This window comes from Aeromonas media, from assembly GCF_000819985.1.
Lineage (GTDB): Bacteria > Pseudomonadota > Gammaproteobacteria > Enterobacterales > Aeromonadaceae > Aeromonas > Aeromonas media.
This window is the reverse complement of record NZ_CDBZ01000198.1, coordinates 58,599-115,018: the sequence shown is the minus strand read 5'-3', so window position 1 is coordinate 115,018 and position 56,420 is coordinate 58,599. Positions and strand designations below refer to the sequence as shown.

Annotated in this window: 53 protein-coding genes, 2 tRNA genes and 1 riboswitch (1 of these 56 only partly in view); of the genes, 21 read left to right on the top strand and 34 right to left on the bottom strand. The window is 62.2% G+C overall.

The features are described 5' to 3' along the window. Nucleotides 1–202: 202 nt before the first annotated feature. The gene (folE, locus tag BN1127_RS17380; protein ID WP_005325498.1) at nt 203–859 is read right to left on the bottom strand and encodes a GTP cyclohydrolase I FolE; all 657 of its coding nucleotides are present in this window, start codon (nt 857–859) and stop codon (nt 203–205) included. A 358-nt stretch (nt 860–1,217) separates the two neighbouring features. On the opposite strand from folE, the gene moeA reads away from it, so the two are divergent. Then, nucleotides 1,218–2,444 carry a molybdopterin molybdotransferase MoeA gene (moeA, locus tag BN1127_RS17375; protein ID WP_041207032.1) on the top strand — a complete coding sequence of 409 codons (1,227 nt, stop codon included), beginning with the start codon at nt 1,218–1,220 and terminating at the stop codon, nt 2,442–2,444. Further along, nucleotides 2,441–3,196 carry a molybdopterin-synthase adenylyltransferase MoeB gene (gene moeB, locus BN1127_RS17370; RefSeq protein WP_005325501.1) on the top strand — a complete coding sequence of 252 codons (756 nt, stop codon included), beginning with the start codon at nt 2,441–2,443 and terminating at the stop codon, nt 3,194–3,196. Before moeA ends, moeB begins: the two co-directional genes overlap by 4 nt. Nucleotides 3,197–3,261: 65 nt before the next feature. Here moeB and BN1127_RS17365 read toward each other — a convergent pair whose 3' ends face one another. The 16 genes from BN1127_RS17365 to moaA form a co-directional block, all read right to left on the bottom strand. Further along, nucleotides 3,262–4,041 carry an alpha/beta fold hydrolase gene (locus BN1127_RS17365; protein WP_041206121.1) on the bottom strand — a complete coding sequence of 260 codons (780 nt, stop codon included), beginning with the start codon at nt 4,039–4,041 and terminating at the stop codon, nt 3,262–3,264. A 70-nt stretch (nt 4,042–4,111) separates the two neighbouring features. Then, nucleotides 4,112–5,167 carry a molybdenum ABC transporter ATP-binding protein gene (modC, locus tag BN1127_RS17360; RefSeq protein WP_005325503.1) on the bottom strand — a complete coding sequence of 352 codons (1,056 nt, stop codon included), beginning with the start codon at nt 5,165–5,167 and terminating at the stop codon, nt 4,112–4,114. Next, nucleotides 5,164–5,844 carry a molybdate ABC transporter permease subunit gene (gene modB / locus BN1127_RS17355; protein WP_042650265.1) on the bottom strand — a complete coding sequence of 227 codons (681 nt, stop codon included), beginning with the start codon at nt 5,842–5,844 and terminating at the stop codon, nt 5,164–5,166. The genes modC and modB overlap by 4 nt, the downstream gene beginning before the upstream one ends. Before the next feature lie 109 nt (nt 5,845–5,953). Beyond that, nucleotides 5,954–6,682 (bottom strand): molybdate ABC transporter substrate-binding protein, encoded by a 729-nt coding sequence (gene modA / locus BN1127_RS17350; protein ID WP_005325505.1) that lies wholly within the window; start codon nt 6,680–6,682, stop codon nt 5,954–5,956. Between the two features lie 84 nt (nt 6,683–6,766). After that, a complete protein-coding gene (moaE, locus tag BN1127_RS17345) occupies nt 6,767–7,252 on the bottom strand; it encodes a molybdopterin synthase catalytic subunit MoaE (protein ID WP_005325506.1) in 486 nt (161 codons plus the stop codon). Nucleotides 7,253–7,451: 199 nt separating this feature from the next. Further along, nucleotides 7,452–7,697 carry a molybdopterin synthase sulfur carrier subunit gene (gene moaD / locus BN1127_RS17340; RefSeq protein ID WP_005325507.1) on the bottom strand — a complete coding sequence of 82 codons (246 nt, stop codon included), beginning with the start codon at nt 7,695–7,697 and terminating at the stop codon, nt 7,452–7,454. Next, nucleotides 7,694–8,188, bottom strand: coding sequence for a cyclic pyranopterin monophosphate synthase MoaC (moaC, locus tag BN1127_RS17335; protein ID WP_005325509.1), 495 nt, complete (start codon nt 8,186–8,188; stop codon nt 7,694–7,696). Before moaC ends, moaD begins: the two co-directional genes overlap by 4 nt. A gap of 81 nt (nt 8,189–8,269) precedes the next feature. Further along, complete coding sequence (moaB, locus tag BN1127_RS17330) at nt 8,270–8,797, bottom strand: molybdenum cofactor biosynthesis protein B (protein ID WP_041207033.1); 528 nt, start codon at nt 8,795–8,797, stop codon at nt 8,270–8,272. Nucleotides 8,798–9,018: 221 nt separating this feature from the next. Next, nucleotides 9,019–9,609, bottom strand: a complete 591-nt coding sequence (locus BN1127_RS17325; protein ID WP_005325513.1) for a cytochrome c3 family protein — start codon at nt 9,607–9,609, stop codon at nt 9,019–9,021. A gap of 11 nt (nt 9,610–9,620) precedes the next feature. Further along, nucleotides 9,621–10,076, bottom strand: a complete 456-nt coding sequence (locus tag BN1127_RS17320; RefSeq protein ID WP_041206124.1) for a nitrate reductase cytochrome c-type subunit — start codon at nt 10,074–10,076, stop codon at nt 9,621–9,623. Then, a complete protein-coding gene (gene napH / locus BN1127_RS17315; protein ID WP_042650264.1) occupies nt 10,076–10,951 on the bottom strand; it encodes a quinol dehydrogenase ferredoxin subunit NapH in 876 nt (291 codons plus the stop codon). The genes BN1127_RS17320 and napH overlap by 1 nt, the downstream gene beginning before the upstream one ends. Further along, nucleotides 10,948–11,682, bottom strand: coding sequence for a ferredoxin-type protein NapG (gene napG, locus BN1127_RS17310; RefSeq protein ID WP_005325518.1), 735 nt, complete (start codon nt 11,680–11,682; stop codon nt 10,948–10,950). Before napG ends, napH begins: the two co-directional genes overlap by 4 nt. 13 nt (nt 11,683–11,695) lie before the next feature. Beyond that, nucleotides 11,696–14,185, bottom strand: coding sequence for a nitrate reductase catalytic subunit NapA (napA, locus tag BN1127_RS17305; RefSeq protein ID WP_042650263.1), 2,490 nt, complete (start codon nt 14,183–14,185; stop codon nt 11,696–11,698). A gap of 126 nt (nt 14,186–14,311) precedes the next feature. Further along, on the bottom strand, nt 14,312–14,602 hold the full coding sequence (locus tag BN1127_RS17300; protein WP_226989672.1) for a chaperone NapD: 291 nt from the start codon (nt 14,600–14,602) through the stop codon (nt 14,312–14,314). Between the two features lie 8 nt (nt 14,603–14,610). Further along, on the bottom strand, nt 14,611–15,120 hold the full coding sequence (napF, locus tag BN1127_RS17295) for a ferredoxin-type protein NapF (protein WP_041206129.1): 510 nt from the start codon (nt 15,118–15,120) through the stop codon (nt 14,611–14,613). Nucleotides 15,121–15,370: 250 nt separating this feature from the next. Further along, the gene (gene moaA / locus BN1127_RS17290) at nt 15,371–16,366 is read right to left on the bottom strand and encodes a GTP 3',8-cyclase MoaA (RefSeq protein WP_005325528.1); all 996 of its coding nucleotides are present in this window, start codon (nt 16,364–16,366) and stop codon (nt 15,371–15,373) included. Next, nucleotides 16,354–16,493: riboswitch (molybdenum cofactor riboswitch) on the bottom strand. Its footprint overlaps the gene before it by 13 nt. 79 nt (nt 16,494–16,572) lie before the next feature. Between moaA and narQ the strand changes: the two genes are divergently transcribed. The 4 genes from narQ to BN1127_RS17270 all read left to right on the top strand — a co-directional run bounded on the left by narQ (nt 16,573) and on the right by BN1127_RS17270 (nt 20,407). Further along, entirely contained in the window at nt 16,573–18,285 is a 1,713-nt protein-coding gene (gene narQ, locus BN1127_RS17285) for a nitrate/nitrite two-component system sensor histidine kinase NarQ (protein ID WP_042650262.1), read from the top strand. Then, nucleotides 18,285–18,923, top strand: coding sequence for a two-component system response regulator NarL (narL, locus tag BN1127_RS17280; protein ID WP_005325544.1), 639 nt, complete (start codon nt 18,285–18,287; stop codon nt 18,921–18,923). Before narQ ends, narL begins: the two co-directional genes overlap by 1 nt. A gap of 169 nt (nt 18,924–19,092) precedes the next feature. Further along, nucleotides 19,093–19,518, top strand: coding sequence for a globin domain-containing protein (locus BN1127_RS17275; protein WP_042650261.1), 426 nt, complete (start codon nt 19,093–19,095; stop codon nt 19,516–19,518). Nucleotides 19,519–19,831: 313 nt separating this feature from the next. Continuing rightward, entirely contained in the window at nt 19,832–20,407 is a 576-nt protein-coding gene (locus BN1127_RS17270; protein WP_042650260.1) for an LON peptidase substrate-binding domain-containing protein, read from the top strand. A 267-nt stretch (nt 20,408–20,674) separates the two neighbouring features. Here the strand turns inward: BN1127_RS17270 and BN1127_RS17265 are convergent, their stop codons facing one another. Together BN1127_RS17265 and BN1127_RS17260 are read right to left on the bottom strand one after the other, a co-directional pair. After that, the gene (locus tag BN1127_RS17265; RefSeq protein WP_042650259.1) at nt 20,675–22,756 is read right to left on the bottom strand and encodes an ATP-binding protein; all 2,082 of its coding nucleotides are present in this window, start codon (nt 22,754–22,756) and stop codon (nt 20,675–20,677) included. An 18-nt stretch (nt 22,757–22,774) separates the two neighbouring features. After that, a complete protein-coding gene (locus BN1127_RS17260; protein ID WP_042650258.1) occupies nt 22,775–23,959 on the bottom strand; it encodes an FIST signal transduction protein in 1,185 nt (394 codons plus the stop codon). Nucleotides 23,960–24,070: 111 nt separating this feature from the next. Here BN1127_RS17260 and BN1127_RS17255 point away from each other — a divergent pair, with 111 nt between their 5' ends. Next, nucleotides 24,071–24,994, top strand: coding sequence for a gluconeogenesis factor YvcK family protein (locus tag BN1127_RS17255; RefSeq protein WP_042650257.1), 924 nt, complete (start codon nt 24,071–24,073; stop codon nt 24,992–24,994). A gap of 14 nt (nt 24,995–25,008) precedes the next feature. Here BN1127_RS17255 and BN1127_RS17250 read toward each other — a convergent pair whose 3' ends face one another. From BN1127_RS17250 to lpcA, 3 genes are all read right to left on the bottom strand, one after another. Beyond that, nucleotides 25,009–25,344, bottom strand: a complete 336-nt coding sequence (locus BN1127_RS17250) for an Hpt domain-containing protein (protein ID WP_005325550.1) — start codon at nt 25,342–25,344, stop codon at nt 25,009–25,011. A gap of 296 nt (nt 25,345–25,640) precedes the next feature. Further along, nucleotides 25,641–26,438, bottom strand: coding sequence for a class II glutamine amidotransferase (locus BN1127_RS17245; protein WP_042650256.1), 798 nt, complete (start codon nt 26,436–26,438; stop codon nt 25,641–25,643). Nucleotides 26,439–26,555: 117 nt separating this feature from the next. Beyond that, nucleotides 26,556–27,134: a D-sedoheptulose 7-phosphate isomerase gene (lpcA, locus tag BN1127_RS17240; RefSeq protein WP_005325554.1), complete on the bottom strand. Its 579-nt coding sequence runs from the start codon at nt 27,132–27,134 to the stop codon at nt 26,556–26,558. Between the two features lie 259 nt (nt 27,135–27,393). On the opposite strand from lpcA, the gene fadE reads away from it, so the two are divergent. Together fadE and BN1127_RS17230 are read left to right on the top strand one after the other, a co-directional pair. After that, nucleotides 27,394–29,850: an acyl-CoA dehydrogenase FadE gene (fadE, locus tag BN1127_RS17235; RefSeq protein ID WP_042650255.1), complete on the top strand. Its 2,457-nt coding sequence runs from the start codon at nt 27,394–27,396 to the stop codon at nt 29,848–29,850. Between the two features lie 173 nt (nt 29,851–30,023). Then, on the top strand, nt 30,024–31,541 hold the full coding sequence (locus BN1127_RS17230) for an HD domain-containing phosphohydrolase (RefSeq protein ID WP_042650254.1): 1,518 nt from the start codon (nt 30,024–30,026) through the stop codon (nt 31,539–31,541). Between the two features lie 79 nt (nt 31,542–31,620). Here the strand turns inward: BN1127_RS17230 and BN1127_RS17225 are convergent, their stop codons facing one another. Continuing rightward, on the bottom strand, nt 31,621–32,877 hold the full coding sequence (locus BN1127_RS17225) for a TIGR03503 family protein (RefSeq protein WP_042650253.1): 1,257 nt from the start codon (nt 32,875–32,877) through the stop codon (nt 31,621–31,623). Next, the gene (gene dnaQ, locus BN1127_RS17220; RefSeq protein ID WP_042650252.1) at nt 32,874–33,608 is read right to left on the bottom strand and encodes a DNA polymerase III subunit epsilon; all 735 of its coding nucleotides are present in this window, start codon (nt 33,606–33,608) and stop codon (nt 32,874–32,876) included. The genes BN1127_RS17225 and dnaQ overlap by 4 nt, the downstream gene beginning before the upstream one ends. Before the next feature lie 52 nt (nt 33,609–33,660). Between dnaQ and rnhA the strand changes: the two genes are divergently transcribed. After that, nucleotides 33,661–34,125, top strand: a complete 465-nt coding sequence (gene rnhA / locus BN1127_RS17215; protein WP_025326391.1) for a ribonuclease HI — start codon at nt 33,661–33,663, stop codon at nt 34,123–34,125. A 59-nt stretch (nt 34,126–34,184) separates the two neighbouring features. Here rnhA and BN1127_RS17210 read toward each other — a convergent pair whose 3' ends face one another. Continuing rightward, nucleotides 34,185–34,907, bottom strand: coding sequence for a class I SAM-dependent methyltransferase (locus BN1127_RS17210; RefSeq protein WP_042650251.1), 723 nt, complete (start codon nt 34,905–34,907; stop codon nt 34,185–34,187). An 81-nt stretch (nt 34,908–34,988) separates the two neighbouring features. On the opposite strand from BN1127_RS17210, the gene gloB reads away from it, so the two are divergent. Together gloB and BN1127_RS17200 are read left to right on the top strand one after the other, a co-directional pair. Continuing rightward, nucleotides 34,989–35,753 carry a hydroxyacylglutathione hydrolase gene (gene gloB, locus BN1127_RS17205; protein ID WP_042650250.1) on the top strand — a complete coding sequence of 255 codons (765 nt, stop codon included), beginning with the start codon at nt 34,989–34,991 and terminating at the stop codon, nt 35,751–35,753. 69 nt (nt 35,754–35,822) lie between these two features. Further along, the gene (locus BN1127_RS17200; protein ID WP_042650249.1) at nt 35,823–37,358 is read left to right on the top strand and encodes a LysM peptidoglycan-binding domain-containing protein; all 1,536 of its coding nucleotides are present in this window, start codon (nt 35,823–35,825) and stop codon (nt 37,356–37,358) included. 69 nt (nt 37,359–37,427) lie between these two features. Here BN1127_RS17200 and BN1127_RS17195 read toward each other — a convergent pair whose 3' ends face one another. After that, complete coding sequence (locus tag BN1127_RS17195; RefSeq protein ID WP_005325583.1) at nt 37,428–38,273, bottom strand: endonuclease/exonuclease/phosphatase family protein; 846 nt, start codon at nt 38,271–38,273, stop codon at nt 37,428–37,430. A gap of 111 nt (nt 38,274–38,384) precedes the next feature. Between BN1127_RS17195 and BN1127_RS17190 the strand changes: the two genes are divergently transcribed. After that, entirely contained in the window at nt 38,385–38,609 is a 225-nt protein-coding gene (locus BN1127_RS17190) for a hypothetical protein (protein ID WP_042650248.1), read from the top strand. A 6-nt stretch (nt 38,610–38,615) separates the two neighbouring features. Here BN1127_RS17190 and yciA read toward each other — a convergent pair whose 3' ends face one another. From yciA to BN1127_RS17165, 5 genes are all read right to left on the bottom strand, one after another. Continuing rightward, on the bottom strand, nt 38,616–39,014 hold the full coding sequence (yciA, locus tag BN1127_RS17185) for an acyl-CoA thioester hydrolase YciA (protein WP_005325590.1): 399 nt from the start codon (nt 39,012–39,014) through the stop codon (nt 38,616–38,618). 143 nt (nt 39,015–39,157) lie between these two features. Then, entirely contained in the window at nt 39,158–39,973 is an 816-nt protein-coding gene (locus tag BN1127_RS17180; protein WP_042650247.1) for an NAD-dependent epimerase/dehydratase family protein, read from the bottom strand. Nucleotides 39,974–40,220: 247 nt separating this feature from the next. Next, nucleotides 40,221–41,219 carry a LacI family DNA-binding transcriptional regulator gene (locus tag BN1127_RS17175; RefSeq protein ID WP_041206143.1) on the bottom strand — a complete coding sequence of 333 codons (999 nt, stop codon included), beginning with the start codon at nt 41,217–41,219 and terminating at the stop codon, nt 40,221–40,223. Between the two features lie 177 nt (nt 41,220–41,396). Next, on the bottom strand, nt 41,397–43,313 hold the full coding sequence (locus BN1127_RS17170; RefSeq protein WP_042650269.1) for a transglycosylase SLT domain-containing protein: 1,917 nt from the start codon (nt 43,311–43,313) through the stop codon (nt 41,397–41,399). 86 nt (nt 43,314–43,399) lie between these two features. Continuing rightward, complete coding sequence (locus BN1127_RS17165; protein ID WP_042650246.1) at nt 43,400–45,919, bottom strand: putative bifunctional diguanylate cyclase/phosphodiesterase; 2,520 nt, start codon at nt 45,917–45,919, stop codon at nt 43,400–43,402. 392 nt (nt 45,920–46,311) lie between these two features. On the opposite strand from BN1127_RS17165, the gene hpf reads away from it, so the two are divergent. Then, nucleotides 46,312–46,650, top strand: a complete 339-nt coding sequence (gene hpf / locus BN1127_RS17160) for a ribosome hibernation-promoting factor, HPF/YfiA family (RefSeq protein WP_005325604.1) — start codon at nt 46,312–46,314, stop codon at nt 46,648–46,650. Nucleotides 46,651–46,728: 78 nt separating this feature from the next. Here hpf and BN1127_RS17155 read toward each other — a convergent pair whose 3' ends face one another. Further along, nucleotides 46,729–47,238, bottom strand: coding sequence for a VC2046/SO_2500 family protein (locus BN1127_RS17155; RefSeq protein ID WP_042650245.1), 510 nt, complete (start codon nt 47,236–47,238; stop codon nt 46,729–46,731). A 126-nt stretch (nt 47,239–47,364) separates the two neighbouring features. On the opposite strand from BN1127_RS17155, the gene BN1127_RS17150 reads away from it, so the two are divergent. Both BN1127_RS17150 and BN1127_RS17145 read left to right on the top strand, forming a co-directional pair. Continuing rightward, a tRNA-Tyr gene (locus BN1127_RS17150) sits at nt 47,365–47,449 on the top strand. A gap of 30 nt (nt 47,450–47,479) precedes the next feature. After that, nucleotides 47,480–47,564 (top strand) — tRNA-Tyr (locus BN1127_RS17145). A gap of 121 nt (nt 47,565–47,685) precedes the next feature. On the opposite strand, the gene tamB is transcribed toward BN1127_RS17145, so the two are convergent. Both tamB and tamA read right to left on the bottom strand, forming a co-directional pair. Then, nucleotides 47,686–51,537, bottom strand: a complete 3,852-nt coding sequence (tamB, locus tag BN1127_RS17140) for an autotransporter assembly complex protein TamB (RefSeq protein WP_042650244.1) — start codon at nt 51,535–51,537, stop codon at nt 47,686–47,688. A 76-nt stretch (nt 51,538–51,613) separates the two neighbouring features. After that, the gene (gene tamA / locus BN1127_RS17135; protein WP_042650243.1) at nt 51,614–53,389 is read right to left on the bottom strand and encodes an autotransporter assembly complex protein TamA; all 1,776 of its coding nucleotides are present in this window, start codon (nt 53,387–53,389) and stop codon (nt 51,614–51,616) included. A gap of 528 nt (nt 53,390–53,917) precedes the next feature. Here tamA and BN1127_RS17130 point away from each other — a divergent pair. The 5 genes from BN1127_RS17130 to BN1127_RS17110 all read left to right on the top strand — a co-directional run. Continuing rightward, nucleotides 53,918–54,292 (top strand): hypothetical protein, encoded by a 375-nt coding sequence (locus tag BN1127_RS17130; RefSeq protein ID WP_042650242.1) that lies wholly within the window; start codon nt 53,918–53,920, stop codon nt 54,290–54,292. A gap of 79 nt (nt 54,293–54,371) precedes the next feature. Further along, nucleotides 54,372–54,650 carry a peptidylprolyl isomerase gene (locus BN1127_RS17125; RefSeq protein ID WP_042650241.1) on the top strand — a complete coding sequence of 93 codons (279 nt, stop codon included), beginning with the start codon at nt 54,372–54,374 and terminating at the stop codon, nt 54,648–54,650. 178 nt (nt 54,651–54,828) lie between these two features. Further along, entirely contained in the window at nt 54,829–55,530 is a 702-nt protein-coding gene (locus BN1127_RS17120; RefSeq protein ID WP_042650240.1) for a DUF1499 domain-containing protein, read from the top strand. Nucleotide 55,531: 1 nt separating this feature from the next. After that, complete coding sequence (locus tag BN1127_RS17115; RefSeq protein WP_042650239.1) at nt 55,532–56,113, top strand: carboxymuconolactone decarboxylase family protein; 582 nt, start codon at nt 55,532–55,534, stop codon at nt 56,111–56,113. After that, a protein-coding gene (locus BN1127_RS17110) for an FAD-dependent oxidoreductase (RefSeq protein WP_042650238.1) crosses the window boundary here: on the top strand, nt 56,110–56,420 show its start. Its footprint extends 1,843 nt past the window's final position; only the first 311 of its 2,154 coding nucleotides appear in the window; it begins with the start codon at nt 56,110–56,112; the stop codon falls past the right edge of the window. The genes BN1127_RS17115 and BN1127_RS17110 overlap by 4 nt, the downstream gene beginning before the upstream one ends.

Here is a 56,420-nt window from a genome sequence, read left to right as displayed (position 1 = left end):
TAGCTGCCATCCATAGCAGTCATTCAAATCTCATCCGTATCGGCACGAAAGATAGGGCCAAACGGGTGTCAAACAGGCCATCCCGCGGCACGGAGAGCTGTATCGGCCAGCGCGGGCATCACTTTAGGATTTTTTCAGAAAAAAACCGGGGCAGACGGAGGGAAGAAGTCGGGGCATGTCGGCGCGACATGCCCCTGGGTGACTAGCCTTTCAAGCCACCGAGAAACTCGGCACGGGTGTCTGGCTGGGTCTTGAAGACCCCACCGAGGGAGGTGGTGGTGGTGTAGGAGGTCGAATCCATCACGCCGCGCGCCTTCACGCAGAAGTGGGTCGCCTTGATGCTGATGGCCACGTCCTTGGTGCCGAGCAGGGTCTGCAACGCCAGCAGGATCTGCTGGGTGAGCCGCTCCTGCACCTGGGGACGGCGGGCGAAGAACTGCACTATGCGGTTGATCTTCGACAGCCCGATCACCTTGCCACGGGGGATATAGGCCACGTGGGCCAGCCCGTCGATGGTGACGAAGTGGTGCTCGCAGGTGCTGGTGAGGCTGATGTCCCGCACCATGATCATCTCGTCCACCTTCATCTTGTTCTCGATCACTGTCACCTTGGGGAAGGTGGCGTAATCGAGGCCGGAGAAGATCTCGTTCACGTACATCTTGGCGATGCGGTGCGGCGTTTCGGCCAGACTGTCGTCGGCCAGATCCAGCCCCAGCGTCTCCATGATGGCGCGCATGTGGCCTTCGATTTTTTCCTTCTTCTGCTGGCCGTTCAATTCATTGGCCACCAGAGGTGTCTCGAGGCCCTGGGCCTCGAGCGCAGCCCTGACCAACAGGGCTTCCTGGCTTAAGCTCGTCATCTTGTTTCTCTCCCACGCTCAGGGACTGTGCTGGCCATCGACATGGTGTCGTGGCGCAATCTTACAGGGCGATTATTGTCATAATTCAGACTAACTCAAGCCCAACACCTGACTTTATGCCAAACCACCCGGTTTTACCCTGCGGCCCCTTCCCCGTTCGGGGGCGCCTGGCAGACAGTCCGGCACTTGGCATGCAGGCGTCCCTTCCATGCCACCCACAAGGTGGTAACTCAAGGAAAGGGCCGCCGCTGTCATCACAGCAAAAGCCGTATTCCCCCGCATTCCTGCACGATCCGCCTGCCCATCCGGGCGGATTTTTGGGATAATCCGCCCCCTATACACCACAGAGGTCATGATGATGGGATTCGATACCGGTGCACTCCTCCCCTTGGACAAGGCCCTGCAAGGGATGCTGGAACAACTCACCTGCTGCTGCGAGACGGAGCAGTTGCCGCTGCCCCAGGCGCTGGATCGGATACTGGCCGAGGAGATCAGTTCCCCCCTGTCGGTGCCCCCCTTCGACAACGCCGCCATGGACGGTTACGCCGTGCGTCTGGCCGATCTCGCCGCCGGCGCCCCGCTCCCCGTGGCGGGCAAGGCCTTCGCAGGCCAGCCCTATGAGGGCGAATGGCCGGCCGGTCACTGCATCCGCATCATGACCGGCGCCCCTGTGCCGGCGGGCACGGAGGCGGTCGTCATGCAGGAAGAAACGCAGGAGGGCGGCAACGGGATCACTTTTCTGACGACGCCCTTCCTTGGCCAGAACATCCGCCGCCGCGGCGAGGACATGGCGCAAGGATCCCGGGTGCTGGCGAGCGGCCTGCGCCTCAGCCCCCGGGAGTTGCCGCTGCTGGCCTCCTTGGGCATCGCCACCGTGACGGTACGCCGCCCGCTCAAGGTCGCCATCTTCAGCACAGGTGACGAGCTCAAACCCCTGGGCACCCCGCTCGCCCATGGCGACATCTATGACTCCAACCGTTACGGGGTCAAGGCCATGCTGACCCGCATGGGCATAGCGTGCCTGGATCTGGGCATCATCCCCGACGATCCTGCCGCCCTGCGCGCCGCCTTTATTCAGGCCGACCGCGAGGCTGATGCTCTCATCACCACGGGGGGCGTCTCGGTCGGCGAGGCGGACTTCACCAAGCAGTTGCTGGAGGAGCTTGGCGAAATCGGCTTCTGGAAGCTCGCCATCAAGCCGGGCAAGCCCTTTGCCTTCGGTCGCCTGCCAAACGTCTGGTTCTTCGGCCTGCCGGGCAACCCCGTCTCCGCCATGGTTACCTTCGATCAGTTGGTGCAGCCGGCGCTGGCCAGGCTGGCCGGCCACCACTTCGCGCGCCCACTGCCGCTGCAGGCCATCGCGACCGAGCCCCTCAAGAAGGCGCCGGGGCGACTGGACTTCCAACGCGGCATGCTGAGCCAGGGCCCGAACGGCCTCGAGGTACGCAGCACCGGCTCCCAGGACTCCGGGGTGTTCAGCTCCTTGTCCCGGGCCAACTGCTACATAGTGCTTGAGCAGGAACGCGGCAAGGTGGCCGCCGGTGAGACGGTGACCGTCGAGCCCTTCTCGGGACTGCTGCTGTGAGCGAGATCCTGAGCGACGCCGAGCTGCTGCGCTACAACCGTCAGATCATTCTTAAATCTTTCGATTTCGAGGGGCAGGAGGCGCTCAAGCAGGCCCGGGTGCTGGTGATCGGCGCCGGGGGACTGGGCTGCGCCGCCAGCCAGTACCTGGCGGTGGCCGGGGTCGGCCGGCTCACCCTGGTGGATTTTGACCGGGTGGAGCTCTCCAACCTTCAGCGCCAGGTGCTGCACAGCGACGAGCGCATCGGCATGTACAAGGTGGACTCCGCCGCCCAGTCCCTGCGCGCCCTCAATCCCTGGCTAGAGGTGGAAACCCACGCCCTCCTCGCCGACGAGGCGCTGCTCGATGCCCTGCTGCCCGGCCACCAGCTGGTGCTCGACTGCACCGACAACGTCACCATCCGCAACCTGCTCAACCAGCGTGCCCGCCAGCACAGGGTGCCCCTGGTCAGCGGCGCCGCCATCCGGCTGGAGGGGCAGCTGTGCAGCTTCACCTGGCAGGAGGACGAGCCCTGCTACGCCTGCCTCAGCGCCCTGTTTGGCGAGCAGGCGCTGACCTGCGTCGAGGCCGGAGTGCTGGCCCCCGTGGTGGGCCTGGTGGGCAGCCTGCAGGCCCTCGAAGCCATCAAGCTGCTGGCCGGCATGGGCAAGAGCCATCACGGCCGCCTGCTGATGATCGACGGCCTCAGTAGCCGCTTTCGCGAGCTGAAGCTCCCCAAGCGCCCGGACTGCCCGGTCTGCTCCCAGCCCTGAGCGGCAAAAAACCATCAACAAAAATGCCGAACCCAGGGGGTCGGCATTTTTATGTCCGCACAGACTCAGTGAGTCGCCAGGATCCGTTGCAGCAGATGGTTGAACCCGGCGGGATCTTCTGCGGGCCAGGCGTGATGGCCCTCTGGGGTGTGGATGCTGGCATTGGGCAGGGAGGCGAACTGCTCCACCCGTTTGGCGAGGGGCAGGTAGTCGTGACTGGTGGAGATGATGGCCACCGGCTGCCAGAGGCTGCCGAGCCGGGCGCGCACCGACCAACCGGGCAGCGCTTCCAGCAGCGCCTTGTAGGTCTTTTTCTTGTTGCTGCGCACGAAGCGCAGCCGGAAGGTGTGGCGCACCTGGGCGAGCTCGGGGCCGGGGAAGAGTTCGCGCCCCAGCCACCAGGCGAGCGGTCGCATGCCAAACCAGCGCAGCCACTTGAGGCGCATGGCATGGCGCTCCTGCTCCCTCGGCGTCTCCAGCAGAAATTCGCTGAAGCCGTTGACCAGCACCAGCCCCCGCACCTTGTGAGGCAGTCGCAGCGCCAGCTCGAGCGCCACCATGGCCCCGAGCGACAGCCCCACCACCCAGGCGGGTTCCGGCTGCTCTTCTAGCCAGCGGGCCACGTCCGCCGCCAGGGTGGGCACATCGAAGGGCCCCTCCTGCATGCTCTGGCCGTGGCCGCGCAGATCCAGCGCCACCACCCGGTAGTGCTGGGAGAAGTGCTCGATCTGGGCCTGCCAGTCGAGGCTGGAGGAGCCAAGGCCGTGCAGCAAGAGCAGCAAGGGGCCCTCCCCCGCGCTGCGCAAGGCCAATCCATGGGATTTCATTACCTGGTTGCGACGCACCCGTGCTCTCCCTCTCGACCCGATAGCGGCCACCGACGACCTTGCTGCCCATGCTGTGGCGACACGCCCCTCAGCCCTCTCCCACCAGGCTCACCGCCTTGATGTAGGCGTAGAGGCGCTGCCCCGGCACCAGCGCCAGCCGCTGCGCGGAGCGGCTGGTGATCCGGGCCAGCAGTATCTGCTGCCCCAGCGCCAACTGCAACAGGGTTTGCCCCGGCCTCACCTCCCGCGCCTCCAGCAGTCGGGTCTCGAGGCAGTTGGAGAGGCTGGAGTGCACTATGGGGGCGGTGGCGATCACCAGATCCCGCCCCGCCACCTTGATCTGCAGCTCCCCTGTCTCGTCGGGGGCATGCTCCATGGTGACCATCAGGGTCTGATCCCCGAGTTGCAGGGTCGCCATCTGCTCAGCGTCGTCATAGTGAGCCAGAGTCGCCGTCAGCATGACACCGGCATCGTCGCGACTGGCCAAGGAGAGGTCGGTGCGGGCGAAGATCTCGCTCGGCCGCCCCTGCGCCTCCACCCGGCCCCCCTCCTGCAACACCAGCTGATCGCACAGCAGGCTCACCTCCTCCATGGCGTGGCTCACGAAGATCATGGGGATGCCGCTTTCACGCTGCAACCCCTTGAGCACGTGGGCCTGATGGATGCGGCTGCGGCTGTCCAGCGCCGAGAAGGGTTCATCCAGCAGCAGCAGATCCGGCTCTGCCAGCAGGGCCCGCCCCAGGGCCACCCGCTGACGCTGGCCACCGGAAAGCCCGTGGGCGGGCTGCCCCAGCAGATCGGCAAAGCCGAGCCGCATCGCCAGCGCCTCGTGCTGCCAGCGCCCTCGCCCCTTGCCCGCCGCCAGCTGCAAATTGCCCAATACCGTCATGTGGGGAAAGAGGCGGGAATCCTGGAACACCAGCCCGATGCGGCGCGCCTCCGGCAGCAGGGCCGCCAGATCCCGCCCCTGCCAGTGCAGGACGTCCGAGGGGGCACGATCCAGCCCGGCGATGATGCGCAGCAGGGTACTCTTGCCACAGCCGGAAGGGCCAAAGAGGCCGAGAATGCCACCAAGGGGGAGTGTCAGATCGCAGTCGAGTTCGAAGCCGCCAAACCGGCGCCAGGCCTTGAGGTGCAGGCTCATCCGAATAACCTCCGCTGCCGGCGCTGCAAGACGCCATAGACCAGCACCAGCATCACCAGGGAGAAGCCCATCAGGCCACCCGCCAGGTAGTGGGCGTGCTGATAATCCATGGCTTCCACGTGATCAAACAGGGCGATGGAGAGCACCTGGGTCTCTCCCGGGATGTTGCCCCCTATTATCAGCACCACGCCAAACTCCCCCAGGGTGTGGGCAAACCCGAGCGCCGCCGCCATCACGAAGCTCGGCAGCGTCATCGGCAAGATGATCTGAAAGAAGCGCTCGAGGGGCCCGAGCCCCAGGGTGGCGGCGGCTTCGATCTCCTTGTTGCCCATGTTGACGAAGGCGGAGGTGAGCGGCTGCACCACGAAGGGGAGCGAATAGAGGATGGAGGCAAACAGCAGACCGAGGAAGCTGAAGGCAAGCGGTGTCCCGAAGGTCTCACGCCACCAGGCGCCGAGGCCATATTCCGGCGAGAAGGCGAGCAGCAGATAGAAGCCGAGCACGGTCGGCGGCAGCACCAGGGGCAACGCCACCAGGGCCTCCACCAGCGGCCGCAACCTATGCTGGCTGCGGGACAACCACCAGGCGAGCGGCGGCGACAGTAGCAGCAGGATGGCGGTGGTGCTGGCCGCCAGCTTCAGGGTAAGCCAGACCGCCTGCAGATCCCCTTCACTCATGGGGCATATCCCTCCCTGGTGCGAGCAGCAACATGTTATGCATCCTCATTGCAAGGCGTGGCAGGCCCTGAGGCCGGCCAGTGGTCATGGGAGATTGGCATTCATGCCATCACTGCGGCAGGGCATAGCCCGCAGCCTTGATCTGTTCCTGGCCCGGGCCCTTGAGCCAGGCGACCAGCGCCTCTACCGCGGCGCCTTTCTTCAGGATCAGTCCCTGCTGCTCGATGGGGGGGTAGAAGCTGGCCGGCACCGCCCAGGCTTCGCCGGTCTTGCCCGCTTCCACCAGGTTCGCCCAGGCGACGAAGCCCAGCTCGGCGTTGCCGGTGTCCACGAACTGCCAGGTCTGGCTGATGTTGGTACCGGTCAGCACTCTGTATTGCTTGGGATCTATTTTGAGACGGGCCAGGGTTGCCATGGCGGCGGTGCCATAGGGGGCTGTTTTCGGGTTGGCGATGGCGAGGTTGCCTTTCCAGCTGCGCAAGGTCGTCTCGTCGGGAGCCGGCCCCCCCTTCTTCCATAGACCGAGCTGGCCGATGGCGTAGGTGAAGCGATCGCTCCCCTTGCCTTCCGCCTCCAGTTTTTGAGGGGTGGCCACGTCGGCGGAGAGGAAGATATCGAAGGGGGCACCGTGGGTGATCTGGGTGTAGAGCACCCCGGTGGCCGCCGAGCTGATGACGACGCGGTGACCTGTCTTGGCGGTGAACGCCTTGCCAATGCGCTCCATGGTCCCCTTGAAGTTGGCGGCCACGGCCACCTTGACCTCATCGGCCTGCGCGGCCCCGCTGTACAAAGCGCCGGCGACGAGGCCAAGCAACACCACGGACAACTGTTTCTTCATTCCCTGTCTCCTTGAGGCTCGGCGTAGTCCGAGCAGGGGGTGGCAGGCGCCCGTGGGCACTTACCAATCATCGAACCGGGCTGGCTAGGGGTCTTGCCGCCAGCGAGCGGCGGCAGCATCATCGCTCTGCTTGGCCTCGACCCAGCGTTGAATCCCTTCGGCGGTCAGCTCTTTTTTCCAGAACGGCGCCCGGGTCTTCAAAAAATCCATGATGAAGTGGCAGGCCTCGAAGGCAGCCTCGCGATGGGCACTGCTCACCGCCACCAGCACGATCTGATCGCCGAGCAACAGATCGCCGATGCGGTGGATCAGGGTGCACTCCTGCAGCGGCCAGCGGGCCCGTGCCTGGTTGACGATATCGACAAGGGCCTTCTCGGTCATGCCGGGGTAGTGCTCGAGGGAGAGTCCTTTCACCGCATCCCCCTGATTGAAGTCACGCACCTTGCCGACGAAGGTGACGATGGCGCCGCTGTCATGACGGGTGGCGAGGCGCTCATACTCCTCACCAAGCGAGAAGTCGGCCCGCTGCACCAGGATGCGATCGGTGGGGGTCGTTGTTGCTTGGGACATGATTCAGCCTCCGGTCGTTACTGGAAGGAGAGGGAAGAAGGCGGCCTCATGCCAGTCCCACAGCGCCGTTGTGCGATCCACGGTCGTTATCTCGCTCATTCTCAGCCTCCGGTCGTTACTGGAAGGAGAGGGAAGAAGGCGGCTTCGTGCCAGTCCCACAGCGCCGTTGTGCGATCCACGGTCATTATCTCGCTCATCCTCAGCCTCCGGTCACCGGGGGGAAGAAGGCGACTTCATCGCCATCATTGAGCGCCGTCTCGAGCGGCACCAGGGTCTGGTTGACCGCCACCAGCAGCTTGCCGGACTCGAGCGCCAGCGCCCACTTGTCGCCGCGCTCGCACAAGGCCGCGCGCAGCTGTTCAGCTGTGGGATAGTCGCTGGGCAGGCTCAGTTCGTCACAGCCCACCAGCTCCCTCACTTGCGCAAAAAATAGTACCTTGATCATGCCTTCTCTCCTGCCTGGGAGCCCAGCTGGAAGTGGCCGGACTTGCCGCCCTTCTTCTCCACCAGCCTGACTTGCTCGATCACCATGTCCTTTTGCACCGCCTTGCACATGTCGTAGATGGTCAGCGCCGCCACGGACGCCGCGGTGAGCGCCTCCATCTCGACCCCTGTCTTGCCGGACAGCTTGCAGAGGGTGCGGATATGGACCCTATTGTGCTCGGGCTGGGCGTCAATCTCTACCTCCACCCGGGTCAGTGCCAGGGGGTGGCAGAGGGGAATGAGATCGGCGGTCTTCTTGGCCGCCATGATGCCGGCGATGCGGGCGGTGGCGAACACGTCCCCCTTGTGATGCTGACCACCGAGGATCAGGGCCAGGGTCGCGGGGGCCATGGTCACGAAGGCTTCGGCGCGAGCCTCCCGCTCGGTGACCTGTTTGTCGGTCACGTCCACCATGTGCGCTTCGCCGCTCTGATTGAGATGGGTCAGGTTCATCTATGCCCCTTGGTCACAAATAGTTCCACAAGAACCCGGCAGCCGGTACGCTGTCGCCCGGGTTCATCCATGCCCTGTCACTCACGCCGGTATGGCGCTGGTGCTCAGATGGGCCACGAAGTTGCACGGCCTGGTACGGGCGTCCAGCTGATCCCGAATGAGCTGCTCCCAGCCGAGCTGGCAGGCGCCGGTGGAGCCCGGCAGGCAGCAGATGAGGGTACGGTTGGCCAGGCCTGCCAGCGCGCGGCTCTGCATGGCCGACCCTTTTATCTCGGCAAAGGAGAGCTGGCGGAACATCTCGCCAAAGCCCTGCACGGTGCGCTCGAACAGCACCCCCACCGCCTCCGGCACCCGGTTCTGTTCATTGAAGCCGGTACCACCGTTGATCAGCACCACCTGCACCCCGTCATCGACGATCCAGTCGCTCACCTGAGCCCGGATCCGGAACAGGTTGTCCGGGCAGAGCGCTCTGTCCGTGAGCTGGTGACCGGCTTCGGTCAGGGCAGAGACCAGATAATCCCCCGAGCTGTCGTCGGCGGCGGTACGGCTGTCGGAGACCGTCAGTACGGCGATCTTGAGAGGGATGAATTCGTTGTGTTTGGGTGCCATGTTTTTGGCTGCCATGGGACAAGTCCTGTCAATCATTGACCACGAGAGGAAGAAGAGGGATACGCGTCGCCCGGCCATGTCGGTCGGTGAATGCACGCCGACACGGGCGCCGCGTTGCCGGGGAGGGATTCTATCAAAAGATGTCTGGCTGAGGGGTTAAAAGGTCTATAAAAATCAAAGGCCATCGGCGCGGTGCAAGCCACGCCGATGGCCTGGTGTCCTTAGAACCCTTCCACGCCCTTCATGTCAGGCAACTGGTGAGCGATACCCTTGTGACAGTCGATACAGGTGCTCTCGCCACTGGCCAGACTGGTGGAGTGCATCTGGGCGCCCCGCTTGCCTTGCAGGGAGAAGTCCATGTACTCGAAGTTGTGGCAGTTTCGGCACTCGCGGGAATCCGTATCCTTCATCCGCTGCCACTCCCGCTCCGCCATCTCGCGGCGGTGGGATTCAAACTTCTCGCGGGTATCCACCTTGCCGGTGATCATGCCCCACAGTTCCTTGGATGCCTGCACCTTGCGAATGATCTTGTAGGTCCATTCGTGGGGCACGTGGCAATCCGGGCAGCTGGCGCGCACCCCGGAACGGTTCGCATAGTGGATGGTGTCGCGGTATTCCACGAAGACGTTGTCCTTCATCTCGTGGCAACCGGTACAGAATTTCTCGGTGTTCGAGGCTTCCATGGCGGTGTTGAAACCGCCCCAGAAGATGACGCCGCCGAAGAAGCCCATCAGCAGCAGCACCCAGAGGGCCGCCTTCGAGGGGGACTTGAAGGTGGTCCACAGACGCTGGATAAAGCCGGGTAATTTCATCTATGGGCTCCTCAGTTCAGCGCTTCAACTGGTTTAAACGTATTTTCCACCAGTGGCTTCGCATCCGCCTGCGGCACATGGCACTGCAGGCAGAAGTAGCGGCGGGGGGACACTTCGCCAAGGGTCATGCCGTCACGGGTTTCGAAATGAGTGGGGCTTATCTTGGGTGCCTTCATCTTGCTGGCGTTCTTGAAGCTGTGGCAGGCCAGGCACTTGTTGACCTTGTTGTCCACCTCGTAGTTGCGGGTATCGTGGGGGATCAGCGGCGGTTGATGCATGTACTGACGATCGTAGAGATCGCCATCCTTGCGATAGTTCTTCATGGGAGCCGCATCTGCATCCGTGACCAGATCCGTACTCCCCCGCTCCGATTTTATCCCCCCCGTGCTGTTGGTGATCTCGGGGGTGGCTGCCATCAAGGAGCCCGCCATCAGGCAGGCCAGCATTGCTCCAATCAGCTTTTTCATTATTTGTTCTCCGACGTTTTCTCTGCCTTGACGGCAAAACCTGTAGTGATTTCGAAAACTTGCTCCGCGCAGACATCGATGCAACGGCCGCAGTTGGTACACTCCTGAGCCACAATCAAGGGCCCGTGACCGCGCCTGGCCCCGTGAACCGGGCCGCGCAGGATGGGACGCTCCGGGCAGACCGCATAACAATCCATGCAGTTGCTGCACCGCTCACGCCCCTTGGCAGAAATCTTGATAAATCCGACCCGGTTGACTAGGGCATAGAAGGCCCCCACCGGGCAGAGATGGCCACACCAGCCCCGCTCCACCACGAACAGATCGAATAGGAACAGGGCCACCAGCAGACCCCAGCCCGCCCCCATGCCAAACAGCAGGCCGCGCATGGCCAAGGACACCGGATTGACCAGCTCCCACACCAGCACGTCCGTAATGGCGGGCGCCACCAGCACCATGGCCAGCAGCCAGTAGCGGGTGTTGCGGTTGAACTGGCCGTTGCCCTTGAGCCCAAGTCGGGCCCTGAGCCAGGCGGCTGCATCCGTGACCAGGTTGACCGGGCAGACCCAGGAGCAGAACACCCGCCCCCCGACCAGCCAGTACCCCAGCAGCACCAGGCCTGCCCCGAGCCACAGTGTGGTGATGGGCCAATGACCCGCCGCCACCGACTGCAGCAGGGTGAGCGGATCCGTGAGGGGCACCGTCTCCAGCAGCAGGGAGCTGGAGAGGTTGCCCTTGAGGATCCAGACCCCCGCGAGCGGCCCCAGCAGGAAGAGCCCCAGCACGCCGAACTGGCAGAGGCGGCGCAGCAGCAGGAAGCGATGGGCACGCCACCAGCCCAACCTGGCGCTGGCCTCGGCCCCCGGATAACGACTCATAGCCCCTCCGGTTTGCGGGTCGGCAGGGTGAGTCGCTCACCAATGAGGGACTTGCCCGCCTTGGCCTTCTCTTCCCAGCCAAGCCGGTAGTGATGACCCAGTTCCCCCTTGGCGAGCTGACGGGGCACCACCTTGATGGCTGCCGTCTCCAGCACGCAGGCGTGCTCGCACTTGCCGCAGCCGGTACAGATGTCGCTGTGTACCGTGGGCAGGAACATGGCGTGCTTGCCGGTGCGCGGATTGCGTTGCAGTTCGAGGGTGATCGCCTTGTCTATCAGCGGGCAGACCCGATAGCAGACATCGCAGCGCAGGCCCAGGTAGTTGAGGCAGGTCTCGTGATCGATGAGCACCGCCACCCCCATCCGCGCCTGATCGATGTCGGTCATCCCCTGATCCAGCGCCCCGCTCGGACAGGCCACCACACAGGGGATGTCGTCACACATCTCGCAAGGAACGCTGCGTGCCTCGAAATAGGGGGTGCCCGTGGTCACGGGATCCAGCAGCCGGGCGAGCTTGAGGGTGTCGTAGGGGCAGGCTTCGACGCAGAGCCCGCAGCGCACGCAGGCACCAAGGAAGTCGGCCTCCCCCAGAGCCGCCGGCGGCCGCAGAGCCTGGGCGGGCACCGCCTGCACCTGCTGGCGTGCCACCGAGCCCAGACCCACACCCAGGAGGCCCACGGAGCAGGCCCCCTTGGCAAGGTCGGCCAGGAACTGACGACGGCTGCGACTCATCCCCCGGCCCGCCTTACGCCTTCATGACCTTGACGGCGCACTTCTTGTAATCCGTCTCTTTGGAGAGCGGATCTGTGGCGTCCAGGGTCAGCTTGTTGACCAGCTGGCTCGCATCGAAGAAGGGCATGAACACCAGGCCTTTGGGCGGGCGGTTGCGACCGCGGGTCTCGACCCGGGTCTTCACCTCGCCACGGCGGGAGGAGACGATCACCTCTTCGCCACGGCGCACACCGCGGGCCTTGGCATCTTCCGGGTGCATGAAGAGCACCGCATCCGGGAAGGCGCGATAGAGCTCGGGGACCCGACGGGTCATGGTGCCGGTGTGCCAGTGCTCCAGCACGCGGCCGGTGGAGAGCCACATGTCGTACTCTTTATCCGGTGCCTCGGCGGCCGGCTCATAGGGCAGCGCGAAGATCACCGCCTTGCCATCGGGCTTGCCGTAGAATTTCACCCCCTCCCCCGCCTTCACATAAGGGTCGAACCCTTCGCGGTAGCGCCACAGGGTCTCCTTGCCGTCCACCACGGGCCAGCGCAGGCCACGGGCCTCGTGATACTGATCAAAGGGCGCCAGATCGTGGCCGTGACCGCGACCGAAGGAGGCGTACTCTTCGAACAACCCCTTCTGCACGTAGAAGCCGAAGTGTTCCGCCTCGTCGTTCAGCGCCCCCTTGCTCTGCTCTTTCGGGAACTGATTGACCTGCCCGTTGGCGTAGAGCACCTCGAACAGGGTCTTGCCCTTCACTTCCGGCATCTTGGCAATCAGCTCAGCCGGCCACACCTCTTCCACGGTGAAGCGCTTGGAAAACTCCATCAGCTGCCACAGATCGGACTTGGCCCCTTCTGGCGCCTTCACTTGCTGGTGCCAGAACTGGGTGCGGCGCTCGGCGTTGCCATAGGCACCCTCTTTTTCCACCCACATGGCGGTGGGCAGGATGAGGTCAGCCGCTTGCGCGGTCACTGTCGGGTAAGGGTCGGAGACCACGATGAAGTTGGCAGGGTTGCGATAACCGGGCAATCCCTCCTCGTTCATGTTGGGGCCGGCCTGCATGTTGTTGTTGCACATCACCCAGTAGGCGTTGAGCTTGCCGTCTTTGAGCATGCGGTTTTGCAGCACGGCGTGATAACCCACCTGCTCGGGAATGGTGCCTTCCGGCAGCTTCCAGATCTTCTCGGCGATGGCGCGGTGCTTGGGATCGGTGACCACCATGTCGGCGGGCAGACGGTGGGCGAAGGTGCCCACTTCCCGCGCCGTGCCGCAGGCGGAAGGCTGGCCGGTCAGGGAGAAGGGACCCGAGCCCGGAGTGGAGATCTTGCCGGTCAGCAGATGGATGTTGTAGCAGAGGTTGTTCGCCCAGACGCCACGGGTGTGCTGGTTGAAGCCCATGGTCCAGTAGGAGACCACCTTCTTGTCCGGATCGGCATAGATCTGGGCCAGCTTCTCCAGCTTGTCTTTCGAGACGCCGGAGAGCTTGGCCACCGACTCGACGTCATAATCCGCCACGAACTTCGCGAAGTCGTCGAAGCTCATGGGGGTCGAGTCGCCGCTGTCGGGGTTCTTGGCCTTCTGCTGCGTCGGGTGAGTCGGGCGCAGGCCATAGCCGATGTCGGTGACGCCCTTGCGGAACTGGGTGTGCTTGTTGACGAAGTCCCAGTTCACCTTGTCGTTCTGGATGATGTAGTTGGCGATGTAGTTGAGGATCGCCAAGTCGGTCTGGGGCGTGAACACCATGCCGTTGTCCGCCAACTCGAAGCTGCGGTGCTCGAAGGTGGACAGCACGTGCACCTGCACATCCGGGTTGGAGAGGCGGCGATCGGACATCCGTGACCAGAGGATGGGGTGCATCTCGGCCATGTTGGAGCCCCACAGCACGAAGGCGTCGGCCTGCTCGATGTCATCATAGCAGCCCATGGGCTCATCCATGCCGAAGGTACGCATGAAACCGACCACGGCGGAGGCCATGCAGTGACGGGCGTTGGTATCCAGGTTGTTGGTGCGCAGGCCCGCTTTCATCAGCTTGGCGGCGGCATAACCTTCCCATACGGTCCACTGGCCGGAGCCGAACATGCCGACGGCGGTCGGTCCCTTCTCCTTGAGGGTGGCCTTGAACTTCTCGGCCATGATGTCGAACGCCTGATCCCAGCTGATGGGGGCGAAGTCACCATTCTTGTCGAACTTGCCATTGGTCATGCGCAGCATGGGCTGGGTCAGGCGATCCTCGCCGTACATGATCTTGGACAGGAAGTAGCCCTTGATGCAGTTGAGGCCACGGTTGACCGGCGCATCGGGATCGCCCTGGGTCGCCACGACACGTCCGGCCTGAGAGCCCACCAGCACGGAGCAGCCGGTGCCGCAGAAGCGGCAGGGCGCCTTGTCCCAGGTGATGGCAGTCTTGTCGGTGCTGGTAATAAGGTTCGCCGCCAGGGTGGGGGCACTGACTCCGGCCACGGCAGCGGCTGCCGCCACCGCATTGGCCTTCATAAAGTCGCGTCGACTCAGCTTCATGACATATCCTCGCATTGCTTAATCACATCAATGACAGCCATTGTCACGAGCCGCGCTGGCTCAGCGTCATGGCGCTTTATTGCTTTCATCGGGCATCGCAAACCGCGCGGCCCCAGCCTCGTGGCGCTATTCCCTGCCCTCGGCTTCGACTTCATCAAACTGGTGGTAGATCAGGGCGGCGGAGAGCACGCCCGGCATGGCATTGATCGCATCGATGGCCGCCATGATGGGGCGCTGGCTGGGCCCTTCCAGGGTCACCACCAGCTTGCCTTCGTCGCTGACGGCATGGATCTCTGCCCCATCCAGGGCCGCAATCTGCTCTGCGAGCCGGTGGCGCAAGGGGGGCTGGGTCAGTACCACCAGGCTGGATACGTGGAACTCTTCTCGGGTCATATGGTTGTTTTCCAACTTGCTCATCCCTTGCTTCATCTGGCCGAACCCTCATGGGGGGCGCCCACCCTGATACTGCCAACCGGACAATCCGCCACGCAGGCACCACAGCCATTGCACGACTCGGTATGGATGCTGGGGGTGGGTACTCGCCCCAGCTGAGGAGAAAAACGGATGGCCTGCTGCTCGCAGCTGTCCTGACAGCGCTGGCAGAAGACTTGGGCACTGGCCAGGCAACCGGCTTCGATGTGAGCCACATAGTCCCAGGGCGTCTGGGTCGTCGGCCTGAACACAGGCACCTGGCAGGCGCTGACGCATTCACCACAGAAGGTGCACTCGCCACGCTGGAAATCCACCGTCGGGAAGCCGCCGTCCCCCTTGATCAGGATCTGCTCCGGGCAGGCCGTCAGGCAGTCGCCACACCGGGTGCAATCGGCCACGAAGTCGGCCCAGGAGACAGACCAGGGCAGCTGCACCTCGGGTCTGGGCGCGCTCAGTCGTCCTCGAAACAGACTGCGGCGTGACAGATTGACCCCATCAGGCATATCAATTCCTCTTCACAGGACAGAATTCGAGCGCGGAACCAGTGACTGGCATTTTCAATATCAATTATAAGCGTGGGTGTATATTGCGACTCTCACAAGTCCAGTGATATACCACCAGGGAGATAAACAGGGGGGATTATTGCGTTGGATCAAACCCTTGGCGCAACAAGGCAGGAAAGGGGCAAGGTAAATTACCCCTATATGAGGATTGCTTATTAATCGATGGCTATTTTGAGCTAACGGTGAGCACTCAGCCACCGATGGAGGCGAGATGGGGGGTCATGCCGGCATTGCCCTCGTGCAGACGATGGGTGGCGGCCTTGCCGGTAAGCGCCTGGCGGATCCGCAGTTGCAGGGCTTCCTGCTGACTGTCGTCGCTGAGCAGATCCCGCAGCTCCACCCCGTTGTCACCGAACAGACAGAGGTGCAACTTGCCCACGGAGGAGACCCGCAGCCGATTGCAACCGGCGCAGAAGTCCTTGCTGTAGGGCATGATAAGCCCGACGCCCCCCTGTGACTCGGGATGCATGAACACCTGGGCCGGGCCGTCGTCCACCGCGCGCAATTGCTGGATCCAGCCATTGCCAAGCAGTTGCTCCTTGATGAGCTCGCCACTGGTGTGGTGGTCGCGAAACAGGTTGTCCATCTCCCCGGTCTGCATCAGCTCGATGAAGCGCAGCTCGATGGGTTTGTGCCTGATCCAGGCCAGAAACTGATCCAGTTGCTGATCGTTGAGCCCCTTGAGCAGCACCGCATTGATCTTCACCGACTTGAAGCCGGCGGCCAGTGCCGCCTCTATTCCCTCCATCACCTCCGCCAGCTTGTTCTCGCCGGTGATCTGGTGAAACTGGCGTGGGTCCAGGCTGTCGACACTGACATTGAGGGCATTCAGTCCGGCATCGAACCACTCCTGGGCGCGCTCCTTCAAGCGATAGCCATTGGTGGTCATGGCCACCTTCTCGATGCCGGGGGTATTGGCCACCGTCTCTATGATGGCGGTAAAGTCACGGCGCAGTGAGGGTTCCCCCCCGGTCAGGCGCACCTTGCGGGTACCCATGGCGGCGAAGCCAGAGACGATGCGTCGGATCTCCTCCAGGGAGAGAAACGACTTGCGCCCCTCCTTGTTCCCATCCGGGGGGCGATAACCGTCCGGCAAACAGTAGGTACAACGGAAATTGCACACGTCGGTAATAGACAGGCGCAAATAGTAAAAACGACGGGAAAAACCATCTTCAAGTGGCAACATAAACACCTTTCCAAATACGGGAGGCCAGGGCATTTCTTTCCTGACCCTTTCAGCTCGAACGACGGCTGACGGCGTTTTCCCCCTATCTCAATGACTTAGGCAAAAACGCTCGGAGTTCATCTAGTTTTTCGATGCTAGCACAAGTTGGAGTACACTCCCATGCTACTTTGTGGGGTCTTTGTCTGATCTGAAGGAAGCCAATCGGCATGGGAAAGTGGTTCAAAGTACACTCGGTCAGCAGCGCCATCGGCCGCTCCATGGTGCTGATCCTGTTCATGGCCAGCCTGATCGCCGTGGTGGCCATGGTCACCCTCTTCTACTCGGTACCCGACGCCAAGGCGATCAACCTGTCGGGATCATTGCGGATGCAGGCCTATCGCATGGCCTACGAAATCGAGAAGGATCAGGCCGTCCTCGGCCGGCTCGACCAGTTCGAGCAGACACTGCACGCCTCCGAGTTGCAGGAGACCCAGCGCTGGATCACCCCCGCCTCCTTGCGCCGTACCTATGGCGAGGTGCTGCTGCAATGGCAGATGATGCGCGAGCACATCGAGAACGCCACCCCCAGCCGCTACACCGACAACACCGAGCAGTTCGTCGCCGCCATCGATGACTTCGTCAATCAGATGCAGTATCACGTGGAGTTCAAGGTGCGCATGCTGGCGCTGGCGGAGGGGCTGGGCTTGCTCTCCATCATCACCATCGCCTGGTTCACGGTGCGTTTCACCCGCCAGCAGGTGGTTGCCCCCCTCAATCAGCTGGTCCATTGCGCACGCCAGATCCAGCGCCAGGAGTTCGACCTGACCCTGCCCCCCCACTGCGAAAACGAGTTGGGGGAACTGTCCGGCGCCTTCGCCACCATGGCGGACGAGCTCGGCAAGCTCTATCGGGAGCTGGAGAGCAAGGTGGAAGAGAAAACCGCCAAGCTGCAGCAGGCGAACGACACCCTCTCCTTCCTCTATTCCACCGCCCAGAAGCTGCATGCGGCGCCGCTGAGCCGCCGTACCCTGCAGAAATTGCTGGAGCGGGCCGCCGCCCATCAGCACATCGACTACATCAGGCTGACCCGCTTCGAGCACAATGCCATGCCGGTCTACATCACCGGGCGCAAGGGCTGGCCCGGAGACCTGGATGCCGTGGTGAGCTTCTATCTGCAGATGGATGATGAGGAGTACGGCCGGCTCGACATGATAAGCGCTCACCCCATCGACGAGCGGCTGATGAAGAACTTCTCCATGCTGCTGGCCCAGGTGCTGCACAAGGATCAGACCTTGCTGCAGCACCAGCGCCTGCTGCTGATGGAGGAGCGTGCCGTCATCGCCCGCGAGCTGCACGACTCGCTGGCCCAGGCGCTCTCCTACCTCAAGATCCAGTCCACCCTGCTCAAGCGCTCCGTCGCCAAGGGGGATAATGGCAAGGCCAAAGCCGCCATGGAGCAGATAGACGAAGGGCTCAGCAATGCCTATACCCAGTTGCGCGAGCTGCTCGGTACCTTCCGCCTCAGCATCGGCGACGCCAATCTCGGCGAAGCCATCGGCGTCATGCTGGAGCAGCTCAAGCCCCAGACACGGGCCGAGATCCGGCTCCAATACGGACTGACTGATACGGATCTCGAGGCGGGGCAGCACATACACATCCTGCAACTGATCCGTGAGGCAGTGCTCAATGCCATCAAACATGCCTGCGCCCAGCGCATTGACGTTAGCTGTGAGACCCTGGCTGATGGTAACATCCAGGTTCAGATTGCAGATGATGGTGTCGGAATAGGGGGCGCAAGCTCGGCGGTGAATCACTACGGTCTCAGCATCATGAACGAGCGTGCCAGCAAGTTGCACGGTCAGTTGACCATCAGTGAACCGTCTTCCGGGGGCACCCGTGTACACCTGATTTTTCCCACCAGCCTAACAAGAGACGCCTGATGGACGAGATGAAATATAGTGTTCTGGTCGTAGATGACCATCCCCTGATGCGCAAAGGCATTGTGCAACTGCTGGAGCTGGAAGATAACATCGAAGTGATAGGTGAGGCTTCTAACGGCACTGACGCCGTAGCCATGGCCAAGGAGTCCGAACCGGACCTTATCCTGCTCGATCTCAACATGAAGGGCTTGTCCGGCCTCGATACCCTCAAAGCCCTGCGCGCCGAAGAGGTCACCTCCCGGGTCGTGATCCTGACCGTTTCCGACGCCCGTCAGGACGTGGTTGCCCTGCTCAAGGCAGGCGCCGATGGTTACCTGCTCAAGGACACCGAGCCCGACATGCTGCTCGGTCAGCTGGCCGATGTCATGACCGGCAAACAGATCCTGAGCGAGCCCCTGCGTCCCTATCTGGAAAACATCTATGAGCTGGACCATCTGCAACAGAAGCTGGAAAGCCTGACCCGCCGCGAGATGCAGATCATGCGCGAGATTGCCAAGGGTCTTTCCAACAAGCAGGTCGCCTCCGTGCTCCACATCTCGGAAGGCACCGTCAAGGTGCACGTCAAGAGCCTGCTGAAGAAGCTCGAAGCCCAGAGCCGGGTGGAAGCCGCCGTCATGTACCTGGAGCAGCGCAACTAGACTCCCATGTTGTCCTCCCACTCATGCCAGCCAAGGCCCCGTCATTTCGGGGCTTTTTGCTGGATACAGCACAGCCCCAGCCTAACAGAATGTCACCGGCTCCACTCTCGCAACTTATTGAGAAAATGCATTATTATGTTTGGGAGACGACGCATGGAGGGCGCACGGCATGACACCGGAACAGATCGAACTGGTACAAAGGGCATGGGGCAGGGTCACCGCATTGAACAACACCTATGTTCAGGAGGTGTATACAGAGCTGTTCCGGCTGTCACCTGACTTGATCAACCTCTTTCCCGATCCTGCGGGAATGCCGGTCACCAAGGTGTCTGAGACCCTGAACACGGTGATCACCAGCCTGGAGCAGCTGGATGCCCTGGGTTTCATCATCCGGGATCTCGGCAGACGGCATCGACAGTTCAACGTGCAGTCACACCAGTTCGGCCTGTTGAAACAGGCATTGACCCTGGTGCTGGCAAGACGGCTGGGAGAGCACTTCACACCGACGCTGTCTGAGGCCTGGTCACAGATGTACGACGAGATCGCCGCCCTGATGCTGGAAGGGCTCAGTCAGCCCGCCGAATCCGTCGCCTAGCCGCCTCAGCCATCACACCCGAGAGATCCTGCCGCTTAAGATGGACGGCAGATACGCATTTTGCAGGGGGATCATTTGCAATATGCGAACTCTACCCCATTCTGCAGATGGGGCATGTACGAGCCCCTACAAAGCCACCTGAATCCCTTCCTGCGTTATCCTGCCTCTTCCATTGAATCAAATCCTAATAGATTGATTACTAATGGATATTTAAATCACTGGCATCATTTTCCTACCATTTCTCCATTTTCCCCGAGCTCTGGCACAGTCACTGCATTGTCATATTCAGATGCAACTTATCGGAGGATGGAACATGAAACTTCAACACTTGGCACTGTTCCCCTTGCCCTCACACATACTGCCGGGCGGGAAACTCCCCTTGCGTCTGTTTGAGCCTCGCCACCTGCAGATGCTCAAGGAGTCCTTCATCGATGATCGGGGCTTTGGCATCGTGATGGAAGAGAGCACCAGCACGGGCACCTGCGGGCGTATCCTGCCAGTCGGCACTCGCGTCAAGGTGACAGATTTCTATACGCTCAACGATGGTCTGCTCGGGGTCACCGTGCTCGGTCTGGAACGTTTCTGCATCCACGAAATGGAAACGGATGAATCCGGATTGCGCTACGCTCAGGTGGAAACCCTGCCCAACTGGCCGAGCGCGCACTCGGACTTCAGCGACAAGCAGCTGGTCAGCAGATTGCAGGAAGTATTTGAACAATATCCAGAACTGGATGAGCTCTACCCGGACAAGCAATTCGACGACGCGGCCTGGCTCTGTCAGCGCTGGCTCGAGATCCTGCCCATGCCGATCTATGAGAAACAGATGTTGATTGCCAAACAGAACAGTGAAGCGGCGCGCCAGTTTCTGCGCCGACTGATCGCACAGTGAGTCAGAGAGTGAGTCAATACGTGATTTGCAAAACGCGAATATCCTGACCGGAAATTCTTACAATGAAAAGATGGAATTCGCAATTTGCAATCACCGGTGGCGATAACAACAGATAACTCCGCTACCAGCCGCAAATAACAGGTCATGAAAAGTTGGCACGACTTTTTCATATAAGACCGTACAACCCGATTTATCCCGTGCTCTCTTCAGTATTTGCTGAAGAATTGGTCAACCACCAGGTTGACCATTTTTTTACCCAAAATATGGCTATGGAAGCCGGCAATGGCGCAGCAAACAACTGCGCAGCCGGGCCAGGCGGATGGGTTTGGCCAGAAAGTCGTTCATCCCCTGGGCCAGACAACGCGCCCTGTCCTCCGTCATGGCATTGGCCGTCAGCGCTACTATGGGAACCTCGCACCCCATGGATCGCAAGCGGCGGGTTGCTTCCAGCCCGTCCATCTGCGGCATTCGCATATCCATCAGGATGAGGTCCGGTAGCCGCTCACCGACCTGTGCCAGCGCCTCCAGGCCATTGCTTGCAAGCCTCACCCGACACACCAGCTTTTGCAGCATGAGCGACACCACCAGCTGATTGACCGGGCTGTCCTCCACCACCAGCACATCCAGATCCAGCATGGAGAGCCCCTGAGTGGCGGGGCTGACTGCCTCGATGCAAGGTGAGGCCATTCCGGGCAACTCGAACCAGAAACAGCTGCCCTGCCCCGGGGTGCTCTGCAGGCGGATGTCCCCCCCCATGAGTTGCACCAGCCGCCGGCAGATGGCCAGCCCAAGCCCGGAGCCGGAGAAACGACGGCTGGCCGAGCTGTCGACCTGATAGAACGGCTCGAACAGCAACGCCTGATCCTCCGGGGATATGCCAATCCCGGTGTCGCTGACCGACACCCTCAGCCGCTCATCCTGCCATTCCAGCGCGAGCCGCACGCTGCCGGCGGCGGTAAATTTCACCGCATTGCCGAGCAGATTGCCAATCACCTGGGACAGGCGGACCGCGTCCCCCTGCAGGTGAGACGGCACTTGCTCATCCAACTGCCAATGCAGCGCTATGCCCTTGGCTCGGGCCTGCGCCTGCAGCGGCTCCACCAGCGCCCGGCACAGCTCGGCGGGTTGAAAAGGCTCGCAGTGCAGGGCCAGGGTATGGGATTCAATCTTCAAGAAGTCGAGTACATCGTCGATGATGGTCTGCAGCAGATGGGCAGAGTGGGTGGCGTGACCGAGCAGGGTCTGTTGGGGGGTCTCGAGCCGACCGTGCTGCAGCAGATCCAGCATCCCCAGCACCGCATTCATGGGGGAGCGGATCTCGTGGGTCATCATGGCCAGGAACTGGGACTTGGCACGGTTGGCACTCTCGGCCTCATCCCGTGCCCGCGCCAGCTCCTGCTCGCGGCGGATCTGGCTGCCAATCTCCCGCGCCGTGCCCCGATAGCCGATGAAGGTGCCGCTGGCGTCATGACAGGGCTCGGCATTTATCTCCATCCAGCAGGGTCCGCTGGCCAGCGTCACCTGGGCGCGCATTGCCCGCACCGGCAGATGGTGAGCGATCTGGTGCTGATACTTGCACCAGGCGGGATCCTGCTTGTCGTGGGCAAAGTCATAAAGGCTGCGCCCCGCCTGGCGGACAAGCGCCTCCCCCTGATAGCCGGGGGCAGAGACATAGCTCAGCCTGTGCTCGGGATCCGTCTCCCAGAACCAGTCAGACGCCATGGCGGCAAAGCTGCGAAAGCGCTGCTCGCTTGCTTGAAGCGCCAGGGTCTTGAGGTCGACCTGCTCCTGCAGGCGCGCCCGATAGGCAATGTTGACCAGCGCCTGGGAGATTAGCGGGCGACAACGCTGCATCGCCGCCTTGCTCTGAAGATCGAAGGTGCCCGCGGTACTGTGCCGGCAGATGAGCACCCCGGAAAAGCCCGGCGCCTGCAGCCCCGTCATCATGACGCTGGCCCAGCCCGCCGCCCCCGCCAGAGCAGCCAGCTCGGGCAACTGGGCCGGATCATAGATGACCAGGGTTTCCCCGGCGATGGCGCGGGAGAAGAGCGGCGTCAGCGGCCAGATGCGGCCGACCTCCCCGAGTTGGGTGCTCAGATGCGTGGTGCCGCGCGAGCTTTCCCAGGCGACCACGTCAGCCTGTTCGAAGCCGATAAAGGGCTTGAGCGCCAGGATGAGGCTGTCCAGTACCTGCTCCAGGCTCTGAGCCTGTGCCAGTGTCGCCACCCCGCACAGCAGGGCCTGCGACTCCTGGCGGTATCTGGCCTCCCGCTCCCGGCAACGCATCAGCTCCACCAGCGTGGTTTGCAGCTTGTCACCCAGGGTTTCGAGTTCGCTATTACCTATCATCTTGTGTCCAGCACCTTGTCAGCTCTCGAGGAAGATTACGCTCGAGACCATGAGGTTGCCATGCGCCAGCTCACCGTGGGGCAATCGCCCCTGCTCGCCGAAGGTAAATGGTGTGATAAAGGGGATCTCCCCCAGCCGTTGACTGAAGTGACCGACCACCTCGCCGAGCGAGTCTCCCAGCGCCAGACGGCAGCCCGCGCAGAACACCACCAGGGCACCGATGGGTTGCAGGTTCCCCGCCATCCCGTATTCGGGTTCGATGCGCACCGCATTCAGGCTGCGCTGAAGCAAGCCTTCCTGGCTGCTGTACATCAGTTGCAGGCGCTCCCCCAGCCGGGTTTCGGTAAACAGACGCAACCCTTCCCGCGCCGTGACAGCATCGGGGTGGGAAAGCTTGTAGTAAGGCATCTCATCGAGCGTCCCGACCTGCCGGGCCAGCGGGGAGAGGGTCGTCTCCCGCAAAATGGGGCCCACCGGCCAGGGGACCTGGCGCTCTGTCCAGCGGGCGTAGACCCGGGCCGCCGGCTCATTGTCTATGGTCAGTACCTCGCGCCCCTCCAGCGCGGTAATGATGCCATGGCGCTCGGTGGGCACATAACTGGAGTGGAACTGGAAGGCCAACTGGCAATCGGGATAGAGCACCGCCACCACGCAGCCCTGCGTCCCTTCCCCCTCATCCCAGCACAGTTGCCACTCGCCGGTGACCCCGTCGTCAGCCGCCGACCCGCCGACGACGGGAACCGTCGCCCCGAACTCGGCATCTATGCCGGCCAGCACAGCCTCTTCCTGCCCCGGGCTGGTGTGCAGCAAGATGAGTTGCGGCAACTCGCCGGGACGCCCACCATCCGCAATGGCGCGGCGCAGCAACTGGCGCACATCCAGCTGATCCCCTGCCTGGCCGGCTACGCCGTAGGCCCCCTTGTCGTCATAGAGGGCCGCCACCGCGAGACTCCAGCCCAGCAGACCATGATGGCCAGTCTGGGTCAGGATACCGCCACAGGAGCTGCACCCGATGAGCCGGACATCGGGAAAGCGGGACTTGAGTACACGGCGCAGTACCGCGGCATCGTGAGCTTGGGTAAAATAAACCAGCAACAGCGACGGGGAATGGGGTGATTGAGCGAGCAGCCGTTCAACTATCTGTTGGGCGGCCAGCGGGGTCGTCTCGGCAAGGGAGTGAGCCGTCAGGAAGTTCAACACCATCTCCTAGTGGTATGCGATGCTCTGACATCAAGCAAAAATCATACCTTTATCAAATAATTACCTGGTCATGCGGACTAGCATGATACTCACTGGCCCACACAGGATGACGGCATGTGGCAGAAAAATATCAATGACTTTGAACGGGTCGTCGCCATCGGCGGTGGACACGGCATGGGTCGGGTGCTCTCTTCTCTCTCGTTTTTAGGCACTCGGCTGACGGGCATTGTCACCACGACCGATAATGGCGGCTCCACCGGACGCCTGCGCAAGAGCCAGGAGTGCATCGCCTGGGGCGATCTGCGCAACTGCCTCAATCAGCTGGTGACCGAACCCAGCATCGGCAGCCGACTGTTCGAATATCGCTTCACGGGGCGCGGCGAGCTGGCGGGTCACAACCTCGGCAACCTGATGCTGCTGGCACTCGACAATCTCTGCGTCCGTCCCCTGGATGCCATCCGGCTCATCAGCGACATGCTGAACATCGAGCCCAGCCTGCTGCCCATGTCCGAACATCCCACCGATCTGTGTGCCCACACCGTCTGTGGCGATCAGATCCTGGGGGAGGTTTCCATCGATCAGCTCACCACACCGCCACGGGCCCTGAGCCTGAACCCGGTCGTGCCGGCCACTCGTGAGGCGATCGATGCCCTGAACCAGGCCGACATGATCATTCTGGGACCCGGCAGCTTCCTCACCTCCATCATGCCGCCCCTGTTGCTAAACGAGGTAGCCGAGGCGATTCGCGGCAGCGGTGCCATCGTCGTCTTCATCAGCAATCTGGTGGCCGAAAACGGGCCAGCTGGCAAGCTGACACTGTCCCACCAGCATCGCTGGCTGGAAGAGCGGATCGGCCAGGGTCGGATCGATGCCATCCTGGCCCCCGAAGGCCATGGGGCCCCCGAGCTGCAGCATTGCCTGGTTCAGGCCAGTCTGGGTGAGGCGGCCCTGCCCCATCGCCACGATCGCCTCAAACTTCGACAGGCGCTGGATGCGGTGATCCTGAGCTGGTACGCAGAGCGTGACAAGGCGGGCTAAGCCGCCAATGCGACCTAGTGATACTGGGCCAAATGGGAGAATACCTGCGGCAGGGAGTGTTCGAGCTGTTCGAGCAGGCGACCGGCCTCCTCCGCATCTTCCCGGCGACAGGCGAGCTCCAGCGCCATGACCTGACGATAGCTGGGCTCAGCACCGTAACTGCCACAAGAGGACTTCATGCTGTGAGCGAGGCGGGCCAGGGCGGTCCAGTCCCGCTGATCAAAGAGCGGCCTGAGCTGGGCAAGTTGCCCGCCCACCTCCTCGACGAACACCGAGATGACGACCGGCATCATGTCGTGACCTATGTCATCTGCCAGTTGCCGCAGCACTTTCTGATCCAGCCACTCCATCTTCTCTTCCCTATGATGGTATTCAAACAGACCACAATATAGCCGACCCGCACACCGGCTGTCATCCACTCTCCGGTGAGACTCGAGCGAAGTGCCTTGCCGCCATCAGAGTGTGAGCCAGTTCAAGTTATCAACACCCAGTCACAGGCAGGAAAGAGATAAATGTTGCCGTAAAATTAACAATAACGTAACAATGCAAGCCATGAGAATGATGCGGCTCAGCAACACCTCTCTCATCCCTTTTTGCCTGTATGGCTGCTGCGAAGAACCAGGGTAGGATTCTACCCTGGTATTTTTTATTTACAGGTCAGCAGCTTGGCTGCATTGCCGTATTCCAGCTCACCCAGCCTGAACAGGCAGAACTCCCCGGGCACCATCTTTACCCAGCTCTCGTTGCCGGTGAGCGGGCGGGTGGCTATCAGCGTCACCACGTCATTCGGAGTGGTCTCGCTCTGGAAGTCGATGGCCACGTCTTCATCCAGCAGACGGGCCTCGCCAAAGGGCGCCCTGCGGGTCAACCAGTAGAGGTTGTTGCTGCAATAGGTCATCACGAACTCCCCATCCGACAGCAACATGTTGAATACCCCGAGCCCACGCAGCTCGTCGCACAGGGTCGCGAGATAGCGGAACATGGCGGGGAAGTTCGCCGGACGCTTGGGGTATTTCTGTTCCAGCCTGTCGAGCAGCCAGCAGAACGCGTGCTCGCTGTCAGTGTCCCCCACAGGACGGTGGCGCCCGGTCGGCAGCCTCTTGTAGCCGGTCAGCTGGCCGTTGTGGGCAAAGGTCCAGTAGCGTCCCCACAGCTCGCGGGTGAAGGGATGGGTGTTTTCCAGCGACACGCATCCCCGGTTGGCCTGCCGGATATGGCTGACCACGGCGCGGCTCTTGATGGGCAACGCCTGCACCAGCTTGGCGATGGGTGACTGGGCACTGGGTTCGGGATCCTTGAAGGTGCGAAAGCCTCGCCCCTCGTAGAAGGTGATTCCCCAGCCATCCTTGTGGGGGCCCGTCTTGCCGCCCCGCAGCATCAGCCCGGTAAAGCTGAAGCAGATGTCGGTCGGCACATTGGCGCTCATGCCGAGCAGTTCGCACATGTCCAGTCCACTCCCTGAATTAATTGATCATCTTTGCGTCAATCAGTGAACTCAAGCTGGATGCGAGGCGCCAGGATCGGTCATTGGCCCCCCGGCTGCCCCACCCGCCCTCTCTGATTACTTGGCCATCTCTTTTTCGACCAGCTGGATCAGGATGTGAATGACCTTGATGTGCACTTCCTGGATGCGGTCGGCATAGCCGAAGTGCGGCACCCGGATCTCGACATCGGCCAGGCCTGCCATCTTGCCACCGTCCTTGCCGGTCAGGGCGATGACCTTCATGCCTTTGGCGCGGGCAGCCTCGATGGCTTTGAGGATATTGCCGGAATTGCCGCTGGTGGAGATGCCGAGCAGCACGTCGCCACGACGGCCGACCGCTTCCACGTAGCGGGAGAAGACATAGTCATAGCCAAAGTCGTTGGAGACGCAGGAGAGGTGGCTGGGATCGGAGATGGCGATGCCGGCATAGCCAGGGCGGTTCTCGCGATAGCGGCCGGTCAGCTCTTCGGCAAAGTGCATGGCGTCGCAGTGGGAACCGCCGTTACCGCAGGAGAGCACCTTGCCCTCTTCCTTGAAAGAGTCAGCCAGCAGTTTGGCGGCCGCCTCTATGTTCTTCAGATTTTGCTCATCGGCCAGAAAGGCCTGGAGCACGCCGGCAGCTTCGGTCAGTTCATTGCGGATAAGTTCTTGGTACATGGCGTCTGATGTCTCTTTGTATCGTCCAACATAGGGTTCTGCATTGTCGCACAAGCCAATCCAGTCGTCGCCCCCCTGCCCGCCAAGATGCGGCCTGCAGTACGTTAGGGCGATCACGGTGCCAAGGTAACGAGCTTGTAAACATCTTGATAATTTTGTGCGTATGAATTACAACAGGGACCACATCCAACAGGTCAGACCTCTGGATCAGTTAACCCACGTTTTCCCCAACTTCGGCAACTCATGCAAGGAGCGAAAAATGACGACGACCCTCACTCTGTTCGGGGTGATCCTGGTGATCGGCGCCATGGCTTACCGCCGGGCGTCACTGTTCACCGCCACGCTTGCCACGGCCGCCGCCCTGGCCGCCGGCGCCCTCTACGGCCATGTGCCCCTGCTGGTGTGGGTGCTGTTCGCGGTGATCGCCATCCCGCTCAATCTGGTGGAGTTTCGTCGCAACCAGCTGACCAAACCCCTGTTCAAGATCTACAAGTCCATCATGCCGGAGATGTCCCGCACCGAGAAGGAAGCCATCGAGGCGGGCACCACCTGGTGGGAAGCGGATCTGTTTGCCGGCAATCCGAACTGGAAGAAACTGCACGCCATTCCGGTGAGCACCCTCTCCGCCGAAGAGCAAGCCTTCATGGATGGCCCGGTTGAAGACGTGTGCCGCATGGTCAACGACTGGGAAGTGACCCACGAGCGGGCCGATCTCTCTCCCGAGGTGTGGCAGTACCTGAAGGACCACAAGTTCTTCGCCATGATCATCAAGAAGAAGTACGGCGGCCTGGAGTTCTCCGCCTACGCCCAGTCCTGCGTGCTGCAAAAACTGTGCGGCGCCAGCGCCGTGCTCGCCTCCACCGTCGGCGTGCCCAACTCCTTAGGGCCGGGCGAACTGCTGCAGCACTACGGCACTGACGAGCAGAAAGACCACTACCTGCCCCGTCTGGCAGTCGGCAAGGAGATCCCCTGCTTCGCCCTGACCAGCCCGGAAGCGGGTTCGGATGCCGGCTCCATTCCCGACTTCGGCGTAGTCTGCAAGGGTGAATGGGAAGGGGAAGAGGTGCTCGGCATGCGCCTGACCTGGAACAAGCGTTACATCACCTTGGCCCCTATCGCGACTGTGCTGGGTCTCGCCTTCAAGCTGCGCGACCCGGATCACCTGCTGGGTGAGGAAGAGGAGCTCGGCATCACCTGTGCCCTGATCCCCACCGACATCAAGGGCGTCGAGATAGGCCGCCGTCACTTCCCCCTCAACGTACCGTTCCAGAACGGACCGACCCAGGGCAAGGATGTGTTCGTTCCGCTCGACTTCATCATCGGCGGCCCGGCCATGGCCGGCCAGGGCTGGCGCATGCTGGTGGAATGCCTCTCGGTCGGTCGCGGCATCACCCTGCCCTCCAACAGCACAGGGGGCGTCAAGATGCTGGCCCTGGCGAGCGGTGCCTACAGCCGCATCCGCCGCCAGTTCAAGCTGCCCATCGGCAAGATGGAAGGCATCGAAGAGCCGCTGGCACGTCTCGGTGGCAACGCCTACATCATGGGCGCCGCCGCCAAGCTGACGGTGACCGGCATCGATCTCGGCGAGAAGCCGTCCGTCATCTCCGCCATCGTCAAGTACCACCTCACCGACCGTGCCCAGAAGTGCATCATAGACGCCATGGACATCCACGGCGGCAAGGCCATCTGCATGGGCCCAAACAACTATCTGGCCCGCGGCTATCAGGGTGCCCCCATCGCGGTCACGGTTGAAGGGGCCAACATCCTGACCCGCAGCATGATCATCTACGGTCAGGGCGCCATCCGCTGCCACCCTTATGTGCTGCCGGAGATGCTGGCCGCCAACCATCCCGACAAGGAGCAGGCGCTGAAGGATTTCGACAAGGCGGTGTTCAGCCACGTCGGCTTTGCCATCAGCAACCTGGTGCGCAGCTTCTGGCTGGGCATCACCGGCGCCCGCTTCGCCTCAGCCCCCTACAGGGATCAGACCAAGGGCTACTATCAACAGCTCTCGCGCCTCAGCGCCAACCTGGCCTTCCTGTCCGATATGGCGATGGGCACCCTGGGTGGCGAGCTCAAGCGCAAGGAGCGGGTTTCCGCCCGCCTCGGCGACGTGCTGAGCCAGCTCTATCTGGCTTCCAGCGCCCTCAAGCGTTATCAGGACGAGGGGCGCCAGCAGGCCGACCTGCCGCTGCTGCACTGGGCACTGCAAGACGCCATGTTCAAGGCACAGGAAGCCATCGACGAGTTGCTGCGCAACTTCCCGAACCGCTGGATTGGCCTGGCCCTGCGCGTCATCGTATTGCCGCTGGGTCGCGACATGAAGCGTCCCTCCGACAAGCTGGACAGCCAGGTTGCCCGTCTGCTGCAGACCCCGAGCGCCACCCGCGACCGTCTGGCCGAAGGGCAGTACCTCACCCGCGAGGAGGGCAACCCCTTCGGGTTGCTGGAACAGGCCCTCGATGACGTGCTGACCGCCGAGCCGCTGTTTGACAAGGTGTGCAAGGCAGAGGGCCGCAAGCGTCCCTTCACTCAGCTCGACAAGGTGGCAGACGCCGGCCTAGCCCTTGGCGTCATCAACCAGACCGAGGCCGACCTGCTGCACCGTGCCGAAGAGAGCCGCCTGCGCACCATCAACGTCGATGACTTCGACCCCATCGACCTGGTGGCCAACAAGGCGCTGTTTGAAGCGTCGGCCTATCACAGGGCAGCCTGATGCCATGAATGCCAAAACGCCTCCCTCCCGGAGGCGTTTTTCATGGTGCGATCAGCCCGATAGAGACTGGAGAAAGAAGATAAACCGATGGGATCATATTTTGGATATCTATCCGTTTCCTATCTTGAATGAAGCGGTTAAGGTAGGCACAGGATCACACACAGGATTGCGTAATGGATGATCAAATCCTGATTATTGACGATGACGATCTTCCCCAAACAGCAGAGCGACCCGCCGGCTGGAAGGTGATGATAGTGGACGACGAACCCGAAGTGCACCGCATCACCAAGATCACCCTGAACAAGTTCGAGTTCGACGGCAAGCCCATCGATTTTCTGCACGCCTATTCCGCCACCGAAGCCAAGGCGCTGCTCGCCACCACCCCGGATGTTGCCCTGCTGCTGCTCGATGTCGTCATGGAAGCCGATCACGCCGGTCTGGAAGTGGTCAAGTTCGTGCGTGATGAACTGCAAAACAAGATGGTGCGCATCGTGCTGCGAACCGGCCAACCCGGTCAGGCGCCGGAAGATGACGTCGTCACCAACTACGACATCAACGACTACAAGGACAAGACGGAGCTCACCTCCCAGAAGCTACGCACCCTGCTGCGCGCCAGCCTGCGATCCTACCGGGACATTCGCACCCTGGAGAGCAATCGCCAGGGGCTGGAGAAGGTCATCGAAGCCTCCAAGGGGATCTTCGAGCAACGCGCCCTGCGCCAATTCGTCGAAGGGGCGCAGACCCAGCTCAGCGCCCTGCTCAATCTGGAAGAGTCCCAGATCTACGACGTGAAGCATCTGGCCTACGAGGTACGGGATCAGGTGCTGGAACCGCTGCTCAGCGAGGGCCCGGCCCTGCGTCTCAGTGAGGCGCCAGCCATACTGCGCTGCGCCATGGACAAGGGTGCCAACGTCTACGACGGCAACCAGATGGTGCTCTATTGCCAGAACCCCCGTCACCACCTGCTGTTCCACATCGAGACCACTCGCCCCCTCAGCCAGATGGACACCGGCCTGCTCAGCCTGTTCACCGAGAACATCATAGTGGCGCTGGAGAACATCCGGCTCAACGAGGTCATCGGCGACAATCAGCGCGAGATCATCTACCGCATCGGCGAGCTGGTGGAGAGCCGCTCCAAGGAGTCCGGCTTGCACGTCAAGCGGGTGGCGCTCTACACCGAGCTGTTCTGCCAGTTGCTGGGCATGAACGAAGACAGGTGCGAGCTCATCAAGCGCGCCTCTCCCCTGCACGACATTGGCAAGGTGGGGATCCCGGATGCCATCCTGCACAAACCGGGCAAGCTCACCCCCGAGGAGTGGGAGATCATGAAGACCCACGCCCAGCTGGGGCAGGACATGCTCTCCGGCAGCGATCTCGCGCTGTTCCAGATAGGCGCCACCATCGCTGGGAACCACCACGAGAAGTGGAACGGCACCGGCTACCCCCGCGGACTAAAGGGGGAGGACATACCGCTGGAAGGACGGATCGTCGCGCTGGCGGACGTGTTCGATGCCCTGGGCTCGGATCGCTGCTACAAGCAGGCCTGGCCGCTGGACCAGGTGCTGGCGCTGATCAGAGCAGAGAAGGGAGAGCACTTCGATCCCCTGCTGGTGGATCTGATGCTGGCCAACCTCGAGAAGTTCCTCGAGATCCGCGAGCAGTACAAGGACGTCTATATCGGCGCCCACTGAGACAGGGGGTACAGCAAGCTGCCACCCCGCCATCATGAAGAAGCCGCCCTTCGGGCGGCTTCTTTGCATGGAGCGCTGGCTACTGCTCCGGCAGATTGAGATCCAGTTTGGGAGCCGGGGGGACGACCTCGCTCTGCGCCTTCTGCGCCGCCATCACCTTGTGCAGGGTGCGACGCTTTTGCAGCAGGATGAAGCCACCCGCCCCCAGCAGGAGCAGCAGCAGGCCACCACCACCCAGGGCCCAGGGCAACCAGACCGGGCTCTCCCGCTCCTCAAACTTGGCCTGAGTCGGTGCCGCTGCCGAGATGGGAGATGCCGCTGAAGGGGTGGGCGCCGGTGGCGGCATGATGGTGAATGACTTGACCGGCAGCTGCAGTTGCACCTCGCGGCCGAGCCGGGTGGTGCCAAACAGGGTCGCCTCCACCTTGTACTGGCCTGCCGCCTTGAGGGCAGAGAGATCGACGCCAAGGCGGGGCTCGGTTGCCACTGCATTGAAGGCCATGCTGATCCCTGCGCTGTCGATGGCCTTGCCCTGGATCACCACTGAGGCCGGATCCAGCTCGTCGGCATCGATGAGCAAGGAGAGCCTGGCCCCGGTGTCACCGGAAGGGGCATCCAGGGTATAGCTCAGCGGCCAGGGGAAGAGCAGCACCTGCTGGGACTGGGCACGGGAGAACACCTGATTGCCAGTGCTGTAGAGGGCGCGATACTTGCCTGCCGGCACGTCCAGCACCGCCTCGGCGGTCAGGACGCCATCCCCGGGCACCTCGTCGAGCCCCTTGCCATCATCCAGATAGTGTCCGAGGGTCTCCTCAGCTATGGGCTCCCCGCTCTGGGCCGTATCGTTGAACTGTTGCAGCTTCACCGTCATGCCGAGATCGGAGAGGTAGTAGCCCGCCCCCGGCGCAGCCCCGTCGATCAGCAGCCGGGACTGCAGCTTGACCCGCTCCCCCTGATAGAGACGGGTCGGCAGCGGCTCGCTCTCAAGCCGGATGTCGCTGAGCAGGCGCACCCGGTTGTCGGGGTCCACCTCGCCGATGGCCTGCCAGGGGCCCGGCATGGGGTTGCGTACAGTGATGAGATCCTGATCCTTGAGGGCCAGCCAACCCACCTCCGGCGGTGTGACCTTGCCCACATAGAGCTTGCTGCCATCCGGCCGCACCAGGATCACCGACGGCGTGCCCGGCTTGCGTTTGATGATGAAGGTGATCTCCTTCACGCCGTAATCGATGCGAAAGCGGTTGTCGAGCAGCGGAATGTCGGAGGGGGCAAACACCTCGTTGGCCATGCCGGAGAGGGAGGTCAGCAGCAGCAGCCCCCCCCAGAGCGAACTCATTGCCGCCACAGGCAGGCTCCCCCTTTCTTCTGCACCAGATCCAGCCTGGCCTCATGGACGGCAACCACCTCGTCGCTGGCGCGCACCACCTTGAGGGGTGCCCGGTTGCTCTCCAACCGGCGGATCCCGGTATCCTGGTTGCTGTCATTCTCGCTGCTCTCGCTGGCCAGATTGAGCTTGGTCTGACCACCCGTCATCAGCAGGTAGACGTCCGCCAGGATCTCCGCATCGAGCAAGGCCCCGTGCAGGGTACGGTGGGAGTTGTCGATGCCGTAGCGATCGCACAGCACATCCAGGTTGTTGCGCTTGCCGGGGAAGAGATCCCGCGCCATCGCCAGGGTATCCGTGATGCCGCAGATGTCCGCCGTCTTGAAGTCGAGGCCGAGCTTGCCGAACTCATAGTCCATGAAGCTCACGTCAAAGGGAGCGTTGTGGGCGATGATCTCGGCACCGCGGATGAAGGCGATGAAGTCGTCGGCTATCTGGCTGAAGGAGGGCTTGTCCGCCAGGAAGGCATCGGTGATGCCGTGCACGGCGATAGCCTCGGGGTCCACCAGCCGATCCGGCTTGATGTAGACATGAAAATGGTTGCCGGTCAGTTTGCGGTTGATCACCTCCACACAGCCGATCTCGATGATGCGGTGCCCGAGGTAGACGGGGCCGCCTGCCGTGTTCATGCCTGTGGTTTCAGTATCCAGAATGATCTGGCGATTCAGTTGGGGTGTGCTCATGATCGAATCCATGTCAAACTTCGGTTTTATTCGCTAGTTTACCCCAAGACCCATGCTAAAAAAGATTGATTTGTATACGGATGGTTCCTGCCTCGGCAATCCTGGCCCCGGTGGTTATGGCGCCGTCATGGTTTATGGCAAACACCGCAAGGAGTTGGCTGGGGGCTATCGGCTGACCACCAACAACCGGATGGAGCTGATGGCCGCCATCATGGGACTGCGCACCCTGAACGAACCCTGCCAGGTACGCCTGACCACAGACAGCCAGTATGTGCGCCAGGGAATCACCCAGTGGATCATCGGCTGGAAGAAGAAAGGCTGGATGACATCCAACCGCCAACCGGTCAAGAACGTCGATCTCTGGCAGGCGCTGGATGCGGAAGTGGCGCGCCACCAGATCGAATGGCTCTGGGTCAAGGGCCACTCCGGCCACCCGGAGAACGAACGTTGTGACGTACTCGCCCGGGATGCCGCCAGCGGCAAACAGCTCGCCGAAGACACGGGCTACCAGCCCTGAGATGCCGAAGCATCTCTATAAATGAAGGGAACAGCCAGCGGTCTGTCGTGGCATCCTCGTTACCAACCCTGGCGCGCCATACCAGGCGCCGCCATCGACTCCGGCAGGCGCCAGCGACGGCGCACCGGGGTGACGGGGAAACGCCGCTTGCGGGCGGCTATCACATAGACAGAGGCAAAGGGTCTGCAGTAATCCCGCCCCAGACTCTCCCGCCACCAGCCAATCTTGCTCTGCTTCCCCATGAAGGAGAAACCGAAGCGCTCGTCAAACATCACCTCGCACCCCAGCAGTTGCAACCAGTCGGTCACCCGGGCCGGGGTGAACATGCGCGCCGACCAGGGCAGGTGTTGTCGCATGAAGGGCAGGTAATGACCCAGGCCGACCAGGCTGGTGGGGTTGTAACCACTGACGATGAGCCAGCCGTCATCGGTCAGCACCCGCTCAGCCTCGCGCAGCACCTGGTGAGGATCCGGTGAAAAGTCGAGGCAGTGGGCGAGCAGGCAGGCATCCACGCTGCCGGTACGGATCGGCAAGGCAAGGGGATCCCCCTTGATATCCAGCAGGCGCCCGCCGGGGGCGACACCTAGCTGGTGGCGAATGGTGGAGCTGCCGCAGGAGAGCTCGGCGCTCAGGGCGCCAATTTTCAGCAGATGGTAGCCAAACAGATGAGGACACCAGTTGTCGAGCCGCTCCTGGAGCTCGGCCGCTACCCAGTCCCCCATGGGCAGTGCCGACCAGCTGGTCGGGATCGCGATCTGTTGTTCGGTACGTGCCAGCTGCATAATGGGACCAATCCGGGGTGCGAATGCCATCTTGTTATATAAGATCCCTTCCACAAAGAGAACACAAAGAGAAGCCGACCCATGTATACCGTCATCACAGTTCCCGCCTTCAGCGACAACTACATCTGGTTGATCCGACACGAAAATCACTGCCTGGTCGTGGATCCTGGCGAGGCGGCCCCCGTGCTGGAGCGCCTCGAGACGCTCGGGCTTGAGCTCGATGCCATTCTTCTGACCCACCATCATCGCGACCATGTGGGCGGCGTCACGGATCTGCTTCATCACTTCCCCCATGCCCGCCTCTATGGCCCCAAACATGACCCCATGCCGGATCATCACGGCCAGTGGCTCGATGACGGGGATCAGATCAACTGGCACGGCCTGAGTCTGGATGTCCTCCACATCCCCGGCCATACCCTGGGCCACATCGCCTATCACGGCAATGGCATGCTGTTTTGTGGCGACACCCTCTTCAGTGCCGGCTGTGGCCGCCTGTTCGAAGGCAGCCCCGCCCAGATGTATGGATCCCTGCAGCGGCTCGCGGCCCTGCCCGATGACACCCTCCTCTATTGCGCCCATGAATACACCCTCTCCAACCTGCGTTTCGCCCATACGGTCGAGCCGGACAACCTGGCGATCCAGCGCCGGATCGGGGTGATCAGCAAGCTGCGTCAGCAGGGCCTGCCGAGTCTCCCCTCACGCCTGGGAGATGAGCGGCATTTCAATGTTTTTCTGCGCTGCAATGAGGACTCAGTGAAATTTTCTGCTGAGAAATACGCCCTTAAATGCTTGGAAAATCCAGAGGATACCTTCACCGTGCTGAGGGGCTGGAAGGACGTTTTTTGAACAAACCTTGATCAGGGGGCCATTGCCCCTTATGATGCGAGCTGTTTTTCCATAGATGACCTGAGCGAGATGAAGCTACGAACGGCCTTATTGGCGGCGCTGTTTCTCAGCGGCTGTCAAAACCTGAGCCATCAGGATGACCGGGCGATAACGGCAATCGAGCCGATCAAATCCCCCCAAGTCAGCAAGAAAACGTACAAGAAACACTCTTCCAGAATGCTGTTCGGCGACGAACAGTTAGAAGAGATGGATGACACCGATAACCTGTGGGTGCGTATCAGCGATGATATGCAGCTGGACTCGCACGAAAATGCCCGAGTCCGCCAGCAGCGTGATTGGTTACTTCGTAATGATAAGCATATGGCGACCATTGCCAGCCGGGCTGAGCCCTACCTGTATCTGATGGTAGAGGAAATCGAACGGCGTGAGCTGCCAATGGAGCTTATTACCATCCCCATGATCGAGAGCATGTTCGATCCCAATGCCCGCTCCCGCAGCAATGCGGTCGGTCTTTGGCAGTTCGTTCCGGCTACCGGCAAGAACTTCGGCCTGCGCCACGACAACTGGTATGACGGCCGCCGCGATGTATTGGCCTCCACCAATGCCGCACTGGACTATCTGGAGTACCTGAACCGTTTCTTCGACGGCGACTGGCTGCTGACGCTGGCCGCTTACAATGCCGGTGAAGGTCGGGTACGCAATGCCATCATCCGCAATCAGAAGGCCGGTCGGCCGACCGATTACTGGTCGCTGGACCTGCCCCGTGAAACCCGGATGTATGTGCCCAAGATTCTGGCCATGGCTGACATGATCCGCAATGCGGACAAGTACAATGTTACCCTGCCGGTGCTGGCCAACAAGCCGCAACTGCGGACCATCAACACAGGTGGCCAGATCGACCTGAACGTGGCGGCGCAGCTGGCCGGTGTCTCCGCTTCCCAGCTCAAGGCCCTCAATCCGGCACTCAAGCGTGGCATGACCTCGCCGCGAGGCCCCTACAACCTGTTGGTACCCGTCGAGTACGCCGACACCCTGGAGCTGGCCCTGGCCGATCTGCCCCAGCGTGAACGTACCCGTGGCGTACGCTCCTATCAGGTCACCAGCGGCGATACCCTCTCCCGCATCGCCCAGAACCACGGGGTGAGCGTGCAGCAACTCAAGCTGGCGAACAACCTGCGCGGCACCAATCTGCGCCGTGGCCAGAGCCTGATCATTCCCAACGGGGGACATGCGAGCCAGGCCGTTCAGAGCAAGCCACAACAGCTGGCGAGTGGCAACAAGATCCAGTATCAGGTGCGCTCCGGTGACAATCTGTGGAGCATCAGTCAGGCCCACGGGGTGACCCACGCCGATCTGGCCAAGTGGAACGGCTTGAGCACCAAGTCGGCCCTGAAACCAGGCATGAAGCTGGTGGTCTGGCCCAAGCAGGGCAAGGGCAGCAACAAGTCCATGGTCTATCAGGTGCGCCGCGGGGATTCTCTCTCCTCCATCGCCGCCCGCTTCCAGGTCGCCGTCAACGACGTGATGCGCTGGAACCAGCTCGGCAAGAGCGACTACCTCAAGCCGGGGCAGGAGCTGACCCTGTTCGTGAAGAACAACAGCTGATTGCTTATCACCATACAAAAAAATACCCCGCGAGTGCGGGGTATTTTTTTATCTACCATCTATCACCCCTCAGGGGGTGATGGCCTGGGCCGCGAACCGCGCCATGATGGGATTATGGTCCGAGGCATCGGTGGCCGGTGAGCTCACTTCCACCAGGTCCAGGTTGCGGTAGTAGAGGTGATCCAGCGGACGGCCGAAGGCGGTTCGACGCAAGTCGGGCACGGGAATGGCTTCCTGCAGGCCGAGCTCGCCGACCAGCTTGTTCAGCCAGAACTCGCGCTTGTCGCTCCAGGTGTTGAAGTCTCCCCCCAGGATGACAGGGCCCTGATGGCGATGGATCAAGGCGGTCAGATCGTTGAGCTGTTCGCGGAAGGTGGCCATCCCTAACTCGAAATTGACCGCATGCAGGTTGACCACCAGCACACCGTCAGGATCCCCCTGCAAGGGGTAGAGACTCACCAGACCGGACTTGGGGATGCGCAGCAGCGGCTCGGGGGAGCGCACACCACAGACGAAGGCCTGCGGTGTCTTGGCCACCGTCATGACACCGAAGGAGACGCCTCCCTGGGTGAACGCCTGCAGCTGTTGCCACTGAAAATCACCCGCACGCAGCCAGTGCAGCATCTCGGGCCGGGTCGCCGACTCCTGCAGCAGCACCAGATCCTGAGACTTGGCATATTCATTCAGCCCTTCACGCCAGTTCTTGCGCTGACCCTTGTAGAGATTCCAGACGGTGATGCCGAACTCGCGGGGCAAGGCGGTGGAAGCCAGCGCCACCAGAGGCGGCTTCTGACAATCGACGCCGGGCACTATGCCCGCCGCCGTAACCAGGTGATCCTGATCCGGCACCTCGAAACAACCAACCAGCCCCAGCGTCAGCAGGGACGTCCCCAGAATCCGATAACTATTTTTCATTGGCTAACAATCACCTGCCTCTGCAACGTACCATGAGCCTCACAGAGGTCATAGACGCCGACTAGTCTCATTATTCGTGTCCGGCCCGACTCATCCATGAGGGATCCCGCAATGGCGAGACAGCACCAGTACCGTGTGACATTTTATGATCAACAAGGAACTTGTCATCAAGTGGAGCTTTCCACCATCTATCAGATCAGACGGGATCCCCAGTGCGATCTCTGTCTGTTCGACACGGATCAGTGCGTCGGCTCGGAAGAGATGCTGGAACGCATGATACGGCAAAAAACCGGGCTTGAGCAGGAAATATCCATCATCAACGCCCGGCTCATCTGAGCAGATTCAGACCGGAACGGGGCGTGATTTACCCTGATCGTCGATGGCCACGTAGGTAAAGACCCCTTCCGTCACACAGTAACGCTGGGCCTCGTTCTCCCGCAGCACCGGCTTGACCCAGACCTCCAACTTGAGGCGCATGGAGCTGCGCCCCACCTTCAGGCAGCGACCGTAGCAGCACACCACGTCGCCCACCTTGACCGGGCTGTGGAAGGTCATGCCCTCCACCGAGACGGTACAGATGCGTCCTTTTGCCAGCTCCTTGGCCATGATGCCCCCACCTATATCCATCTGGGACATGATCCAGCCCCCGAAGATATCGCCATTGGGGTTGGTATCGGCTGGCATCGCCAGGGTTCTCAGCAACAGCTCCCCATCGGGATGACGCTTTGTCTCTTCCATCATTACTGCTCTCTCTATCATGGATGGCGGCATGATAGGGGGCGATCCCGCCCTTGGCAAACCTCAATTGCCCGGCGGGCCCGCACCGCACAAGGCTCGCGGGCCCAGCTATCGGCAAAGAAGACCAGGTTGAAGCCCATCCTGACTCACCCTTGCAAGGACGCCTGCGCGGCAAACCAGTGGGCCGGATCCGGCCAGCGATAGACAAAACCCAGTCGCTGGCAGATGCGTTGTCCCTCGATGGGGGAAAAATCCCCCGCCGGCTCGATGAACTGAGGGGGCGCCAGCCCGAGCAGACGGCTCGCGAAGGGATAGAGCTGCTCCCGGCGCGGGTGGACCGGGGCGCTCAGGTTATAGGCGTCCCCATCCTGCCCCACCGCCAGCATCAGCTGGCAGGCCGCCACCACATCGTCCAGATGCACCAGGTTCACCGCCTGCCCTCCTCCTGCCAGCGTCTTGCCCACGAGGAAGCGCCCGGGGTGCCTGTCCGGGCCGTAGAGGCCGGCCGGACGCAGCACCATGGCACACGCAAAGCCGCCCTCCTGGACAGCCAGTTCTGCCGCCCGCATCCGCTCTCCCCTGGCGCTGGCCGGACTCGGGGTCTCATCCTCCCCCTGCCCTGGCGCCCACACCGAGGTCGCGCTGATAAAGAGCACCTTGCCAGCACCTGCCGCCCTGGCCAGCTGACACAGCCGTGCCACCGACGCCGGGTAATCCTCGGTCTTGCTGGGGGGCACGCAGATCACCAGATCGCGGCAGCGAAACGGCAGCGGGCCCGCCATGTCCGGGGCCAGCAGCAGCGGCCAGGCCGCGATGCCCCCGTCACGCAACCGGGTCGCCTTCTCGAGGGAGCTGACTGTCACGGCGACGGACTGGCCCTGCGCCTGCAATGCCCGGGCCAACGGCAACCCCAGCCAGCCTGCACCCACTATTCCCGTCTGATACTCATGTTCGGTCGTCATCGGCAAAATCTCGGCAAAAAAAAACGGCCATCCTATGATGACCGTCGAAAGTAACGAAGGAAATAGCCGGATGAACCGGTTACCTCCCACAGCGGGAAAATCGGGAGCGCACGCTCCTAATTCGTGGGGCCTATGCTAGTGACTGCGCGGTTATAAAGCTTTGAAGCTGATCACAGTTGAAAAGGATTTCTGAAAGCGCTTTCAATGTTTGGCGAGAAAATTGGCCCACTTGGGGCCAATCCATCGCTCAGGCCACAGACTCCCGGCGTACCAGTTCCGCTTCAAACTTGAGCGCCAGACCCTCCACCGGCTTGTGATCCAGCAGGCGCAAGGCCAGCTCTGCGGCCCGCTCTCCCATCTCCTCGATGGGGTAGCGCACCGTGGTGAGCTTGGGATAGATGTAACGGGCATAGGGGATGTCGTCGAAGCCGACCACCGAGACCTGTTGCGGTATCTTGTAGCCCCGCTCCAGCAGGCAGGAGATGGCACCCGCCACCATGGCATCATTGAAGCCCAGCACGGCAGTGAAGGGAACGCCGCGCTCCAGCAGCTCGCTCATGGCCACATAGCCCCCCTTCTCGTCGGCAAAGGCGCGACCGATGAGGGCGGGATCCAGCTCGATGCCGGCCCGTTGCAGGGCGACGCGATAGCCGGCCATCCGTTGCTGGCCATCGACGAACTCCTCGTCATCCGAGGTGATGAAGGCGATCCGGCTGTGTCCCGCATCCAGCAGGTGCTGGCAGGCCGTGGTGATGCCCGCCTGGTTGTCGAGCCAGACGCAGCGCTCCTCGCAGCCCGGCACCTGGCGATTGATGAAGACGATGGGGGTGGACCCCGACGCCAGCTCGCTCAGCTCCTCGTCCGGCAGCGCCTTGCTGTGCAGGATCAGGGCGTCACACTGGCGTTGCAGCAGCGCCTGGATGGCGTGACGCTCCCGGGCCGCGTCGTGGTTGCCGGAGACCACTATGGTGAACTTGTTCGCCTTGTCGACCATGCTCTCGATGCCACGCATCATCTGGGCGAAGAAGGGGCCACCACAGAGATCCCCAACCAGGACACCGATGCAGTTGGAACGCTTGCTTACCAGGGCCTGGGCGAAGCTGTTTGGACGAAAGCTCAGCTCCTTCATGGCCGCGAGCACGGCCTCGCGCTTCTCGGGTGCAACCTGCGCCGTGTTGTTGATGACTCGCGACACCGTCGAAATGGACACATTCGCCAGCTGAGATACGTCTTTGATAGTTGCCACTCTCAATTCCTTTGTTGGGGAAGCCTGTCTGTGTTGATCGGGCATTATATCGAACCAGTCAGACCAAGACGCGGCGCCCGATCACCTGACAGGTTTCCTTTTGTAACAAAGCTTAAGGGATAATAACCATTCTGAGGCAAGAATGGGAGGCAGTCGCTGACACGACTGCCCCCGCGCTCAATAGGCGTGATTGAGCTCGCGTTCCGACATGAAACGCAGGGGTTGCTGCAGCTTGTGCTGGTAGATGAGATCGAAGGAGAGCACGTTCTGGACGTAGTTGCGTGTCTCCCGATAGGGGATGCTCTCCACCCAGACATCCATCGGTTTGTTCGTGCTCTGTTCCCGCCAGCGTTTGACCCTGCCGGGGCCCGCATTGTAGGCCGCCGCCGCCAGGATCCGGTTGCCGTCATACACGTCCAGCAGCCGCTTGAGATAGGCGCTGCCGAGGCGAATGTTCATGGCCGGGTCGAACAGCTGCTGCTCGTTGCGATAGGGTACTCCCAGCTTGCTGGCGGTCTCTCTCGCGGTGGCTGGCATCAGCTGCATCAGGCCACGCGCCCCGACCGGCGACTGCGCCAGCGGATAGAGGGCGCTCTCCTGACGAGAGATGGCATAGAGCAGGCTGGTGTTCATGGTGCGCTCCTGCGCCATCTGGGAGAAGGTACGCTTGAGGGGCAAGGGGAAACGCAAGTCCAGCGCATCCCAGGCCTCGGCCCGGATGCTGGAGAGGATCGCCAGCTCGTGCCAGCCCTGGTTGAGGGCGATATGACCGAACTCCAGGCGCTGGGCCACGGGGTTGCGATCCATGTTGTGGATCCACTCGGAACGCGCCGCCGCGATCTCGTTCATCGCCAGCAGCTCGCGCACCCGCACCAGGAAAGGCCAGCGGCTGCTGGCGGTGCGCCAGTCCGGCACCTTGTGCCCCACGCTCTGGTTCTTGATGCGATAGGGCACACCGGTGCGCTGCGCCGCCATGAAGCCATAGAAGCCGCGCAGATTGGCGGTCTCGAGATAAAGCTCCCGCGCCGGTTTTTGCCGCCCCTGCACCTCCAGGGAGCGTGCCAGCCAGTAGCGCCAGCGATCCTCCTTCTGCAGTGCCATGGGCATCCGCTTGACCCAGCCTTCGAGGCCGCGCCAATCCTGCTCCCAGATGGCGAGGCGTGCCCGCAGCTCCACCAGCTCGGCATCCTTCATCCGCACCAGGGTCGCGTCCAGCCAGCTGCGCTGGGCGGTGGATCTGTCCAGCAGCAGGCGGCGGGCGGCGGCCCGCTCCACCCGAGCAACCTCGCCCTGGTTCAGGCCGAAGCGGCGTTTCATCTCCCCCAGCTGGCGCAGGGCGGGCTCGGGTTGCTCGTTGGCATAGCGGGCCAGGCCCAGGGAGAGCAACTGCCTCGACTGCGGCGCCGTCGTGAAATAAACCGGGTTCATCACCCTGGCCGGTTGCTCAAACAGGGCAATCATCTGATCCCCATAGGATTTCAGACTCCCCCCCAGCTGGGCGCCGAGGTGGCGGATGAGATTGGGGTTCTGCGCCTCGAAAGCCAGGTTCATCCGCTGCCAGATCTTCTCCTGGGTGCGCAGGCCTGCCTGCTGCCAGAGCTGGAACAGGGGATCGCAGGCATCGGGCCTGGACTGGCCGCTCAGCCAGAGCTTGCCCGCTTCCTGCAGGGCCTCGCTCTTGTGGCCGGTGTAGTAGCGGGCCTGGTAGTGCATGCAGAGCAGATCGGTGGAGTTCGGCTTGGCCGGGTAGAAGCGCAGGAATTGGGACCACTGCTGGCTCTGGGCCAGGTAGGTGAGGTAAGCGCGCTCCAGACGGTTGGACTGGGGGGTATCCCCGTGCTGGCGGATGAAACGGGTCACGTCGTTGTAATCTGCCGCCCCGGGCCGGAACGCCAGCTGGTAGTAATCCAGATAGGGCAGCAGCGGATAGTGGTTGAGACGGGCGCGGATCTGCTGGAAGCGCTCCTGATCGTTGGCACGCACGGCGTCATAGCCCTCACGATAGAGGGACTGCTCCATGGTTTGCGCAAAGACGGGTGCCACAAGCCCTGGCACGCACAGCGCCGAAAAGATGATTCCCTGCACGGCTTTCACGAAAGGCATTCTCCCTTAAGAAGAGGCATAACCACCGCCCGTTGGCGGTGGTGAGATACCTTCATTCTACCCGTTAAATATGGGCGCTACGCCACACTATTTTTGTCGGCAGGAGCGGCGCGATCATGGCGGGTCAGGCGGCTGATGTAGCGCTCCAGATAGGGCACGGGCAGCGGCTTGGAGGCAAGATAGCCCTGGAAGAAATGGCAGCCCTGCGCCTGCAGGAATTCCAGCTGCTGGCGGGACTCGACCCCCTCGGCCGTCACGTTGAATCCCATGTGGCGGGCCATGGCGATCACCGCCTCGACGATGGCCATGTTGTCACCATCCTTGGGGATGTCCTGGATGAAGGATCGGTCGATCTTGAGTTCATCGGCGGGCAGCCGTTTGAGGTAGCTCAGGGAGGAGTAGCCCGCACCGAAATCATCGATGGCGAAGCTGATGCCAAGGGTCTTGAGCTCGGCCATCTTGCTGATGGTGTCCTCCGCATGGCCGAGCACCACGGACTCGGTGATCTCCAGGTTCAGACAGGAGGGGTCCATGCCGGTGGCGGCCAGCACATCGTGAATGCGATCGACGAAATCGTGGGCATGGAACTGCTTGGCACTGACGTTGACCGACAGCTGGGGCACGTGGATCCCGTTCTCCTCCCAGGAGACATATTGGGTACAGGCCTCATGCAACACCCAATTGCCGATGTCGACGATGAGATCCGTCTCCTCTGCGATGGGGATGAACTCCGCAGGAGAGACCAGGGCCCGCCCCGGCGGCTGCCAGCGGATAAGCGCCTCCACCCCGATGATGTCACCCCCTTCGACCATGTGCTGGGGTTGATAGTGGAGGGTCAGCTCCTGATTGTTGAGGGCACTGCGCAGTTCGTTGTGAATGAGCAGGCGCCGATCAGCCTGCAACTGCATGGAAGCATCGAAGAAACGCCGCGTCTTGCGGCCCGCCGACTTGGCCTGATACATGGCGGTGTCGGCCTGCTTGAGCAGGTCCCCGGCTTCCTGCTCCCGGCCAGGGAACAGGGTGATACCGACGCTGGCTCCGATGTGCAGCACCTGGCCGCCGTGACTGTAAGGGGCGGCAATCTCCCCGATGAGCCGCTCCGCGATGAGGTCGGCCTGCATCTCGGCCTGGGGCGGGCTGATGGAGAGGCCGGGCAGCAGCAACACGAACTCGTCACCACCGAGTCGGGCCAGACAATCCCCCTGTCGCACCAACCGCTTGAGGCGGCTCGCCACCTCCTTGAGCAACCAGTCGCCAGTGGCATGACCCAGGGAGTCGTTGATGGTCTTGAAGTGATCGAGATCGATGAACAGCAGGGCACCGATCAGGTGCTCGCGGCTCGCCTCCGCAAACGCCTGGGCCAGGGTCTCATGGAGCTGACGGCGATTGGGCAAACCGGTCAGCTCGTCGTAATAGGCGAGATCCTGGATGCGGCGCTCCGCCGCCTTACGCTCGGAGATGTCTTCGAAGAAGATGACATAGTGGCTGATGCCCCCCTTGTCATCCTGGACCGGCGTGACGATTTCCCACTGGGGATAGACATGGCCGTCGGCGTGCAGACGCAGGGTCTCCCCCTGCCAGCGATCCAGGGCGTTCAGCTCATAGCCTAGCCCCCCGAGACCGGACCAGAGGTCGTTGCCAAGGTGCAGGCCTATCACTCCCTGGCTGTCGAAGCCGGTGATCTGGCTGAAGGCGTAATTGACCCGCAGGATCTTGAAGTCGGGATCCGTGATGATGATGCCTTCATGGGTTTCGAACGCCACCGCAGAAAGCCGCATCAGAGCGTCGCTCTGCAGGCGCTCCAGCTCGGCCACCATGCGCACCGAGAAGATGGTCAGCACGGATCCCAGATCGGCGGTCTGGGTCTGGTTCGGGAACAGCAGGGCGAGATGGCCCAGGATCTGGCCACTGCGATCCAGCAGTGGCTGGGCGTAGTAGTGCTGGCCCGGGGGCAGGCAGGTGCAGCCGATAAGAGGTTCACTCACGGGGGTCGCACTGGTGACGCCCTGCCTGTAGAGCTGCTGGCAGGGCATGTCAGCCAGGGCATACTCCTTGAAGTCGATGCCGTGGCTCGCCAGCACCCTGAGCCGGTCAAGGCCCACTCGTTCCGTCAGCCAGACCGCGTTGGCCCCCAGAATATGGGCCAGCTCGTTGACCAAGGTATGACAGAAATCGAGGCCAGTCCTCGCGGAGAGCGCCTGCGCCAGCTGAGCCAGCAAGGGCGCCTGCAGCAGAGGAAGTGGCGGAGTGATGCCGGCTGACGGCTCGGCGCGGCTCACGGCATTGTGGGACATCTCCAGCGGTGCCAGCCAGCCGCAGCAGAGCTGCTGGGCCGGCACATACTGGCCGTACCAGAGCACATGATGCACAGTGCCAGCCTCATCGCAGAGGTGGCCGATGAACTGACCGGGTTGGCCCGAATGGTGGAGTCTTGCGAGAAAATCGGCGAAACCGGCTACATCTTCTTTTGCCAGTTGGCGGGCCCAGGGATGAGCCCCTTCCTCCTGCCAGGGCTGGCAAGAGAGATGATCAGACAGGCTCCACTGCTCATGCTGCCGATCATAAAACCACATCATCTGGGTGGCTTGTTGCTTCATTTACGACTCCAACACTACAACCACGTTATCCACCCCGACACATGCAGAAAAGCATGTCCGTTTGTGCGCATATCACCACCGGCGCATGGCAATCCTTTTGCGATGCGATAAACGATGTGGGTAGAGAAAATGCGAGACTGAGCGGTGAAAACCAGACATCGGGTCGACACAAGGCGCTGCCAAGGGAGGGACAGAAACGATCCTATTCGCGCATACTGCCTGCCCGTTTCGTTGAGCTCAAGCGGTTTTTGGCATGAAACGGGAAAAGCTCACAATTTAGGGATTGCCGGATCACCAAGGGGATGTTTTGTGACGCATGTCACATTTTCATCCAACCACATGGGTAATCTGAGGGTGAAGACACAAGCAAGACGACCCGAAGGGGGCCAAGTATGAAAATCGAAATGACCAGTAAAATCATCGACATTACCCCAGCCATCCGCGAGCGCATTGAATCCCGTTTTGAAAAGCTCGAGCGTCTTCAGGTGCCTCTTATCACACCCCATGTGATCATCTCCAAAGAGCGTTTGATGTATATCGTCGAGGCCACCGCCGGCATTCCCAACGGCAAGTTGTTTGCGCAGGCAGAGCACGAGGATCTGTATGCCGCCATCACTGATCTGGGCCAGAAGCTGGAGCGCCAGCTCAATCGCCACATCGAAAAACCCCTCGCTCGCCGCGCGGCGGTCGTAGGCAAGGATGTTCCCGAGGTGGACGAAGCCGACGCCTGATCCAGACTGTTATCTCTTCATTAATGCAAAAAGGCGGGTCATCCCGCCTTTTTGCATCTTGTTCCTGTGCCTCTGGCATCAAGCCAGCCAACGCAAGCGCGCATCCACTCCGCGCGTCAGATCATCCAGCAACGGCAGCATGAGCAAGGGATCCTCGTCTCTTGGCTGGGAAGCCAGCTTGCCTTGCCAGCGTTCCCGCCCAAGCGCCGAGAGATTGTCATACACCGCGGGATCCAGCGCCGGTGTCCGGTTGACCAGCGGAGGGGATCGCAGCGCCAGCCAGAGCCGCACATCGGCCATGCAACCCCCCTGCTGCAGACGCTCGTTGAGCGCACCGGCGTCTGACTCCTGCAGATCTCCCTGCAAGGCGGCCTGGGGCATCAGGCCGAAATGGGTACGCCATGCCTGCTCTTGCTGCGGCGCTGCCGGCGCGCCCCCAAACCAGGGTTGCTCCTCGACCGCGTCGGTCAGTAGCGCCAGGTGCAGCCGGAAGTCGGCCCTGTCTCCCTGGCGGAGATCCTGGTTGAGCCGCTGGCCCAACTGGGCTTCATCGACGAGCAATCGATCACGAATCGCACTGGGCAGCATGAGATAAATCTTGGAAATGAAGGTTTCATTGCTTATCGGCCGTGAACCCAATCCTTTAAGCATTAAAAATCCCTGCCAAGGGGTTCACAAGCGCGACAGATCTGTTAGTATGCGCCTCGCACTTGGGGAGGGGTTCCCGAGCGGCCAAAGGGATCAGACTGTAAATCTGACGGCTCTGCCTTCGAAGGTTCGAATCCTTCTCCCTCCACCATTCAAGTGCAACAATCAGGTCATACCCCGTGGAGGGGTTCCCGAGCGGCCAAAGGGATCAGACTGTAAATCTGACGGCTCTGCCTTCGAAGGTTCGAATCCTTCTCCCTCCACCACTCTTCTGAAGACCCGGCCTCGCGCCGGGTTTTTGCTTTTCCGGGCCATCTCAATCCCGCCCTGCCAGACAGCACCATGAAAAACGGGAGGCCTTGGCCTCCCGTTGTCGTGCTCATGCCTTCACAGGGTGAAGCGATAGAAGATGTCTACCGCCTGGGCCACCCCGCTCATGGCCTGCAGATAGAGCCTGGGCATCAGCTCGTAGCGCAGCTTGAACTCGGCGATGGGGCTGAACACCCCGACGCCGTACTGGAACTGCAAGCCGGGCAACAGGTAGGCAGACAGGGTCACCTGGGTATCGTCACCGCTCCCTGCGGTGTCGAGTGCCACATCGCTCATGCCAAGGGACTCCCCGATACTGGAGACCACGCCACTCGCCTGGCTCACCGCCCCTGCCACCAGCAGGCCGTTGAAGCCGCCATCCTCGCCACTGGTCTGCAGCCCCTTGCCGCGCAGCAGGTAGGAGAGCTGCTCGGACTGCGCCATCTGCGGCTCGGAATAGACGGTGATCTTCGGCTTGGCCGCCGGCCCCGTCACCCGGACCCCAACGGTCACATTATCCTCTATGGTATCGGGATCCCGGTAGGCCTCGATGTTGAGATAGGGCTGATCGATGGGGCCGGAGAAGAGGATCCGCCCCTCCTTGATGATGAGGTTCTGACCATAAGCCTTGAAGCGCCCATCCTTGAGCTCCAGCTGACCATTGCCCGCCAGCGGCTTGGAGGGATCCTGGCGAATGCCGAGCGCTCCCGTCACCTTGGTCTTGAGCCCCATGGCCTCCAGCCGGACATCGTCACCGAGGCGGATGGCGAGCTTGATCTCCATCGGCAGGGGCGCCGTCTTGGGCACCGGCGGCAGATCGTCATAGATGACGGTCACGTCATCTGAGACCGCCACCGCACTCTCCGGCAGTGTTTTGACCAGGATGCGCGACCAGGGGATGTCCACCTGACCACTGACCCTGGTCTCCTCTCCCAGGGAGATGGCGATGTCCGGCGTCACCCTGACCCGGCCCATGCCCGGGTATTGGGCTTCCAGATCCTTGCCCTTGATGGTGAGGCTGCCGGTCACCGGCAGCCTGGCCCAGCTCAGCCAGCCCCCCAGCGTGAGCGGCCCCTTGCCCACCAGCATGGAGCCGTCGAGTTCGGCCCGGTTGCCGTCTATCTTGAGGCGGGTCACCAGCCTGGAGAGGGTCACCATGTCGGAATGGGTCTGCACCTCCCCCTCCAGCAGGTTCAGCTCACCGTACAGCAGGGGGGCGGCCAGGGTGCCATCAAAGCGGGCATCGGCCGAGATGATCCCCTGCAGGGAGCGCACCTCGGGGATGAGGGGAGCAAAGGTCGTCAGCTTGAGATCGTCAAACTTGAGCTGACCCGACAATTGGCCACGGCCAGCAGGTTCGCGGATCAGCAGGTCGGTGTCGATATTGCCGATCTGTCTGGAGGCGAAATCGACCCGGATGGCGGCCTGCTGGCGCTCGAAGTCCAACCCCAGCTCCAGACGTTGATACTCGGTCTTGAGCTCGTCGGCCACGAAAGTGCCCGGCGTGGTGCGCACTGTGGCGTGCAGGGTCGGCTGATTGCCGCGCCAGCTGGCGCGCCCGTCCGCCGACAGTACCGCCAGCCAGCGGAAGTTGTCCGGCAACCAGGGACGCAGCCGCTTGAGGTCGAACTCGTTCAGGGCAAACTCCAGGCTCCCCTGGGCGGCCGAGATTTGGCTGCCCTTGACACAGAGGCTGGCCTTCTGGGAGCCCAGGCAGAGATCCCCCATGGTCAGCTGCTGCCTGGCCAAGTCCAGATCCAGGGACCAGGGGGCGGACAGGGTCCAGCGCTTGAGGGGGGTCTTCAGCTTGAGCTCGGAGAGGGCGCCACGCCAGCGATCCCCGCGCAGGCTGCCATTCAGGCTCAGATCCGCCGCCACCGGATCCCCCTTCATGGTCAAGGTGAGTCCGTGACGGTCGAGATCGCCACTCAGGTTCAGGGCTATCTGGGAGAGCGTGGTCGTCCCCTGCACCAGGCTGGCCACCGTCAGGGCCAGCTCGCCGGCCGGTTTGTCCCCCACCAGAGCATTGCCCTTGATGGCCGTCTTCTTGAACACGGTTCTCGCATAGGCGAGGCGGCTCGAGGCCAGATCCACATTCACCCTCGGTGCCTGCTGGTTGCCGGTGACACGCACCTGTCCCTTGAGATCACCGCCGAGACCGGGGTAGATGCCGCCGAGCTTGGGGGCATCTACCTGGGCATCCAGCTTCCAGGCCTGGGCGGTGAGCGACCCCTTGGCCTGCAACTGGTTGGGGCCGCTTTGCAGCGCCAGGGCAGGGATGGTCCACTCCATCTTGTCGTTGCCGCTGAGAGATCCCTTGAGCGCCAGGGGATGCTGGTTGAGCTTGCCGTCGACCTTGAGCTCCGGCAGCGCCAGCTGCCAGTGGCCCGCCTCATCCAGCTCGAAGCGGCTGGCTATCTTGCCCGCCAGCGTCCCCTTGATCTCGGGCACCAGCTCGGCCGGGTTGATCCCCTTGAACTCGGTGGTGCCCTGCCACTGGACGCCCTTGCGCCATGCGAGCTTGCCATCGAGCTTGAGCTCCCCCTTCAGGGCATTGAGCAGCAGTTCGACCCGGCTCAGCTGGCCGAGATCCCCCTTGCCCAAGAGTGCCACCTTGAAGGGGGGCACGTCCGTCCCCTTGCCGGCGGTCTTGAGCGCAAACTGATAGCCCGAGAGCGTGCCCTTGGCGCTCAGGGTGCCCTTGTCCAGCCGGTAGCTGGGCTCATCCTTGACGGGCTTGTGAAGGGGCCATGCAAGGCTCTTCCAGTCCAGTGCCAGATCGAAGGGCAAGTCGGGATCCAGCGTCGCCAGCGTCCCCTTGAGATTGGCGGTGACCGGTCCCTTGGCCTTGAGCGCCAACCCCAGCTTGCCCACGGAGCCCTCCAGGATCAGATTCGCCTGCTCCCCCTTGAGCTGGTTCTCCAGCAATCCCTTGCGGGCCTTGGCATCCAGGGTCAGGGCGAGGGGATAATCCGAGGTCAGGGTGACATGGCCCTTGAGCACCAGATCCGCCATGGCGTGGCGCAAGGAGAGCTCGCGCACGTCGATACGATCATCCTGAGCACGAGCCGACAGTTGCAGGGTGTCGAGTCCCTCGACCAGCTCCCCTTGCTGATAGCGAACCCGGGTCGCCGCGAGCCCTTCCAGCTGGATGGGGAATGGCAGGCGGATCTCGGGCAGCAGGATGGGCTCGGGCTTGCTCGCGGCCTTCTCCTTGCCGCTCTTGTCAGCCAGGCTCTCCTCGGACGGCTTGCCCGCCGTCAGAGAGGAGTCCTTCTCCTGCTTGTTCGGTTTGTCCTGCTTGTCAGCGGCAGCCTTGTTCTGCACCGGCTTGGCGGGTTTCTTCCCTTTGTCGGCAGGCGTTTTGCTGGCGGCAGCCTCCTTGGGGGCCTCTGCCAGCACTATGTCGAGATCATCGAGCACGGGCCCGCGCACGATGAGCCCCTTGCGATCCAGGGTGGCGCCTATCTCCAGATCCTTGAGGGTCACCCCAACACCAGGCACGGCCAGGTCCAAATCCGTCACCTTGAGGCTGTCCACCTGGATGCGCAGTGGCAACGGGCGCCAGACGAAGGGCTCGGTGGGTTCTTCCGGCACAGGCTCAGACTCGGCGACCTTCACCACCGGGCGGGTGACCGTCAGGGACTTGATCCAGAGCTTGCCCTGCAGCAGCTTGCCGAGATCCCAGTCCAGCACGGCCCGCTCCACCGTGACGTCCACCAGCTCGTCCTGCCAGCCGACCCCTTCCAGGGTCCAGCCATAGCCGAGTTGCCCCGCCACCAGCTCCCCCTTGAGGGAAGGCAGCGCCCCTTTGGCCTGCTGCCACAGCCACTTGTTGCCCTGATGGGTGAAGCCCAGCAGGCTGACACCGATGAGCAGCAGGAAGACGAGCCCCATGAGCCACAAGAAAATACGCTTTACCCAGATCACAGCGCAGACCCCCGCGAAAGAGGCAGCCGCAGCGGCCAGGAGAAATAAAAACGAGGATGAGTGGGTTCAAATCGGATCATAATTCGGGCCCCAGCGCGAAATGCAGCCGCAACGGCTTGTCCTCCTCGGAGATGGCCACCGCCAGATCGAGCCTGACCTGGCCGATGGGCGTCACCCAGCGCACCCCCACCCCGGTGCCTATCTTCCAGGCCTCGCTGTAGTCGACGGTGGCCGTGCCGCCATCCACGAACAGGGCGCCGAGCCACTTGTCGCTGAAGCGGTAGTTGTACTCTAGGCTGCCCACACTGGTGTAGCGCCCGCCGGTGAGCTTGCCATCCTCGTCCTTCGGCGAGACGGTCTCATAGCCGTAGCCACGTATGGTCTGATCGCCACCGGTGAAGAAACGCAGGGAGGGCGGCACCAGGGAGAAGTCATCCCCTATGATGGCTCCCTGCTCGACCCGCATCAGGAAGCGGTGATCCTCTCCCAGGGTGCGCAACCACTTGCTGCGTCCCCACACCCGCATGAAGTTGATGTCCGAGCCCCAGTAAGGGCTGGAGAATTCCGTCGTCAGTTGCTGACGATCCCCCCAGTCCGGCACCAGGCCACCGCGCACCCGCAGCCGCGACCAGGAGACCCCGGGGATCAGCAGCAGGCTGTTCCCCTCGTCGTTGCCCTGCACGTAGCGCTCGTTCTCCAGCCGGATGAAGACGTCCCTGTCCCAGCTCTCCGGCCGCCGCTTCCAGCGGTGCACGCCGAAGGTGGCCAGATCGGATCGGGTATCGTTGTTGTCGGTGTACTGATAGCCGGCCTGCAGGGAGTAATAGTCCCGCAGCGGGTTGCCGACCGGGATCTGGTAGTCGAAACTGAGCTCAGCCTCCGGGGCCGAGATCTTGGCGGTGCTGGAGAGGCTGTGGCCATAACGGTTGACCCAGGGCTTCTCCCAGGTGGCACTCAGGCGCGGCCCCACGTCCGTGGCATAGCCGATACCGGTTTCGATCTCGTGGTCGACCCGGTTCGAGAGGGTCACCTGCACCGGCACCAAGTTTCCCTCGGCCTGGCTGATCATGGGCTTGATGTCCACCTGCTTGAACAGCTTGGTGGAGGAGACGTCCTGGGACATCTCGGCCAGCCGGATCGCCAGATAGGGATCGCCACTCTTGATGTTGATGAGCGGCCGGATCAGGCGCAGGGCCTCCGGCGTCGCATCGTAGTGGATCTCGCCGAAGTGATAGCGAGGACCTGAGCGGAACAGGATATAGATCTCGGCCTTGCCCTGATCCGGGAAGACCTTCACCTGACTCTTGCTGATCTTGGCGTCAAAATAGCCCCGCGCCAGCCCCAGGCTGCCGAGATCCGCCTTGATGGACTCGTACTTGCCATGGTTGAGGGGATCCCCCTCCTTCAGGGGCAACTTGTCCAGCAGCTCGCTGTAGACCTCGTCGCTGCCCGCCTCTCCTTCCAGCAGAATGTCGAGGCGCGAGATGAGCACGGGCTCCCCCCGCGCTATCTCGATCACTACCCTGGCGGGGGATTTCTTGTCGCGATTGAGGGTGATCTTCGGCTGGTAGTAGCCATAGACCTGCAGGGCTTTTTGCACGCTCTCGGTGATCTTGGCGCGGGCGGGACGATACTGGCGCTCCTGGTAGACCGGCAGGGCATTGAGATAGGCCTCGACGTTATCCTTCTGTTCCCCCTTGATGCCCTTGATCTGATAGGTCAGCTTGGCCGCCATGGCGGGGGTCACCAGCAGCCACAGAGAGAGGGCGAGCAGCAAGGTGACGAGCCCGGGGCGACGGGTTCGCCCGGGTGAGGTGAACCCGGCAGGCAAAATAGGATGGCATCCTGTCAAACGTCAATTTCCCCGAATAACATAATTAAAAAACTGTTCGATTTAGAATGATAATGGGGCTCACCCCAGGCGAGCGCGGCTCATCCTAGCATAACCGCAGTCCCGAAATCCCCCTCTCCCCCGGGGCTGGCGTCCTCTTCCGGAGCCGGCTTTCACCTGGGCCTGACAGGAAAACAGTCCGCCAATGAGGGAAAGTGTGCACTCTCCCGGCAAGGGTCGTACAAAAAATCGGCACCCAGGTCCGATACCGGCAGCGCCTTCCCGTCGCCGCCCTCGGCGTTGCTGCGCTCGCCACGCGACAGCCCCTGTCGGACGGCCCCGGACCTTGAGACCCCAGATCCCCTGACAGGCTTGACATCACCGTCTGGTGCCCCCATTGCCATGTCATGCTATTGAACAGGAAAATAATTTTAAATCAACAACTTGAATAGGTGGCACTAAAGCTTCGTTCAATCCAATCGATTTATCCCGCTGCCACTGCCACCTTCCCTGCCCCACACTGATGTCATCAATCGCAGGAGAGATCCCATGCACTTACGTAGCGAACAACTTGCTGATTACATAGCCGACCGACTCGAATTCGTCACCTTCCTGGCCTGTTGCAGTGCCCTGCTGGCCCTGTTGACCGGTATGAACGGCCAGCAGGCCCTGGCCTTCACCGCCCTCAACCTGCCCTTCGGGCTCGCCCTGCTGCTGGGGCTGGCCATGCTGGCACCGCTGCCGGCCCACTGGCGCCTGCCCGGGATAGTCCTGCTGCTGGTCGGTGGCGCCCTGCTCACCCTGCAGCTCGGCGGCGACTGGCTCAATCCCCTGGCCATCTGGAGCCTCTACGCCCTGCTGGGGCTGGAGATCCTCTGGCAGTCTCGCCCCAGGTCACGTCTGGCGACCCATCCCCGCGGCTGATGTGCCGCCGGCGGGGCTGACGCGCGCACCGAATTGGAGTACCCTTGCGCCCCCTTTACCCTCGCCGAGGAGCGTTCCGATGAAAAAAGCCTGTGCTCAGCACATTCTGGTCAAGACCGAAAAAGAGTGTCTCGAGATCAAGGAAAAACTCGCCAAAGGGGCCGACTTCGGCCAGATGGCCAAGCGCTTCTCCACCTGCGCCTCCGCCAAGCGCAGCGGCGATCTGGGGGAGTTCTCCAAGGGGGACATGGTCAAGGCCTTTGACGATGCCGTCTTCAAGGGGGAACTCCTGACCGTGCTGGGGCCGGTGCGCACCAAGTTCGGTTTCCACCTCATCAAGGTGCTCTACCGCAACTGAGGGCCCTCCCCGCGCCCCCTGCCCTGACAAGGGCTCGACCGGACCCTGGCTGCCGCCCTGCAGCGCCTGCGGCCCAGGGCGGCAAAAAGCGCCAAGATAAAGATAATTTACTAACGTTATCAGACAATTAAGTTTATCCTTCTGGGCATTGCTCCATCATAACCAGTGGATCCTGCATATGCACAGCTATTTATGGTGGCCCCTGCTGGCCTGGGTGCTGCCCCTGGGGGGCGCCCTCGGCAGCCGGGCTCATCTCTGGCCCTGGTGGCTCGGTTTCGCCCTCTGCCTCGCGAGCGCCCTGATAAGCCTCGGGCTCCTGCTGCGCCTGCCCTGGCGCTACCGCAGCTCCCCCTGTCTGTGGGCCGATGCCTGGGGCATAGCCCCCCTGCTGCTGCCCCTGCTGTTTGTCGTTCAAGCGCTGCGCTCGCCGCTCACCAACGACGTCAGCACGGATCCCCATCATCCGCCCCGTCTGCTGTGGGCCGAGCAGCTGAGAACGGCAGAGGATCTCCCCGTCAATCCCCCTCCCTTGCAAGTTTTTCCCGGCAACCCCGGTCCTCTCTATACCCACGCCTCCCCGGCCGAGGTGCTCGCCGAAGCGGACGAGCTGATGACGGAGCTAGGCTGGCGGGTGCGCCCGAGCCCGGACGGCCTCGATGCCGTGGTCACCACCGGCTGGTTCGGCTTTGAGGATGACGTGGCGCTGCGGGTCTTCACCGGGCCGAAAGAGACCCGGGTCGACATGCGATCCGCCTCCCGTCAGGGGCGCAGCGATCTGGGGGTCAACCGGGCACGGATCCAGAACTTCCTGAGCCGGCTCAACGAGCGGCTGGGGGGCGCCTACAAACCCAAGATGCAGAAAATGGAACAAGAGGAATAACATGCGCGTTGAGGTCAAGCCTGATCGGGAATATGCCTGGTTTATCCGACCCTTTTTCTGGCTGCAGCAGCGCAACTACGGTCAGGTGCTGATCCCGGGCAAGTGCTGGGGCCGCTCGCCGCGCCTGTTTGCCGCCGTCGCCACTCTCTACGGCGTCATCAACCGCAAGCGCTCCCCCATCGACCCCGTGCTGCGCTCCCTGGTGACGGTGCGGGTCTCCCAGCTCAACTGGTGCCGCTTCTGCGTCGACATCAACGCCATGACCCTCATCAAGCGCGCCGGCTCCAGCGACAAGGTGGAGGCGCTGGCCCAGTGGCGCCAAAGCCCCCTGTTCGATGAGCGCGAGCGGGCGGTGCTCGACTACACCGAGGCCATGACGGGGCTGGACGGGGTGAGCGACCAGCAGGTCGCGCGGCTCAAGCCCTGGTTCGATGATGATGCCCTGGTGGAGCTCACCGGCCTCATCGCCTTCCAGAACATGTCGGCCAAGTTCAATGCCGCCCTCGACATCGCCCCCCAGGGCTTCTGCCAGTTGCCGGTGCAGCCCGAGCGCCCGGCGCCCTCCGACAGGGAGGGCCAATGAGCCGGGGCCGCCTGCTGCTGTTGCTGGTGATGGGAAGTCTGGTCGGCGCCTTCTTCGTCTTCGATCTCGATGCCTACCTCAGCCTCTCCCGGTTGCAGGCCCACCAGGAGCAAGCCTCGGCCTGGGTGCAGGCGCACTTCGGCCAGGCGGCCCTGCTGTTCACGCTCCTCTACGTCATCACTACCGCCCTCTCCCTGCCCGGTGCCGCCCTGTTGACCCTGGGGGGCAGCGCCCTGTTCGGCGTCGGCTGGGGGCTGCTGCTGGTCTCCTTTGCCAGCACCCTGGGAGCCACCCTGGCCTTTCTCAG

Bases quoted from the DNA above. Each gene is read 5' to 3' on its own strand.
- moaE (WP_005325506.1), bottom strand. From the start codon at position 7,252: ATGTCCCAAGCAACAACGACCCCCACCGATCGCATCCTGGTGCAGCGG.
- BN1127_RS17200 (WP_042650249.1), top strand. From the start codon at position 35,823: ATGAAGCTACGAACGGCCTTATTGGCGGCGCTGTTTCTCAGCGGCTGT.
- BN1127_RS17325 (WP_005325513.1), bottom strand. From the start codon at position 9,609: ATGAAATTACCCGGCTTTATCCAGCGTCTGTGGACCACCTTCAAGTCC.
- BN1127_RS17120 (WP_042650240.1), top strand. From the start codon at position 54,829: ATGCACAGCTATTTATGGTGGCCCCTGCTGGCCTGGGTGCTGCCCCTG.
- BN1127_RS17190 (WP_042650248.1), top strand. From the start codon at position 38,385: ATGGCGAGACAGCACCAGTACCGTGTGACATTTTATGATCAACAAGGA.
- napF (WP_041206129.1), bottom strand. From the start codon at position 15,120: ATGCCTGATGGGGTCAATCTGTCACGCCGCAGTCTGTTTCGAGGACGA.
- moaC (WP_005325509.1), bottom strand. From the start codon at position 8,188: ATGAACCTGACCCATCTCAATCAGAGCGGCGAAGCGCACATGGTGGAC.
- BN1127_RS17265 (WP_042650259.1), bottom strand. From the start codon at position 22,756: ATGATAGGTAATAGCGAACTCGAAACCCTGGGTGACAAGCTGCAAACC.
- yciA (WP_005325590.1), bottom strand. From the start codon at position 39,014: ATGATGGAAGAGACAAAGCGTCATCCCGATGGGGAGCTGTTGCTGAGA.
- BN1127_RS17250 (WP_005325550.1), bottom strand. From the start codon at position 25,344: ATGGAGTGGCTGGATCAGAAAGTGCTGCGGCAACTGGCAGATGACATA.
- BN1127_RS17130 (WP_042650242.1), top strand. From the start codon at position 53,918: ATGCACTTACGTAGCGAACAACTTGCTGATTACATAGCCGACCGACTC.
- napA (WP_042650263.1), bottom strand. From the start codon at position 14,185: ATGAAGCTGAGTCGACGCGACTTTATGAAGGCCAATGCGGTGGCGGCA.
- moaA (WP_005325528.1), bottom strand. From the start codon at position 16,366: ATGTTGCCACTTGAAGATGGTTTTTCCCGTCGTTTTTACTATTTGCGC.
- BN1127_RS17125 (WP_042650241.1), top strand. From the start codon at position 54,372: ATGAAAAAAGCCTGTGCTCAGCACATTCTGGTCAAGACCGAAAAAGAG.
- moaB (WP_041207033.1), bottom strand. From the start codon at position 8,797: ATGGCACCCAAACACAACGAATTCATCCCTCTCAAGATCGCCGTACTG.
- rnhA (WP_025326391.1), top strand. From the start codon at position 33,661: ATGCTAAAAAAGATTGATTTGTATACGGATGGTTCCTGCCTCGGCAAT.
- hpf (WP_005325604.1), top strand. From the start codon at position 46,312: ATGAAAATCGAAATGACCAGTAAAATCATCGACATTACCCCAGCCATC.
- moeA (WP_041207032.1), top strand. From the start codon at position 1,218: ATGGGATTCGATACCGGTGCACTCCTCCCCTTGGACAAGGCCCTGCAA.
- BN1127_RS17260 (WP_042650258.1), bottom strand. From the start codon at position 23,959: ATGGTGTTGAACTTCCTGACGGCTCACTCCCTTGCCGAGACGACCCCG.
- BN1127_RS17255 (WP_042650257.1), top strand. From the start codon at position 24,071: ATGTGGCAGAAAAATATCAATGACTTTGAACGGGTCGTCGCCATCGGC.
- BN1127_RS17210 (WP_042650251.1), bottom strand. From the start codon at position 34,907: ATGCAGCTGGCACGTACCGAACAACAGATCGCGATCCCGACCAGCTGG.
- BN1127_RS17275 (WP_042650261.1), top strand. From the start codon at position 19,093: ATGACACCGGAACAGATCGAACTGGTACAAAGGGCATGGGGCAGGGTC.
- dnaQ (WP_042650252.1), bottom strand. From the start codon at position 33,608: ATGAGCACACCCCAACTGAATCGCCAGATCATTCTGGATACTGAAACC.
- BN1127_RS17225 (WP_042650253.1), bottom strand. From the start codon at position 32,877: ATGAGTTCGCTCTGGGGGGGGCTGCTGCTGCTGACCTCCCTCTCCGGC.
- napG (WP_005325518.1), bottom strand. From the start codon at position 11,682: ATGAGTCGCAGCCGTCGTCAGTTCCTGGCCGACCTTGCCAAGGGGGCC.
- narL (WP_005325544.1), top strand. From the start codon at position 18,285: ATGGACGAGATGAAATATAGTGTTCTGGTCGTAGATGACCATCCCCTG.
- BN1127_RS17195 (WP_005325583.1), bottom strand. From the start codon at position 38,273: ATGAAAAATAGTTATCGGATTCTGGGGACGTCCCTGCTGACGCTGGGG.
- BN1127_RS17165 (WP_042650246.1), bottom strand. From the start codon at position 45,919: ATGAAGCAACAAGCCACCCAGATGATGTGGTTTTATGATCGGCAGCAT.
- modA (WP_005325505.1), bottom strand. From the start codon at position 6,682: ATGAAGAAACAGTTGTCCGTGGTGTTGCTTGGCCTCGTCGCCGGCGCT.
- moaD (WP_005325507.1), bottom strand. From the start codon at position 7,697: ATGATCAAGGTACTATTTTTTGCGCAAGTGAGGGAGCTGGTGGGCTGT.
- gloB (WP_042650250.1), top strand. From the start codon at position 34,989: ATGTATACCGTCATCACAGTTCCCGCCTTCAGCGACAACTACATCTGG.
- modC (WP_005325503.1), bottom strand. From the start codon at position 5,167: ATGAGCCTGCACCTCAAGGCCTGGCGCCGGTTTGGCGGCTTCGAACTC.
- BN1127_RS17320 (WP_041206124.1), bottom strand. From the start codon at position 10,076: ATGAAAAAGCTGATTGGAGCAATGCTGGCCTGCCTGATGGCGGGCTCC.
- BN1127_RS17300 (WP_226989672.1), bottom strand. From the start codon at position 14,602: ATGAGCAAGTTGGAAAACAACCATATGACCCGAGAAGAGTTCCACGTA.
- folE (WP_005325498.1), bottom strand. From the start codon at position 859: ATGACGAGCTTAAGCCAGGAAGCCCTGTTGGTCAGGGCTGCGCTCGAG.
- BN1127_RS17230 (WP_042650254.1), top strand. From the start codon at position 30,024: ATGGATGATCAAATCCTGATTATTGACGATGACGATCTTCCCCAAACA.
- modB (WP_042650265.1), bottom strand. From the start codon at position 5,844: ATGAGTGAAGGGGATCTGCAGGCGGTCTGGCTTACCCTGAAGCTGGCG.
- BN1127_RS17115 (WP_042650239.1), top strand. From the start codon at position 55,532: ATGCGCGTTGAGGTCAAGCCTGATCGGGAATATGCCTGGTTTATCCGA.
- BN1127_RS17155 (WP_042650245.1), bottom strand. From the start codon at position 47,238: ATGCTGCCCAGTGCGATTCGTGATCGATTGCTCGTCGATGAAGCCCAG.
- lpcA (WP_005325554.1), bottom strand. From the start codon at position 27,134: ATGTACCAAGAACTTATCCGCAATGAACTGACCGAAGCTGCCGGCGTG.
- fadE (WP_042650255.1), top strand. From the start codon at position 27,394: ATGACGACGACCCTCACTCTGTTCGGGGTGATCCTGGTGATCGGCGCC.
- BN1127_RS17270 (WP_042650260.1), top strand. From the start codon at position 19,832: ATGAAACTTCAACACTTGGCACTGTTCCCCTTGCCCTCACACATACTG.
- BN1127_RS17180 (WP_042650247.1), bottom strand. From the start codon at position 39,973: ATGACGACCGAACATGAGTATCAGACGGGAATAGTGGGTGCAGGCTGG.
- BN1127_RS17245 (WP_042650256.1), bottom strand. From the start codon at position 26,438: ATGTGCGAACTGCTCGGCATGAGCGCCAATGTGCCGACCGACATCTGC.
- narQ (WP_042650262.1), top strand. From the start codon at position 16,573: ATGGGAAAGTGGTTCAAAGTACACTCGGTCAGCAGCGCCATCGGCCGC.
- napH (WP_042650264.1), bottom strand. From the start codon at position 10,951: ATGAGTCGTTATCCGGGGGCCGAGGCCAGCGCCAGGTTGGGCTGGTGG.